Genomic DNA, 56,987 nt, shown 5'->3' on the forward strand with positions numbered 1-56,987 from the left:
CGTACTTTACGGTTTTCCCCGCGCCCCTGCAAGGGCCGCTTGTAAAAAAGTTTCAGAATGACGGCAAGCTCATGAAGAAGCGATGACGGCAGCGCCATCCACAGGCGCTCGCCTGCGAGCGCCTGTGGATGGTTTTGCGCCGGGGGCGAAGACGACGACACCCGCACGGGGCGGGCGTCGGTAGGGCAACTGACTTGTAATCAGTTGGACTGGGGCCGGTGGAATAACTCAGCGTAGCGTCACTCGGGCGTAGCGCTTCTTGCCGGCCTGAATCACATAGCTCCTGCCGGTATCGAGCATATGCTCCTTGGCAACTACATCACCGTCGACCTTGACCCGGCCGTTGCCCAGCATGTCCTTGGCCTGGGCGCTGTTATTGGCCAGTCCCGAGCGGTTGAGCACCGCGGCGATGGGAGCCTGGGCGCTGCCTTCGAAGTCGACCTCCACTTCGGGCAGGTCTTCGGGCAATTCGCCCTCGGCCAGGCGATTGCCGGCCGACTTGTGGGCGTTGGCCGCTGCCTCTTCGTCGTGATAACGCCCGATCAGCTCGCGCGCCAGGACCATCTTGATGTCGCGGGGGTTGGCGCCGGCCTCGACATCTCGCTTGAGCGCCCCGATATCCTCGTTGGATTTCAACGAGAGCAGCTCGAAGTAGCGCCACATCAGGCTGTCGGGCATGGAGACGAGCTTGTTGAACATCGACCCCGGCGCCTCGTCGACGCCAACATAGTTGCCCAGCGACTTGGACATCTTCTGCACGCCATCGAGTCCCTCGAGCAGCGGCATGGTGATGACGACCTGTGGCTCCATGCCGAAATGCTTTTGGATCTCGCGCCCCATCAGCAGGTTGAACTTCTGATCGGTACCGCCCATCTCGACGTCGGCCTCGAGCGCCACGGAGTCGTACCCCTGCACCAGCGGATAGAGGAATTCATGAATCGAGATCGGCTGACCTGACTTGTAGCGCTTGTCGAAATCGTCACGCTCGAGCATCCGCGCCACCGTACTCTGGGCCGCCAGCTCGATCATCTTGGCCGCGGTGAGTTCACCGAACCACTCGGAGTTGAAGCGCACCTCGGTCTTGGCAGGGTCGAGGATCTTGAACACCTGCTCCTTATAGGTCTGGGCATTGGCGCGGACCTCATCCTCGGTGAGCGGCTTGCGGGTGACGTTCTTGCCGGTGGGGTCGCCGATGCGCCCGGTGAAGTCGCCAATCAAGAAGATGATCTGGTGGCCCAGGTCCTGAAACTGGCGCATCTTGGTCAGCAGCACGCTATGCCCGAGGTGCAGGTCGGGCGCCGTGGGATCGAAGCCCGCCTTGATGCGCAGCTTGCGGCCGGATTCGAGCTTCTTGACCAGCTCCTCCTCCAGCAGTATCTCCTGGGTGCCTCGCTTCAGCAGCGCCAGTGCGCTTGCAACGTCGGTCATCGTCTCCCACTCCACGAATTGCGTTGATCCACCCCACGGCAGGGTCCATCGAATGGGGCACGATGTTAGCATGACTTCACGCCTCGCGGGGCCCCAGCGTACGGGAGAACAGAGATGGCACTATTCGTGGGTTTGATGTCCGGCACCAGTCTGGACGGCATCGATGCCGCCCTGGTCGAAATCGACGCGAGGGGCCGGCCGCGGCTACTCGTTACCCACGCAGAAGCGATGCCCGCACCTCTTCATGAACAGCTGTTGCGGCTCTGCCAGGCCGAGCGGATTGCCTTCGCCGAGCTGGCCGGCGCCGAGCATGCCTTCAGCCGGCTCCAGGCGGCTGCCGTACTGCGGTTGTTCGAAGACAATGGCATCGCAGCCGAGCAGATCACCGCCATAGGCAGCCACGGCCAGACCATCGAACATGCACCATGGGGCCACGCTCATGGACCGGCTTATACGTTGCAGCTCGACAACCCGAGCCTGCTCGCCGAGCTGACCGGCTGTACGGTGGTGGCCGATTTCCGACGTCGCGACCTGGCCGCCGGCGGTCAGGCCGCCCCCTTGGCGCCAGCCTTTCACGAGGCGCTGTTCCGTCGCGAAGGGCAATGGCAGTTAGTGCTCAACCTGGGGGGATTTGCCAACCTGACCCTGCTGCCGCCGGCGGAAAGTGACACAGAGATCATCGGCTTCGATACCGGCCCGGCCAATGCCCTGCTGGATGCCTGGCATACGCGCCACCGCAGCGGCCGCTTCGATGCCGACGGCAGTTGGGCCGCTTCGGGGTGTGTGGACGAAACGTTGCTCGAGAGATTGCTGGGCGAGCCCTTCTTTCATCGCCCGCCGCCGCGCAGCACCGGGCGCGAGGTGTTCCATCTCGACTGGCTCGAAAGCTATCTCACAGGCAAAGAGAACCCCGTTGACGTGCAGGCCACCCTGGCGGAGCTGACCGCCACCAGCGTGGCCCTGGGTATCGAGATGGCGCGTGAACTCGTTGGCGCCCCCGCTGCCTCGGCGTTGATTCCCTGTGGTGGCGGTGCGCATAACCGCGACCTGCTCGGCCGCTTGGCCCGTCACCTGCCCGAGACCTCACTAGTACCCAGCAGCGACTGGGGCTGGCCGGCCGATTGGCTGGAAGCCGGCGCCTTTGCCTGGCTCGCCTGGCGCCGCCTGGAGGGACTGCCCGGCAACCTGCCCAGCGTTACCGGTGCCGCCGGCCTCAGGGTGCTTGGCGGCATTTATTCACCTTAAGGCCGAACGTCCTACCTAGAAATCATCATCCTCGCGTAGGGAGAAGCGCTGCGCGCCGTCCTGCGCCTTGGCCAGCACGTCGCTCTTCTCGTCGCCGTACTTGATCATCATGCGCAGCTCATTGGCCGAGTCGGCGTGCACCATGGCCACCTGCTCGCTGATCTTGCCGGCCTTGTAGAGTTCGAACAGCGCCTGATCGAAGGTCTGCATGCCCTGGTCGCGCGAACGAGCCATGACGTTCTTGATCTCGCCGACGTCGCCCTTGCGAATCAGGTCGGCGATCAGCGGCGTGCGCAGCAGGATCTCGATGGCCGGAGTGCGCCCCCCGTCGCGAGTCGGCAGCAACTGCTGGGCGACGATGGCGTGCAGGTTGAGCGACAGGTCGAGCCAGATCTGCTCGTGGCGCTCGTGCGGGAAGAAATGGATGATGCGGTCCAGCGCCTGGTTGGCGTTGTTGGCATGCAGGGTCGCCAGGCACAGGTGGCCGGTTTCGGCGAAGGTCAGCGCATGCTCCATGGTTTCGCGGGTTCGCACCTCGCCGATCAGCACGACGTCCGGCGCCTGGCGCAGGGTGTTCTTCAGCGCCACCTCGAAGGACTCGGTATCGATGCCCACTTCGCGCTGGTTGATGATCGCCTTCTTGTGCGGATGCACGTACTCGATGGGGTCCTCGACGCTGATGATATGCCCGCCCACGGTCTCGTTGCGCTGCTGGATCATCGACGCCAGGGTGGTCGACTTGCCGGTGCCGGTACCGCCTACCACGAATACTAGCCCGCGCTTCATGTTGGCCAGCTCGCCCAACTGCGCCGGCAGCGAAAGCTCCTCGAGATGGGGGATCTCGTAGGCAATGCGCCGGATGACCATGGCCCACTGGTTGCGCTGCTGAAAGGCGCTGACCCGGAAACGCCCGCGGCCGCTGAGGCTCAGCGCGAAGTTGGCCTCGCGCTCCTGCAGGAAGCGTTCACGAAGCCCCTCGGGCACCGCGGTATTGACCAGCTCGCGCACCTGCTCCACCGAAAGCCGCTGGTCGCCGAGTGCCGTGAGTTTTCCGGCGGTCTTGATCGTCGGTGGCGCTTGCACCGAGATCAGCAGGTCCGAAGCCTCCTGCTGGGCCATGATGTCGAGCAACTGCTCCAACCATTCCTGTGCTTTCATCTCCCCGCCTCTCTAATTGTCCCAAGGCACTCAGCTTGCCAGCGCGCTCTTGGCGCGGGCCTGCGCCTCATCGCGATTGACCACGTTTTCGGCCACCAGCTTGGCCAGGGCGGCGTCGAGTGTCTGCATGCCGATATTGCCGCCGGTCTGAATGGCCGAATAGATCTGCGCTACCTTGTCCTCGCGGATCAGGTTACGCACCGCGGCATTGGCAATGAGGATCTCGTGGGCTGCGACCCGACCGCCACTGCGGCGCTTGAGCAGCGTCTGCGAGATCACCGCCTGCAGCGACTCAGACAGCATCGAGCGCACCATGGCCTTCTCCTCGCCGGGGAAGACATCGATGATACGGTCGATGGTCTTGGCCGCCGAGGTGGTATGCAGGGTACCGAATACCAGGTGGCCGGTTTCGGCGGCGGTCAGCGCCAGGCGGATGGTCTCGAGGTCGCGCAACTCACCGACCAGGATCACGTCGGGGTCCTCACGCAGTGCGCTGCGCAGCGCCTGGGCGAAGCCGTGGGTGTCGCGGTGCACCTCACGCTGGTTGATCAGGCAGCGCTTGCTGCGGTGGACGAATTCCACCGGGTCCTCGATGGTGAGGATATGGTCATAGCGGTGATCGTTGATATAGTCGATCATGGCGGCCAAGGTCGTACTCTTGCCCGAGCCGGTAGGGCCGGTGACCAGCACCAGGCCGCGTGGCAGCAGTGACAGGCGGCGGAAGACATCACCCAGCTCCAGGTCCTCCATGGTCAGTACCTCACTGGGAATGGTGCGGAATACCGCACCGGCCCCGCGCGCCTGGTTGAAGGCATTGACCCGGAAACGCGCGACCCCGGGGACTTCGAAGGAGAAGTCGGTTTCGAAGAACTCCTCGTAGTCACGGCGCTGCCGGTCGCCCATGATGTCGTAGATCAGCTTGCGGACTTCCTTGTCCTCCATGGCCGGCACGTTGAGGCGGCGGATGTCGCCATCGACCCGAATCATCGGCGGCAGACCGGCCGACAGATGCAGGTCGGAGGCGTTCTGCTTTGCCGAGAATGCCAGCAATTCGGTAATATCCATGCGATTCCCCTGCTCCCCGGTTGAGGTTCCAGCAAGTATGACAGACCTTGTGGACATGACGGACTTCATGTGACTGAGATGACGGATACCATGCTTTCCGAGTCTCTGGCCAGTGCCCGCGAGCGTCTGGCTCAGGCCTTGGCGTCGGCGGCACGCCCTGCCGAGTCGGCACGACTGCTCGCGGTCAGCAAGACCAAGCCGGCCGACATGGTCCGTGCAGCCTGGGAGCTGGGGCAGCGGGAGTTCGGTGAGAATTACGTACAGGAAGCGCTGGAGAAACAGGCCGAGCTGGCCGACCTGAGCGGTATCGTCTGGCACTTCATCGGCCCGTTGCAGGCGAACAAGACACGCGCCGTGGCCGAACACTTCGATTGGGTCCATAGCGTCGAGCGCGAAAAAATCGCCCGGCGCCTGAATGACCAGCGCCCCGAGGCGCTGGGGCCCCTGCAGGTCTGCTTGCAGGTGAACGTCAGCGGCGAAGCCAGCAAATCGGGGGTCGCCTTCGCCGAGCTGGAAGAGCTGGCGGAGACAGTGCTCTCGTTGCCGCGCCTGCGCCTACGCGGGCTAATGGCCATTCCGGCCCCGGCCGAAGACATGGCGCGCCAGCGCGAGCCCCTGGCCCGACTGCGCCTGGCCCTGGAAGCACTGCGTGAACGCTTCCCCGAGGCGCCGCTGGATACCCTGTCGATGGGCATGAGCGACGACCTGGAAGCCGCCGTACTGGAGGGAGCCACCCTGGTACGCCTGGGCACGGCGATCTTCGGCGCACGAGACACATCGCGTCGCTAGTCGGCGTACTGCACCGGCAACGAGCCGGTCGCTCAATGACAGAAAAAGGACAGCTTTCAATGGCCAGCAGAGTCACCTTCATCGGCGCCGGCAACATGGCCGGCGCCATCATCGGCGGGATGATCGACAATGGCCATCCGGCCAGCGACATCACCGCCACCTCGCCGAGCGACGAAGTCCTGGCGCCGCTTCGCGAACGCTTCGGCATCCATACCGATACCGACAACGTCGCGGCGGTACGCGATGCGGATATCGTGGTGCTGGCGGTGAAGCCGCAGATCATGCGCGGTGTCTGCGAGGGGATGCGCGATACCCTGCAGCGTCAGCGACCGCTGATCATCTCTGTGGCAGCCGGACTCACGGCCGAGTCGCTGCAGGCCTGGATGGGCGGCGGCCTGCCGTTGGTACGCTGCATGCCCAATACGCCCTCACTGGTCGGCGCCGGCGCCGCCGGCCTGTTCGCCACGCCCGAGGTCAGCGCCGAGCAGCGCGACCAGGCCACCGCGCTGCTCGAGGCCGTGGGCCTGGTCGAGTGGGTGGAAGAAGAGGGCTTGCTGGATGCGGTCACTGCCGTATCGGGGAGCGCACCGGCCTATTTCTTCCTGATGTTCGAGGCCATGGAAGAGGCCGGGGTCAAGCTCGGCTTGCCGGCCGAGACCGCACGCCGCCTGGCGATGCAAACCGCCTTGGGTGCTGCGCGCATGGCGCAGGGCAGCGAGTTCACCCCGGACCGCCTCAAGCGCAACGTGATGTCACCCGGCGGCACCACCGAGCGGGCCATCGAGCATCTCGAGCAGGCCGGGCTGCGCCAGATCATGGCCGATGCCATGGAAGCCTGTGCTGCCCGCGCCCGCGAGATGGCCGAGGAGCTCGGCAAGCGTTAGCCTTTCAAGCCGCTCGCGGTTATCCCGAGACGGCATCTTGACGACATGGAGGAGCCCACATGGGCCAACTGGGAAATGCCGGCCTGCTGCTGGTCAACACCCTGATCAACATCTACCTGTTTCTGATGATGCTGCGCTTTTTGCTGCAAGCATCGCAGGCCGACTACTACAATCCCATGAGCCAGTCGGTTGTGAAGGTCACCCAACCGGTGGTGCGGCCATTCCAGAGCTTTCTCGGTCCGGTGATGGGACGCTTCGACATGGCGACCCTGGCCGCAGCCTTCGTGCTCAAGGCGGTCAGCATCGTGGCGATCCTGCAAATTGCCGGCATCGGCATGCCACCGCTCACCCAGGTAGCGATCGGCGCCGTGGCGGCCATCGCCAATGCCATCCTCAAGATCTATTTCTTCGCCCTGATCGTGATGATCATCCTGAGCTGGGTCGCCCCCAATGCCAGCCACCCCGGGGCGCTACTGGTCATGCAGCTGGTGGAACCGATAATGGCGCCGGTGCGCAAGGTCATTCCGCCGCTGGGCATGATCGACCTGTCGCCGATCGTCGTCTTCATCGCCATCAGCCTCATCGATGGCATGGTGGTCGGTGCGCTGACGCGCGCCGCGGGTATCGCTGGCGCCCTGGTGGGTCTGTAAGGCGCGCCGTTCGCCCATGGCGGACCTCAACGACAGGACATGGAACGACACATGCCCGAGTTTCCCGATGACTCGGTCGGCCTGGTGACGCCGCAGACGGCCCACTTCGACGACCCTCTGGCCCTGGCCTGCGGCAGGACGCTGCCGGCCTACGACCTGGTCTACGAGACCTATGGCACGCTCAATACCGAGCGCTCCAATGCGGTACTGGTCTGTCACGCCCTGTCGGGGCATCACCATGCGGCTGGCTATCATGGCGCCGACGAGCGCAAACCAGGCTGGTGGGATGCCCATATCGGCCCGGGCAAGTCCATCGATACCAACCGTTTCTTCGTGGTATCGCTGAACAACCTCGGCGGCTGCCACGGCAGTACCGGCCCGATCAGCACGAACCCCGCCAGCGGTCGCCAGTGGGGCCCCGACTTCCCCATGGTCACGGTGAGCGACTGGGTACATAGCCAGGCGCGCCTGGCCGACCGACTGGGAATCGAGCGGTTCGCCGCCGTGATCGGCGGCAGCCTGGGCGGCATGCAGGTGCTTCAGTGGACCCGGATCTATCCCGAGCGGGTCGCCAACGCCGTGATCATCGCCGCCACGCCCAAGCTCTCGGCGCAGAACATCGCCTTCAACGAGGTGGCTCGCCAGGCGATCCGCTCCGACCCGGACTTCCATGACGGCTGGTACGCCGAACATGGGACTGCCCCGCGCCGCGGCCTCAAGCTGGCACGCATGGTGGGGCACATCACCTACCTCTCGGAAGACGCCATGGGCAGCAAGTTCGGGCGCGACCTGCGCAGTCAGGACTTGAACTTCGGCTATGACGTGGAGTTCCAGGTCGAGTCCTATCTGCGTTACCAGGGCGACACCTTCTCGACCACCTTCGATGCCAATACCTACCTGCTGATGACCAAGGCGCTGGACTACTTCGACCCGGCGGCTGAGCACGGCGGCGTGCTGGCCGAGGCCGTCGCGCCCAGCCAATGCCCTTTCCTGGTGGTGAGTTTCACCAGCGACTGGCGCTTTCCGCCATCGCGCTCGCGTGAGCTGGCCAATGCCCTGACCCGCGCCGGCAAGCCGGTGAGCTACGTCAACATCGACTCGCCCCACGGCCATGACGCCTTCCTGTTGCCGGAGCCGCGCTACCAGGCGGTGTTCGCCGCCTTCATGTCGCGTGCCGCCCGCGAGCTGGGCCTGGAGGAAACCGCATGATGCGCGCCGACCTGGAGTTGATTCACCGCTGGGTGCCCGAGCGCGCCCACATCCTCGACCTGGCCTGCGGCGACGGCACCTTGCTCGAGGCTTTGGCACGCGACAAGCGTGTGACCGGCTACGGCCTGGAGATCGACCCCGAAGGCATCACCGCCTGTATCGCCAAGGGCGTCAGCGTACTCGAGCAGAACCTCGACGAGGGGCTGGTCAACTTCGAGGACGACACTTACGATCTGGTGGTCATGACCCAGGCACTGCAGGCACTGCGTCGCCCCGATCGCATGCTCGACGAAATGCTGCGCGTGGCCAGGGAGTGCATCATCACCTTCCCCAACTTCGCCTACTGGCGGCATCGGGTGCACTTGGGCATCCGCGGCTACATGCCGGTCTCCAAGTCGCTGCCTCATGCCTGGTACGATACCCCCAACATTCACCTGACTTCGAGCACCTGTGTCGTGAGAAGGGGCTTCGCATCACCGACCGGGCCGTCGGCATCGGCGAGCACGAGGGACACTGGGCCACGCGGCTATGGCCCAACCTGTTCGGCGAGATCGCGATCTTTCGCGTCGAGCGCCGGAATCGCCAATGATAGCCAGCCCTCGAGCGGCGTCGCCAAGGAGAGCGTCATGCTGAAACGCCTTGTATCGCACCCTCATGCTCTGGCCTTCGCGCTGTTGCTGGGGCTGCTGCCGCTTGCAGGCCAGGCCCAGCAGTTCGAGCAGGTCGGCGACTACCAGATCCACTACAGCGCCGTGAGCACCAGCTTTCTGCCTTCCTCGGTGGCCGAGGCCCATGGCATCCAGCGCAGCCCCGCCCTGGCGCTGCTCAACGTCAGTGTGCTCGAGGAAGTCGATGGCCAGTTGCGCCCGGTCAATGCACCGGTCAACGGCAGCGTGGGCGAGGTCCAGGGCAGTGAGCAGCAACCGCTCAGCTTCCGCACCCTGCGCAGCGGTGAGACGCAGTCGCAGATCGCGGTGTTCCGCATTCGCGACGACGAGCCGATGCACTTTACCCTCGAGGTGCGCTACGACCGCAACCGTGAGCCGGCCGAGGTGAACTTCATCCAGCGCTTTCACATCGACCGCTGAGCCGTGTCCGCCATTCTCGCCCATCTGCATGATTTCGATGCCGCTCCCTCACGGGGCGTCACGCTCCCCGACGGCAGAAACGTCTTCATAGTGCGCGTGCACGGCCAGATCAGCGCCTTCGTCAACCTCTGCCCGCATCAGCAGGTACCGCTGAACCTGCCCGAAGGAAGCTTCCTCGAGGCGGGTGGCGAGCTGATCCAGTGCGGCATGCATGGTGCACTGTTCCTGCCGGAAAGCGGCGAATGCGTGTTCGGCCCCTGCCAGGGGTGCTTCCTGGAGCCAGTGGCCGTCTCAATCGATGCCGAGGGCAATATTCACTTGGCGAGAGAGTGATATCGGCAGCCTGCCTCTCAAACCGATCGACACCGGCCGTCCATCACGCCAGTCGACCTCGCAGCCATGGGCCACCACCTCCACACCGCGTTCGACCACCGCCTTGAGCGTGGCGGTATAGGCCGGATCGAGATGCGCCGCCGGCGCCACGTCGCGAATCCCGCTATGCGCCACGCAGAACAGCAGCACCGCCCGCTGGCCCTGCTCGGCCAGGGCCGCCAGCGCCAGCAGGTGCTTGCGGCCGCGCTCGCTCACCGCATCGGGAAAGTAGCCGTGACCGTCGAACTCCTTGAGTGTCACCTGCTTGACCTCGACGAAGGCGGTGCCCCTATCGGAATCGTCGAGGCGAAAGTCGAGTCGCGCTCCCTCCACCTTGGCCTCGCGCTTGAGCATGGCATAGCCGGCCAGCGATTCCACACGTCCGGCCCGCAGTGCCTCCTCGACGATGCGGTTGGTGCGCCCGGTATGCACCGAGGCCAGCGCCACGCTGCCGTCGGCTTGGGTCAGCTCGATCAGCTCCCAGGTCCAGGCCAGCTTGCGCGCCGGATTGTCGCTCGGCGCCAGCCACACGCGGCAGCCCGGTACGTTCACCGCCCGCATCGAGCCGGTGTTGGGACAGTGCGCCACCACTTCGCGGCCGTCGTCGAGGCGCACATCGGCCAGAAAGCGCTTGTAGCGGCGCAGCAGCACGCCTGGGACCAGGGCGGGGTATTCCACGAAGCCGCCCCCTATTGCCGTGCCAGAAAGCGCTCGAGACGACTCACCGCCTCCTCCAGGCGAGCGATGCCGGTGGTGAAGGCGATGCGCACATGGTGCTCACCGCCACTCACGGCGAAGTCGACCCCGGGCGTGATGGCGACGTTCTCCTCTTCCAGCAGGCGCTGACAGAAGGCCTGGCTGTCGCGGCTGTAGCGCGAGATGTCGAGCCACAGGTAAAAGGCCCCCTGGGGTGGCAGCGACGGCGCCAGGCCCAGCCGGGCAAGACCGGCCAGTAGTGCATCGCGGCGACGGCCGAGCTCGACGCGGCGGCTCTCGAGCAGATCGCGGCACGTCGGGGTGAAGGCGGCCAGCGCCGCATGCTGGGCCGGGGTGGGGGCGGCAAGGAAGACGTTCTGGGCCAGCCGGGTCAGCGGCTCCACGGCACCCTCGGGCGCCAGCAGCCAGCCCAGGCGCCAGCCGGTCATGCCGAAATACTTGGAGAAACTGTTGACCACGAAGGCCTCATTCGAGAGCGAGGCCACCGATAGCGGCTCGATGTCATAGCTGAGCCCCTGATAGATCTCATCCACCAGCAGATGCCCCCCTTGGGCAGCCACCGTGTCGGCGACCGCCTGAAGCTGTGCCGCATCGAGCATATGACCGGTGGGGTTCGACGGCGTAGCGAGCATCGCCAGGCGGGTGTCGTCGCGCCAGTGGCGGGCCACGAGGTCGGCATCGAGCTGCCAGCCGCTTTCCAGGCCGACGGGAACGGTGTCCACCTCGGCACCGGCCAGGGCCATGAAGTGCCGATTGCAGGGATAATTGGGATCGGCCATCAGCACCCTGTCGCCGGGGCCGACCAGTAGCTGGCTGGCGAGCAGCAATGCCCCGGAGGCGCCGGGTGTGACCAGGATGCGCCGGGGGTCGATGTCGGCGCCGAATTGTTCTCGGTAATGGCCGGCGATCGCCTCGCGCAGTGCCGGCAGCCCTGCAGCCGGGCTGTAGCGCGTGTATCCCGACGCCAGCGCTGCCTGTCCGGCCGCCACCACTGGCTCAGGTGTGGCGAAGTCGGGCTCGCCCACTTCGAGGTGGATGACGTCATGGCCGGCTGCCTCGCGTGCCTGGGCGGCCTCCAGCAGACTCATCACACGAAAGGGCTCAACGCGGTCAACGCGCGGATTCCACGGCATGGCAAACTCCTGAACGCAAGATAGATGGCCGGAGGTCGGCACTTTTCCCGATACGGCGGTCAAAAAACCATACCATCGATTTGGCCTGCTGGGAGGCCTCGGCCTTTCTCGTTGGGTATTGCAAAACGCTTCGAATTCCGATAAACAAGCATGCCTTTGGCGTGAGATACCTTGCACCATGTTGCGGCGGGTATTGATCAGCAGTCACTCAAGTAATGAGGCAGTCCCATGCCAGTAGCAGACAAGAAAACGGAAGCGCCCAAAAAGTTCACCCCGTACGAGGCCGCACCGGGTGAAGAGTACATGAACGAGCAGCAGCTTGAGCACTTCCGACAGATCCTGCTGGGCTGGAAACAGGAGCTCATGGAAGAGGTCGATCGGACGGTACGCCACCTGCAGGAAGAGGCGAACAACTACGCCGACCCCGCGGACCGCGCCACTCAGGAAGAAGGCTTCAGCCTGGAGCTGCGTACCCGCGACCGCGAACGCAAACTGCTCAAGAAGATCAACGAGACGCTCGAGAAGATCGATGAGGACGACTACGGCTTCTGCGAGGCCTGCGGCGTCGAGATCGGCATTCGCCGCCTGGAGGCTCGCCCCACCGCGACGCTGTGCGTCGACTGCAAGACCCTGGCCGAGCTCAAGGAAAAGCAGCTCGGCGGCTGATGCCGGCGTGATGCGCCTCGCTCTCCTTCGCAACGGGCACCGCTGGGTGCCCGTTTGCATGTTGGCCACCGCAGCCAGGAGCCAGACATGACCGGCTACCGCGGCCGCTTCGCGCCCACCCCTTCGGGCGCCCTGCACTTCGGCTCGCTGATCGCCGCCCTGGCCAGCTTTCTCGATGCCCGCCGTGCCGGCGGCGAATGGCTCGTGCGCATCGAGGACATCGACCCGCCCCGCTGCCCGGCAGGCGCCGCCGACACCATCCTGCGCCAGCTCGAGGCCTTCGGCCTGCACTGGGACGGTCCGATACGTTGGCAGCATGACCGCGATGCAGCCTATGCCGCGGCGCTTGCGCGTCTCGAGACGCTGGGCCTGGCTTACCCCTGCAGCTGCTCGCGCAAGCAGTGGCGCCAGTACCCGGTCTATCCCGGCTGGTGCCGCGAAGGCGTACTCGAGCCGGGCAAGCCGGTGGCTTGGCGACTGCGCAGCGACCTCGGCCTGCACCCGGTGATATGGCAGGATCGTCTCTTCGGCGAGCAGCGCTTCGACCCCGCAGAACTCGGCGACGTGGTGCTCCAGCGCAAGGATGGCCTGTGGGCCTATCAGCTCGCCGTAGTGGTGGACGATGCCGACCAGGACATCAGCGACGTGGTCCGTGGCTTCGACCTGCTCGACAACACGCCCTGGCAGCGCCAGTTGCAGCACGCGCTGGCGCTGCCCGAGCCGCGCTACCTCCATCTGCCCTTGATCGTCAACCGCGAAGGCCAGAAGCTGTCCAAGCAGAACCTGGCCCCGGCGCTGCCGCTTGCGGACAGCGAGGTGAGACCCTTGCTCTACCGCGCCCTGGCGGCACTCGACCAGGCCCCGCCCGCCGAGCTGAGCACGGCGCCGGTGGATGAGCAGCTCGCCTGGGCCAATGGCCAATGGGACCCACACCGTATACGTCCCGAGGCCCACCGCAGGGAGTGAGGAGCGCCAATGTACGTCTATCGCATCATGCTGTTCCTGGTCTTCGGCGGTTATCTGCTGTCGCCGCTGCTGATGAGCGGTTGGTCGAGCCCGGGCGTCGCCTGGTATCGCCCCTTCGTTATCTGGGGGGTGCTGATCGCCTTGACGCTGTGGCTGGAGCAGAAGAGGAAACTCGATGAACGCTAGTCTCGCCAGCGTCTTCCTCCTGGGCACCGGCTACCTGCTGTTGATGTTCCTTTGCGCCCTGGCGGTGGAGCGGGGCTGGCTCAGCCGCCGCGTGACACGCCATCCCGCCGTATACACCCTCGCGCTCGGCGTCTACGCCAGCGCCTGGGCGATCTATGGCAGCCTGGAACTGGCCGCCAGCTCGGGCTATGGCTATCTGGCCTACTACCTGGGCGCGGCGGGTGCCTTCCTGCTGGCACCGGTACTGCTGGTACCGATCCAGCGCATGGCTCGCACCCACCAGCTCGCCTCGCTGGCCGACCTGTTCGCCTTCCGCTTCCGCTCGCGCTGGGTCGGCACCCTGATCACCGTGATCAGCCTGCTGGCGGTGCTGCCGCTGCTGGCACTGCAGGTCCAGACCCTGGGCGACGCCATCCATTTGATGACCGGCGCCGCCTCGCCGGCCTTGATGGCCCTGGCCCTATGTACCCTGATTGCGCTGTTCGCCATGATCTTCGGTACGCGGCATGGCAATGGTCCGGCTCGGCATGACACCCTGCTCGCCGTGATTGCGCTGACCTCGGTGGTCAAGCTGGTTGCCATGCTGGCACTGGGCGCCTTCGCCCTGTTCATCGTTTTCGATGGTCCAGCCGACCTGCAGATCTGGCTGGATGGTCCCGGACAGGCCTTTCAAGCCAGCGTGGTGCAGCCGGACGCCACCCACTGGCGCACGCTGCTGCTGCTGTTCTTCGCGACAGCCCTGCTGATGCCGCACATCTTCCATATCACCTTTGCCGAGACCCTGTCGCGCCACACCCTGCTGCAGGCGAGTTGGTCGCTGCCGCTGTTCCTGCTACTGATGGCGATCCCGGTGCCACTGTTACTGTGGGCAGGCCAACGACTGGGTAGCCATGAGGCGCTAAGTGCTGCCTACCTGGCCTTCGGTCTGTCAGACTCGTTCTGGGTCCAGGCACTGGCTTTCCTCGCCGGCCTGGCAGCCACCAGCGGTACCCTGGTGATCATTGCCATGGCGCTATCGGGCATGATTCTCAACCACGTGCTGCTTGTCGCCCACCCCCCCGAGGCCCAGCCCAACCTCTATCGCTGGCTGCGCTGGCTGCGACGGGCGCTGATGGCCACGGTAATTCTCGGCGGCTGGCTGTTCTATCGCACGGTGGGCATCCACCACGACCTGACCACCCTGGGGCTTGCGGCCTTCGTCGGCATGGCCCAGTGCCTGCCGGGACTGCTGGCGCTGCTCTACTGGCCAGGCGCCAATCGCAAGGGCATGGTGTCGGGCCTGGTCGTGGGCGTACTGGTCTGGCTCGTCGGGCTGTGGTTGCCGCTGCTCACCGGCCTGCCCAGCTTGCTCCTGATCCCGCCGGGCATGGAGCTGCTCGTCGGCGAGCCCAACTGGTACGTGGTTACCCTGGTCTCGCTGGCGCTCAACATCCTCGTCTTCATCATCGTCTCGCTGGCCACGCCCACCTCCGAGGGCGAACGTGCCGCCGCCGAAGCATGCTCGGTGGACGCCGTGATCCGCCCCAAGCGGCTGCCACTGCTCGCCACTTCCGGCGAAGAATTCAAGCAGCCGCTGGCACAAGCGCTGGGCGAGGATGTTGCCCAGCGCGAAGTGGAGCGTGCGCTCACCGATCTCGGTATGTCGCCGTTGGATGGTCGCCCCTACGCCTTGCGCCGGCTACGCGACCGTATCCAGGCCAACCTCTCCGGCCTGATGGGACCCTCGGTGGCCCAGGACATCGTCGACCGCTACCTGCCCTACCGGCGCAGCGGCCAGGAACCCACCGATGACATCCACTTCGTCGAGAGCCGGCTGGAAGCCTATCGCTCGCGGCTCACCGGACTGGCGCGCGAACTCGACGGCCTGCGCCGCTACCATCGACGTATTCTCGCCCGGCTGCCGGTGGGGCTGTGTGCTTTCGGCGTCGACGATGAACTGCTGATGTGGAACGATGCCCTGGCAGCGCTCTCCGGCATCGACGGCGCCGGCGTCGTGGGCGCCCGTCGCGACGGGCTGCCCGCCCCCTGGGCCGAGCTGATGGGCCGTGCCCTGGTCGAGCCCAACGACTACCTCTACAAGCAGCCGGTCGAGCTCAATGGCAGCGTGCGCTACCTGACCTTCCACCGTGCCGAGCTGCAGGCCGACGAGGACGTGCGCGGCGGCACCGTGATCCTGATCGAGGATCACAGCGAGATGAAGTGGCTCGAGGACGAGCTGGTTCATGCCGCACGGCTGGCCTCGATCGGCCAGTTGGCCGCCGGCGTGGCCCACGAGATCGGCAACCCGGTGACCGGCATCTCGTCGCTGGCACAGAACCTGCGCTATGACACCGACGACCCCGAAGTCCTGGAGACTGCCCAGCAGATCCAGCAGCTGACCGACCGAATCTCGCGCATCGTCAGTTCGCTGGTCGGCTTCGCCCACGGCGGCCGCCACGTCAAGGGCACTAGCCTGGCCCCGGTCTCCATCGCGGCCATCGCCGACGAGGCGTTGCACTTGATCCGCCTGGCGCGATCGGGAGAGGATGTTCATTACCGTAATCTCTGCCCCGCCGGGCTCGTGGTACTCGGCGACACCCAGCGGTTGCAGCAAGTCATGATCAACCTGCTGAGCAATGCACGTGACGCCAGCGAACCGGAAGGCGAAGTGGTGATCGACGCCGAACCGGAGGGCGGCATGTTGAAGGTCACCGTTACCGACGAGGGGCATGGGCTGGACGACCGGGTTCGCGAGCACCTGTTCGAACCCTTTACCACCACCAAGCCGCCGGGAGAAGGCACCGGGCTCGGCCTGCCGCTGGTCTACAGTATCATTGCCGAGCACCACGGCAGGATCGAGATCGAATCGCCGCCCCCAGGGCGGGAGCGGGGCACTCGCATCTGCCTGTGGCTGCCCACCGAACGAGAGGATGGTGAACATACCGATGAGCCGGATTCTGATCGTTGAAGACGAAGCCATCATCCGCACTGCGCTGCGCAGGCTGCTGGAGCGCCACGACTATCAGGTCAGCGAGGCCGGCTGCGTGGACGAGGCGCTGGCCCTGGAGCCGCGCGGCTTCGATCTGGTGATCAGTGACCTGCGCCTGCCCGGAGAGCCCGGCACCGACCTGATCGAGCAGGCCGCACCGGTGCCGGTGTTGATCATGACCAGCTACGCCAGCATGCGCTCGGCGGTGGAGTCGCTGAAACAGGGTGCGGTGGACTACGTGGCCAAACCCTTCGACCACGATGAACTGCTGGAGACCGTGGCCCGAGTGCTCCACCAGCAGTCGTCGCATCGCGCCCCGCCGCCCGACGTCACCGATGCCGGCGGCTCTCGCCAGCCCATGATCGGCGAGTGTGCGGCCATGCAGTCGGTCTACACGCGCATCCGCAAGACCGCTCCGGCCGACGTCACCGTGCTGATCCAGGGTGAATCGGGCACCGGCAAGGAGCTGGTGGCACGGGCTATCCATCAGCAGAGCCAGCGCACCCACGCGCCGCTGATCTGCGTCAACTGCGCCGCCATCCCTGAGACCCTGATCGAGTCGGAGCTGTTCGGCCACGAGAAGGGCGCCTTCACCGGGGCCAGTGCCGCCCGCACCGGCCTCGTGGAAGCCGCCGACGGCGGCACCCTGTTCCTCGACGAGATCGGCGAGCTGCCACTCGACGCCCAGGCGCGCCTGCTGCGCGTGCTGCAGGAGGGAGAGATCCGCCGGATCGGCTCGGTGGAGACACGCCATGTCGACGTGCGCCTGATCGCCGCGACCCACCGCGACCTGCGGGCCTTGTCCAAGACCGGTGAATTCCGCCTCGACCTCTACTACCGGCTCAACGTGATGCAGATCGACCTGCCGCCCTTACGCGAGCGCGACGACGACATCCTGCTGATCGCCGATGTGCTGTTGGAGAAGGCCTGCCGACGTCATCACCGTGAGGGGTTGCGCCTGTCGCGGGCGGCACGTCGTGAGATTCGCGACTACCCCTGGCCCGGGAATGTCCGCGAACTCGAGAATGCCCTCGAGCGCGGCGTGATCCTGGCCGAAGGCCACCTGATCCATCCCGATGACCTGGGCCTGAGGCCGGGCCTGCCGACCCAGGCACGCAGCGTTGTCGAGCCCAAGCCAGCACTTAACCAGGCAGAAGGCGAAGAAGCGGATGCCGAAGAGGACCTCTCGCTCGAGGACTACTTCCAGCATTTCGTGCTTGAACATCAGGATCACATGAGCGAGACCGAGCTTGCACAGAAGCTGGGGATCAGCCGCAAATGCCTATGGGAGCGCCGCCAGCGCCTGGGCATTCCGCGCAAGAAGCAAGCCCGGCGCAGTAGCGCCTGACGAGAAAAGCGTCCTTCTACGACTAACGTCCAAGCGCCTCGACCGGTTCGTCGAAGGCGCTTTTTTGTGCCCGCCCGGGCTCCTTTGCACCAGGTGTTACCTTCCCACCCAGAATTTGCCCCGACATGGCGCAGCAGGGGTAACACACCAGCCATGCCGATCAGGGACACGCCAAAGAGGAAATTGTAACTTATTGTTCTGCATACGCTAAAAGCCACCCTGGCATGTGCCGTGCAATATTCAGGGCAAGAAAAACAACATCCGGCTGCCCCCGAGCCAACAACAATAACAAGGCATCAGGGAAGGCAGGGCCTGCGCCAATAACAACAATGGCAGGCTGTGAAGAGGATGCGGCCAGGGGCAACAATGACAAGACGCCCCAGAAAGAGCCGCCCTTCGCTTTATTCGCCAACAACAACAATATCTGAGCGAAGCACCGGATCCATCAGGACGCGACGCGCCAACCCCGGCCCACAACAAGAACAACGGCCGCAAAAGCGCACCTTCGGCAACAACATCAACAAGCCGAAGGCAGGCATATCTCCTGTGCCGTCGTGGTTGGATTATTGTTTTGAATACGAGGCGGTCGCAACCAGGAACGTCAACAATCACAACAACACTGTTTGCCTGTGATTCTTGGTGACTGTGGTGCGTATTCAAGGCGATGCGCCATCACGAAGAAGAAACAGCCGCAAGGACGCAGCACCGTTTTGCTTGTCAGAGGAGGCCCAACGGCCTCCTCTTTTGCTTTGTGTTCTCCTGCCAAGTCCTTACGGTGAACCCTCCGCCGCTTTGCAAGGTGTCGGCGGTCGGCTACACTCTACAACTTTCGCACACTGCGAGTCGAAATCGCCGCATGTTCAAAGGATTTACCCGCTTTCTGCAGAGCCCTGGCACGCACCTCAGGACACTCTTTGGCCCCCAGGACGCTTCCGGAGGGCAGGCAGGCCCTCGAATCGTTCCCCGCGATCAACATCCCATTTCGCGCCAGCATTTCAGCGAGGCGGCACTGAAGGTGCTCTATCGCCTGCATAATGCCGGCTTCGAGGCGTACCTGGTGGGCGGCTGCATTCGCGACTCCCTGCTCGGCAAGATGCCCAAGGATTTCGACGTCGCCACCGATGCCACGCCGGAGCAAGTGCGGGAGCTGTTCCGCAACTCGCGCATCATCGGGCGTCGCTTTCGCATCGTGCACGTGCGCTTCGGCCGCGAGGTGATAGAAGTCACGACGTTTCGCGGCACCCACGGCGATGACCACGGCGATCATATCGCCCAGCAGTCGGAGCATGGCCTGCTGCTGCGCGACAACGTCTGGGGCAACATTCAGGAAGACGCCATTCGCCGCGACTTCACCGTCAATGCGATTTACTACAGCATTGCGGATTTCTCCATCCACGACTTCGCCGACGGCATGCGCGATATCGAGTCGCGCACCCTACGCCTGATCGGAGACCCCGCCGTTCGCTACCGCGAGGATCCGGTACGCATGCTGCGTGCGGTGCGCTTCGCGGCCAAACTCGATTTCCATATCGCACCGGACTCGGAAGCACCCATCACTGAGTTGGCGCCGCTGCTGCTGCAGATCCCGCCCGCCCGTCTGTTCGACGAAGTACTCAAGCTGTTCATGGCCGGCCATGGCGTGGAGACCTTCCACCTGCTGCGTCACTATGGCCTGTTCGCCATGCTCTTCCCCGAGACCGACGAGGCCATGGCCGAACTGCCCTGGGCCGAGCCGCTGATCGCGCACGCCCTGTCCAGCACCGACCGGCGAATACGCGAAGAGAAACCGGTGACGCCGGCCTTTCTCTTCGCCGCCCTGCTGTGGGGCCCCGTACAGCGCCGCCAGGCCGCGCTGGAAGCCGAGGGCATGCCACCCATACCGGCGCTGCAGCTGGCCTCGCAGCAAGTCCTGTCGCGCCAGCTGAAGCACATCTCGATTCCCAAGCGTTTCAGCATGCCGATGCGCGATATCTGGGACCTGCAGCAACGCCTGCCCCAGCGACGCGGCAAGCGCGCCCTGCAGACCCGCGAGCACCCGCGCTTTCGTGCCGCCTACGACTTCCTGCTGCTGCGCGAGGCCGCCGGCGAGATCGAACCCGGCCTTGGCGACTGGTGGACGGCCTATCAGGAGGGTGACGAGCACGAGCAACGCCGCCTGCTGGAAAAGGCCGGCGCCGATGCCGACCCCGGCGGTAACAATTCCCGCCGCCGGCGCCCGCGCAAGCGTCGACGTCGGAGTTCCTCCGGCCACTCATGATACCGCCCGTCGACGTGTATGTCGGGCTCGGCAGCAACCTCGACGACCCGGTCGCTCAGGTCCGCCGAGCGCTCGATGAACTCGGCACCCTGCCCCTGACCGAGCGCATCGCCGCATCGCGGCTGTATGCCAGCCGCCCGGTCGGTCCTCAAGACCAGCCGAATTTCATCAATGCCGTCGCTCTTCTGCGTACTCGCCTCTCTCCGCTGGCCCTGCTCGATCAATTGCAGGCCCTGGAGCAGCGTCATCACCGGATTCGCCAGCGCCACTGGGGGCCCCGCACCCTCGACCTCGACCTGCTACTGTACGGAAACGAGACCCTGAAGCTGGTACGCCTGCAGGTGCCGCACCGCGAGATGGCGTCGCGCGCTTTCGTGCTGCTGCCACTCGTCGAGCTGGCGCCGCGGTTGCAATTACCCGACGGGCGTCGCATTGCGGAACTGGCGGGAGCACTCGACGCGGCTGGCGAGGTCGAAGTGTTACCTGACGACGCGAACTGAGGGGCGAGGTGTTACCAGTCGACACGACCGTCGTATTCTGGTAACAATCACGCGCAGCACCGGCGCTAGAAGCTCCACGCCGGTCGCCCGAGTCACAATGAGAGCATGCCATGAAATCCGTCACGCTAAGCACACTGCAGGCCTACAAGCACGCAGGTGAAACCTTCAGTTGCCTGACCGCCTACGATGCGTCCTTCGCGCGTACCATCGCCGAAGCGGGTATCGAGGTCATGCTGGTTGGCGATTCGCTGGGCATGGTGCTGCAGGGCCACACCAGCACGCTGCCGGTGACCCTCGACGACATCTGCTACCACACTCGCTGCGTGGCAGGTGCCAAGGGGGCGAGCCTGTTGATGGCCGACCTTCCCTTCATGAGCAATGCCACTACCGAGCGCATGCTGAATGACGCTGCCGAACTGATGCGCGCCGGCGCCGAGATGGTCAAGGTCGAGGGCGAAGCCTGGATGGCCGACGGTATCCGCGAAATGACCCGCCGCGGGGTACCGGTATGTGCCCACCTGGGCCTGACACCCCAGACCGTTTACCAGCTCGGTGGCTACAAGGTACAAGGCCGCGACGCCGAGCGCGCCGAGCAGATCCTTGCCGATGCCCGCACCCTGGTCGATGCGGGCGCTTCGGTCATCCTGCTCGAGTGCGTGCCGGCAAGCCTGGGCAAGATCATCACCGAGGCCCTCGACGTGCCCGTGATCGGCATCGGCGCCGGTCCTGACACGGATGGCCAGATTCTCGTCATGCACGACGTGCTCGGCGTCACTCACGGCCGCACGCCACGCTTCGTCAAGAACTTCATGGCCGAGACCGACGACATCGCCGGTGCGTTTCGCCGCTACCACGAGGACGTCAAGGCGCGTCGCTTCCCGGCCGAGGAACACAGTTTCTAGTTCCTTTCGTCCCTTTCAGGAGGCCCGCTGATGCGTACCCTGCGAGACATTCCTGCGCTGCGTGAAACCCTCGGCGAATACCGTCGCCGTGGACAGCGCATCGGGCTGGTGCCGACCATGGGCAATCTCCATGCCGGCCACTTGGCACTGGTGAATACTGCCCGCCAGCATGCCGACGTGGTCGTGGCCACCATTTTCGTCAACCCGCTGCAGTTCGGTGCGGGTGAGGATCTCGACGCCTATCCGCGCACCTTGGCCGACGACCAGGCGAAGCTGGAAGCCTCCGGTTGCGACCTGCTGTTCACTCCCAGTGTCGCCACTCTCTACCCGCGTGGCCTCGGCGATCAGACCCGTGTCTGCGTCCCTGCCGTCAGCGAGGGGCTCTGTGGCAGCTCGCGGCCCGGGCATTTCGACGGTGTCTCTACCGTGGTCAGCATCCTGTTCAATCTGGTGCAGCCCGACGTTGCCTGCTTCGGCGAAAAGGACTATCAGCAGCTGGCCGTGATCCGCAAGCTGGTCGAGGACTTGCATTTTCCCATCGAGATCGTCGGCGTACCCATCGTGCGGGCCGAGGATGGCCTGGCGCTTTCATCGCGTAACGGCTATCTCGACACCACCGCGCGCGCCACCGCCCCCGAACTGCAGCGCACCCTGGCCGCATTGCGCGAGGCGCTCGAAGCCGGCGAGCCCGTCGAAACGACGCTCGAGGTCGGCCTGGCTCGGCTGCGCGAGGCCGGTTTCGAGACTGATTACCTGGAGCTGCGCGCCGCCGACCTGGGGCCGATAGCGTCCGACACCCGCGAGGCCGTGCTGCTCACCGCCGCCCGCCTGGGCACGACTCGCCTGATCGACAACCTGACCCTGACCCTGCCGCGCTGAGGCGGCAAGTACCTCGGAGGAAAAAATCCGCATGTTCACCGTCATGCTCAAGGCCAAGCTGCACATGGCCCGTGTCACTCATGCCGTGCTCAACTACGAAGGCTCCTGCGCCATCGACGGCGAACTGCTGGACATGTCCGGCATCCGCGAGAACGAGCAGATCCAGATCTACAACGTCGAGAACGGCCAGCGTTTCACCACCTATGCCATTCGCGCCGAAGAGGGCTCGCAGGTCATCTCGATCAACGGCGCCGCCGCGCACCTGGCAGGCCCCGGCGACCGTGTGATCATTTGCAGCTATGCTCACTACAGCGAGGCCGAGTTGGAGAACCACCAGCCGCGTCTCGTCTACCTGCAGGAAGGCAACGTCGTCAGCCATACCAGCAATGCCATTCCCGTCCAGCTCGCCTGACGGCCCGGCAAAGCGGCTGGCGGCGCGTATGGGGCCATCTCCGCATGAGGCATTGCCGCAGCGCACAATAGTCGCCTATGCTGGTCCCCTCAGCGTCTGAACGACTCAGGAGAATTCCAATGCAAGATGTGGTGATCGTAGCCGCTCGTCGTACCGCCATCGGCGCTTTCGGGGGGTCGCTCGCCGGCATCCCCGCCAGTGACCTCGGTGCGCTGGTGATCAAGGACATCCTGGCCTCCACCGGCGTGGCCCCCGACCAGGTCGACGAGGTGCTGCTCGGTCAGGTGCTCACTGCCGGCGTGGGCCAGAACCCGGCGCGTCAGGCCGCCATCAAGGCCGGCCTGCCCGCGGCCGTACCCGCCATGACCATCAACAAGGTGTGCGGCTCCGGCCTCAAGGCACTGCACCTGGCGACCCAAGCGATTCGCTGCGGCGACGCCGAACTGATCCTCGCCGGCGGCCAGGAGAACATGTCCGCCTCGCCCCACGTACTGCCCAACTCGCGCAACGGCCAGCGCATGGGCGACTGGAAAGCCATCGACACCATGGTTCACGACGGCCTGTGGGATGCCTTCAACGATTTCCACATGGGCATCACCGCCGAGAACCTCGCCGAGAAGTACGGTATCACTAGAGAGGCCATGGACGAGTTCGCCGCCGCCTCGCAGCAGAAGGCCGCCGCGGCCATCCGCGAAGGACGCTTCAAGGGCCAGATCGTCCCCGTGGAAATTCCCCAGCGCAAGGGCGATCCGGTGGTCTTCGATACCGATGAGAACCCGCGGGAAGTGACCGCCGACAAACTCGGCACCATGAAGCCCGCCTTCAAGAAGGACGGCACCGTCACCGCAGGCAACGCCTCCTCGATCAACGACGGCGCCGCCGTGGTGATGATCTGTTCCGCCGACAAGGCTCGCGAGCTCGGCCTCGAGCCGCTGGCGCGCATCGCCGCCTATTCAAATGCCGGCGTCGATCCCGCCATCATGGGCATCGGCCCGGCACCGGCTACCCGCCGCTGCCTGGAGAAGGCCGGCTGGAGCCTGGACGACCTCGACCTGGTCGAAGCCAACGAAGCCTTCGCTGCCCAGGCGCTTTCGGTCAACAAGGAACTCGGCTGGGATACCTCCAAGGTCAACGTCAACGGCGGCGCCATTGCCCTTGGTCACCCCATCGGCGCCTCCGGCTGCCGCGTGCTGGTCTCGCTGCTGCACGAGATGATCGCTCGCGACGCCAAGAAGGGCCTGGCGACGCTGTGTATCGGCGGCGGGCAGGGGGTCGCCCTCGCAATTGAGAGGTGAGAAAACCCTGATACATTGCTGCGCTCGATATCCTGACCGCCGGCGGTGCTCGGAATCCTCATGTAGCGGGCTACATTCCGGTTCCTGCGCTCCGGCGGCGATCAGCCTCTCATCGCTCGCAACATGAATCAGCGCTTCCTCTTATAAGAGACGTCTACGAAACTGCCCCCACGGCCAGGCCATGGGGGCAGTTCGCTTTTCGGCGTCGAGTGGCGCTTACAGCGCGGCCTCGGTCTGTTCGGATTCGAAGGCGGCCTTCTCTTCCGGCGTGATCTCCTTGATGGTGAGCTTCACGCGATTGCGGTTGTCGATGTCGAGAACCTTGACCACCACCTCGTCACCCTCGTTGAGGAAATCGCGCACGTCGTTGACCCGCTCGGGCACGATCTGCGAGATGTGCACCAGGCCGTCGGTGCCCGGCATGATGTTGACGAAGGCACCGAAGTCGGCGATGCGCACTACCTTGCCGCGGTAGAGCTTGCCGATCTCGGCTTCGGCAGTGATCGACAGCACGATGTCGATGGCCTTCTTGGCCGCCGCCTTGTCCTCGGCGTAGATGCGCACCGTGCCATCGTCGTCCAGGTCGATGGAGGCGCCGGTATCCTCGCAGATCTTGCGGATGGTGGCGCCGCCTTTGCCGATGACGTCGCGGATTTTCTCCGGGTCGATCTTGATGGTGGCCATGGAGGGCGCGTTCTCGGAAACCTCGGCGCGGCTCTGGCCGATCACCGTGTTCATCTGCTCGAGAATGTGCAGACGGGCATCGTGGGCCTGCTGCAAGGCGATCTCCATGATCTCCTCGTTGATACCCTCGATCTTGATGTCCATCTGCAGAGCGGTGACGCCGGCGGCCGAACCGGCCACCTTGAAATCCATATCGCCCAGATGGTCCTCGTCACCGAGAATGTCGGTGAGTACGGCGAAACCGTCATCGTCCTTCACCAGGCCCATGGCGATGCCCGCCACCGGCGCCTTCATCGGCACGCCGGCATCCATCAGCGCCAGTGAAGCACCGCACACCGACGCCATGGAGCTGGAGCCATTGGATTCGGTGATCTCGGAGACCACGCGGATGGTGTAGGGGAAATCCGCCTCGTCGGGCAGCATGGCCTGCACACCGCGGCGCGCCAGGCGTCCGTGGCCGATCTCGCGGCGCTTGGGGCCGCCCATGAAGCCGGCCTCGCCCACGCTGTAGGGCGGGAAGTTGTAATGCAGCAGGAAGCGGTCCTTGCGCTCGCCCTCCAGCGATTCGATCAACTGAGCGTCGCGCAGGGTGCCCAGGGTCGCGATGACGATCGCCTGGGTCTCGCCGCGGGTGAAGATCGCCGAACCGTGGGTCTTGGGCAGGCTGCCCACCTCGATGGCCAGAGGCCGTACGGTCTTCTGGTCGCGACCGTCGATGCGCGGCTCACCCTTGACCACTCGCGAGCGCACCACCTTCTTCTCGAGGCCGGCGAAGGCACCCTTGACCTCGTCGGCGTCGAACTGCCCTTCTTCCTCACCGGCCAGTTGCTCCACCGCCTGCTCCTTGAGCACGGCGAGGGTGTCCTGGCGGGCCATCTTGTCGGTAATGCGGTAGGCTTCGCCGACCTTGGCTTCGAAGCCCGCGGCGACGGCCTGCTTGAGTGCAGTATTCTCGGCAGGCGGCTGCCAGTCCCACTTGGGCTTGCCGGCTTCGGCGGCGAGCTCGTTGATGGCCGTGATGGCCACCTGCATCTCCTGGTGACCATAGAGCACGGCCCCCAGCATCTCGTCCTCGAGCAGCTCATCGGCCTCGGACTCGACCATCAGCACGGCCTTCTCGGTGCCGGCGACGACCATGTCCAGCTCGGAGTTGGCCAGCTCTTCCACGGTGGGATTGAGGAAATACCCTTTGTCCTCGTCGAAGCCGACACGGGCGGCGCCGATGGGACCCTTGAACGGCACGCCGGAGATCGACAGTGCCGCGGAGGTGCCGAGCATGGCGGCGATGTCGGGGTCATGGTTGCGATCGGTGGAGAGCACCGTACAGATGACCTGCACCTCGTTCATGAAGCCCTTGGGAAACAGCGGGCGAATCGGGCGGTCGATCAACCGCGAGGTGAGGGTCTCCTTCTCGGTGGGGCGCCCCTCACGCTTGAAGAAGCCGCCGGGGATCTTGCCCACGGCGTAGGTCTTCTCCTGATAGAACACCGCCAGGGGGAAGAAGTCCTGGCCTGGCTTGACATCTTTCTTGGCTACCACGGTGCACAGCACCACGGTGTCGTCCATGGTGACCATGACGGCAGCTGTGGCCTGGCGGGCGATGCGCCCGGTTTCCAGGGTGACGGTGCTGCGACCGTACTGAAACGTTTTCTTGACCGGATTCACGGCGACTTCCTTCAACTTGTCTCTACTCATGTATGGGTCGTTTTTGACTCGGCGACCATTTTAGGGGTTGACGCGCGCGAGAGCCACCTATACGGCCGTTTTCACCCTGACAAACGCAAAACGGGCAGCCCAAGGGGCTACCCGTTCAATGACCAAGAAAAGGTGCATTCGCGTTGCGAATGCCTTTTTCTTAGCGACGCAGGCCGAGGCGCTGGATCAGTGACTGATAACGCGCCAGATCCTTGCGCTTCAGGTAGTCGAGCAGCTTGCGGCGCTGGTTGACCATGCGGATCAGGCCACGACGTGAGTGGTGATCCTGCTTGTTGGTCTTGAAGTGATCCTGCAGGCCGTCGATATTGGCGCTCAGCAAGGCCACCTGAACTTCGGGGGAACCGGTGTCGTTATCGCCACGGCTGTATTCCTTGACGATCTCGGCCTTCTGTTCAGCGGTAAGTGCCATCTGTTTCTCCAGTAAGCAATATGCCTGAAACGTGAATGTGTGAGACCACGCATATTTGCAGTCTCGGGCGTCTCTCCCTCAGGAAGCAGCGAGTCGTCGCGCTTCCTCAACCGGCCGCCGTGTTGAGCAGCCGTCTCGGCGCCACTTCCTGTGGCCCGGTTACCACGCCGAGCCCCAGGAAGGCCTCGTCGCAGTAGAGTCTTGCCGTTTCACCGACCCTCGCACCAGCGCCGTCGACGTTGGCCGACTGCCCGTGCATGAGCCGCTGTCTTGCCGCTTCATCCACATCGAGCCGCGGCAGGTGAGCCACCAGCACGTCGACCGGCAGCAGCGTCGCCTCGCGTTCGCTCTGACCCGGCAACGACTCGAGAGTTTCCAGCGCCAGCATTCCTTCGCTGCCGAAGGGGCCGGTGGCAAGCCGACGCAGGGCGGTGATATGCGCCCCGCAGCCGAGTGCACGGCCGATGTCCTCGGCCAGGGTACGGATATAGGTACCCTTGCTGACTCGAACCTCGAGCTCGAAGACCTCGCCCTCGAAGGCAAGCAGCCGGGCATCATACACCGTCACACGGCGCACTGCACGCTCGACGCTCTTGCCCTCACGGGCCAGCTCGTAGAGCTTGCGCCCCTGATGCTTGAGCGCCGAATACATCGGCGGCGTCTGGTCGATCTCGCCGCGAAAGCGCTCCAGCACCCGCTCGATGTCCTCGGCCGATAGTAGCGGCACTTCGCAGCGCTCGATCACTTCGCCCTCGGCGTCGCCGGTGTCGGTCACCGCGCCGAGCTGTACTCGGGTGCGGTAGACCTTGTCGGCCTCAAGCAGGTGGGCCGAGAATTTGGTCGCCTCACCCAGGCAGACCGGTAACAGCCCGGTCGCCATGGGATCCAGCGTACCGGTATGGCCCGCCTTCTGGGCCTGCAGCAGGCGTCTGGCGCGCTGCAGGGCGTGATTGCTCGAGGCGCCCTTGGGCTTGTCGAGCAGCAGCACGCCGTTGACCGGCAGTCCGCGGCGGCGACGCGCCATCAGCCGCGCTCTCCCTCGTCGCTGCCATCCGGCTCGCCTTCCTCGCCAGGATGACGGGCACGGTCGCTTCCGATCGCCTCGTCGATCAGCGAGGAGAGCCGCTGACCGCGCACCACGCTTTCATCGTAATGAAAGCGCAGCTCCGGCACGTGACGCAGCTTGATGCGCCGGGCGATCTGGCTGCGCAGGAACCCCGCCGCCTGCTTGAGAACCTTGAGGTTCTCCTTGATGCGCTCGGGGCTGTCCTCGCCCAGCAGGGTCACGTAGACGTCGGCATAGCCGAGGTCACGGCTGACCGTGACCCCGCTGACGGTGACCATGCCCAGGCGCGGGTCCTTGACCTCGCGCTGGATCAGCACGGCCAGCTCCTTCTGCAACTGGTCGCCGACCCGGTCGGTACGCTTGAACTCGCGCATGCTCCACTCCCGCTGCGATTACAGCGTCCGCTCGACCTTGACCTGATCGAAGACCTCGATCTTGTCGCCAACCTGGACGTCGTTGTAGTTCTTGACGCCGATGCCGCACTCCATACCGTTGCGCACCTCCTGGACGTCGTCCTTGAAGCGACGCAGCGACTCGAGCTCGCCCTCGTAGATGACCACGTTGTCGCGCAGCACGCGGATCTTCTTGTTACGGAAGACGGTGCCCTCGACCACCATGCAGCCGGCCACGGCGCCGATCTTGGGTGCACGGAAGACGTCGCGAACCTCGGCCACGCCGACGATCTCCTCCTTCCACTCCGGCGCCAGCATGCCGCTCATCGCCTGCTTGACCTCGTCGATCAGCTGGTAGATGACGCTGTAGTAGCGCAGGTCCAGCCCCTCGCGCTCGATGATCTCGCGGGCAGCGGCGTCGGCACGCACGTTGAAGCCGACCACGATGGCCTCGGAGGCCAGTGCCAGGTTGGCGTCGGTACCGGTGATGCCACCCACGCCGGAGGAGACCACGGCCACCTGCACTTCTTCGGTGGAGAGCTCTTCCAGGGCGCCCTTGATCGCTTCCAGCGAGCCCTGCACGTCGGCCTTGAGCACGATGTTGACCTTGGCCACCTCGTCCTGGCCCATCTGGCTGAACATGTTCTCCAGCTTGGCCTTCTGCTGGCGCGCCAGGCGCACCTCGCGGTACTTGCCCTGACGGAAATTGGCGACCTCGCGAGCCTTCTTCTCGTCGGCCACGACCATGAAGTCGTCACCGGCGTCCGGCGTGCCGTCGAGACCCTGGATCTCCACCGGCATGGCGGGACCCACCTCTTCGACCTGCTGGCCGAGTTCGTTGGTCAGCGCACGTACGCGGCCGTAGTGCAAACCGGCCAGCACGATGTCGCCCCGCCTCAGGGTGCCGTTCTGCACCAGCACGGTGGCCACCGGGCCGCGGCCCTTGTCGAGGCGCGACTCGACCACCACGCCCTTGCCGGGCGCTTCCGGTACCGCCTTGAGTTCGAGCACTTCGGAAACCAGCTGGATCGCTTCCAGCAACTCCTCGATGCCTTCACCGCTCTTGGCCGAGACGTGGACGAACTGAGTGTCGCCGCCCCACTCCTCGGAGATGACGCCGTGCTGGGACAGCTCGTTCTTGACCCGGTCCGGATCGGCTCCCGACTTGTCGATCTTGTTGACCGCCACCACCATGGGCACGTCGGCCGCCTTGGAGTGCTCGATCGCCTCGATGGTCTGCGGCATGACCCCGTCGTCGGCCGCCACCACCAGGATGACCACGTCGGTGGCCTTGGCACCGCGGGCACGCATGGCGGTAAACGCCGCGTGGCCGGGGGTATCGAGGAAGGTCACGCCGCCGTGCTCGTCCTCGACGTGGTAGGCACCGATGTGCTGGGTGATGCCGCCAGCCTCGCCGGTGGCCACCTTGGCCTTGCGAATGTAGTCGAGCAGCGAGGTCTTGCCGTGGTCGACGTGCCCCATCACCGTGACCACCGGCGAGCGGGTGATCTCCTCGCCTTCGTAGGAGATGCCTTCGAGCATTTCGGTCTCGAGGGCGTCGTCCTTGATCAGCTTGGGCTTGTGGCCCATCTCCTCGACGACGATCGCCGCGGTGTCCTGATCGATGGTCTGGTTGATGGTCACCGCCGCGCCCATGGTGAACATGGTCTTGATGACCTCGTTCGCCTTGATCGACATCTTGTCGGCCAGTTCGGCGATGCTGATCGATTCGGGAATCGAGACCTCGCGCACGATCGGCTGCGTCGGCTTCTGGAAGCCGTGCTTGCCGCCGCCACCTTGGCTGCCCCCGCGGCGTCCACCGCGGCGCTCGGCGCGCTTGACCTTCTTGCCGCCGCCACGACGGCGCTCCTCGCGATCGCCGCGATCGTCCTCGTCGCGGTCGTGACGCCCCTTCTTGGCCGAAGCCTTCTTGGGCGGCGCGGTGCGACGGTCGGTACGACCCTCCTTGGGCGGAGCGGGCGGCTCGGGCTCGCCGGTCGGCTCTGCGCTCGCTTCCAGCTCGGGAACCGGCATCTCGGGCTCGACGGCGACCTGTGGCGCCTCGGCCTTGGCAGCTTCCTCGCGAGCGGCCTGATCGGCGGCGCGCGTCTTGGCCTGCTCGGCTTCCTGGGCCTCTTCGGCCTCACGCTTGGCCTGTGAATCGGCCATGTCGCCAACCAGCTGACGCGGCCCACTCTCTTCCACCGGCTCGGGTGCCGGCGCTTCTTCCTCTTCGGCGCGCTTGACGTAGGTACGCTTCTTGCGCACCTGCACCTCGATTGTCTTGCCGCGCTCACCGGTCTTGATCCGGCTGCGGGTCTTGCGCGTCAACGTGATGCGGTTGCGCGCGCCAGCACCCGTACTGCTACCGCCATGACTCTTGGTCAGGTAGTCGAGCAGCTTGCGCTTGTCCTCTTCGGATACGGCATCGCTTTCGGACTGGTGTTCGAGCCCGGCTTCTTTCATCTGTTCCAGCAGGCGGGGCACATCGCGGCCCACCTTCGCTGCAAAATCCTTAACGGTCATTTCCGACATCTCGACCCTCCTCAGCCCGTGACCCGTTTACTGTTCGTTCTCGAACCAGGGCGCACGGGCAGTCATGATCAGTGCTGCAGCGCGCTCCTCGTCCATGCCCTCGATGTCCATCAGATCGTCGACGGACTGCTCGGCGAGGTCCTCCATGGTAACGATGCCCCGGCTCGCCAGAATGAAGGCCAAATGACGCTCCATGCCGTCCATCTCCAGCAGGTCATCGGCCGGCTGTGCGCCGTCCAATTCCTCCTCGGAGGCGATGGCCAGCGTCAGCAGTTCATCCTTGGCCCGAGCGCGCAACTCTTCCACCAACTCTTCGTCGAGCTCCTCGATCTCGAGGATCTCCTCGAGGGGCACGTAAGCGATCTCCTCCAGCGTAGTGAAGCCTTCTTCCACCAGCAGCCGGGCGAGGTCGTCCTCGATCTCCAGGTGCTGAATGAAGTGCTCGACCAGGCTGTCGATCTCCTGCTCGCGCTTGTCTTCCGCCTCGCCCTCGGTCATGACGTTGATCCGCCAGCCGGTGAGCTCGGAGGCCAGACGCACGTTCTGGCCGCTGCGACCGATGGCCTGGGCAAGATTGTCCTCGGCCACCGCCACGTCCATGGCATGCGCGTCCTCGTCGACCAGGATCGAGCCGACATCCGCCGGTGCCATGGCGTTGATGACGAGCTGCGCGGGATTGTCGTCCCACAGGATGATGTCGACCCGCTCGTTCTGCAGCTCGCTGGATACCGCCTGCACACGGGAACCGCGCATGCCCACGCAGGCACCGACCGGATCGATACGCCGGTCGTTGGTCTTGACCGCGATCTTGGCCCGCGAACCGGGATCGCGGGCCGCACCCTTGATCTCGATGAGTTGTTCGGCGATTTCCGGCACTTCGATCTTGAACAGCTCGATGATCAGCTCGGGGCAGGTGCGCGAGAGGATCAGTTGCGCACCGCGCGCCTCGGCGTCGACCTTGACCAGCAGCGCACGCACCCGGTCATTCATGCGGTAACGCTCGCCGGGGATCATCTCGCTGCGCGGCAGGAACGCCTCGGCGTTGTCGCCCAGATCGATGATCAGGCCGTCGCGGGTGGTCTTCTTGACGATACCGGCCACCAGCTCGCCTTCGCGCTCGGCATATTGGCGCACGACCTCGGCGCGCTCGGCCTCGCGCACCTTCTGCACGATGACCTGCTTGGCGGTCTGGGCCGCGATGCGCCCGAAGGCAGCATTCTCGATCTGCTCCTCGACCACGTCGCCCAGTGTCAGAGGCGGGTCGCGGCGTTCGGCGAACGACTGCTTGATCTCGGCGTCAGGATTCTCGAATTCGTCATCTTCCACCACTTCCCAGCGGCGGAAGGTCTCGTAGTCGCCCGTTTGACGATCGATATGCACCCGCACGCTGACCTCGCGGCCCTCGAAGCGCTTGCGTGACGCACTGGCCAGCGCCGCTTCGACGGCCTCGAAGATCACATTCCGTGGCACACCCTTCTCGTTGGAGATCGCATCCACGACCGTCAGTATTTCTTTACTCATGCCTATGCCTCGCCAGAAAACCTGTTCTTGTGCACCAGCCTTGGCCAGCGACCTCAGTCTTCGAACCGGGGAACCACCCGCGCCTGATCGATGCTTTCGATCGGAAAGCAGTACTCTTCACCATCCAGCTGCAGCAGCACCTCGTCCTCCTCGATGCCGGTCAGCAGCCCCTGAAACTTGCGCCGCCCATCGAACGGCACGCGCAACTTCAGCGCCACCTGATGTCCGGCGAAGCGCGCGAACTGGTCGAGGGTGAAGAGCGGACGGTCCATGCCCGGCGACGACACCTCCAGGCGATACTCCCCCGGAATGGGATCCTCCACGTCGAGCACGGCACTGACCTGGCGACTGACATCGGCGCAGTGATCCACGCTCACACCGTCGGCATGATCAATGTAGATCACAAGGCGGGAATGCTTGCCCTGGGGGCGATAGTCGATGCCCCAGAGCTCGAAACCCATGGCGGTGACCACCGGCTCGATCAGCGCATACAGCGCAGCGTCCTTGAGTGCCACAGAGAAAGCTCCTACAGCCGTTGCATCAGGCACCTGGCCGGGAGTGAACAGGAAAGCTAGGTGGCTGATTGGCGTTGCCCGAACAAGCACTGCCGGCCGGGACCGACAGTAAGCTGCTAACAAAAAGCCCCTTCGCAGGAAGGGGCCTTTCACAAGAAACCTGTAGTACCACTTTCGGCATCTTGCATCCCGTTCGGACGCTTGCCGGAAGATGGTAGCGGGGACCGGATTTGAACCGATGACCTTCGGGTTATGAGCCCGACGAGCTACCAGACTGCTCCACCCCGCAACATTCCAGGTCGGCGATTGTAGGCGCGATACTGGCCTAAGTCAAGCCGGCGCCTACATTCTTCCTGGTGCCAATCCTGCTTCTGACGACTCGCGACCCACTCGGGCCGCAGCGTTTCAGATGGTGCCGAAGGCGGGACTTGAACCCGCACGACCATAAGGTCACTACCCCCTCAAGATAGCGTGTCTACCAATTCCACCACTTCGGCTTGCTTGATTGCCGGAGCCGCGACTCAGCCGTCGCTTTCCTCCAGCACTGGCGCGGTATTATCCACATCACTGGCGTCGTCGTCAAGGGTTGGCAGCCCGCGCTGCTGCTCGATCAGGCGCGAGTCGGGGATGCCCGCTTCCGGGGCTCCACCGGTCTGGCTACCGAAATAGGCCAGGGTCAACGAGGTGGCGAAGAAGGCTGCCGCCAGCACCGCCGTGGTGCGCGAAAGGAAGCTACCGCTGCCGCGCGAACCGAATACGGTCTGGGAAGCACCGCCACCGAAGGCGGCGCCGGCTTCGGCACCCTTGCCCTGCTGTAGCAGGATGAGTACGACCAGGGCGATGGCGATCGCCACGTGGATCATGAGAATGGCAACTTGCATGGGTTCAACCTGCTGACTGGCAAATGGCTAGGAAATCGTCGGCCTTGAGCGAAGCGCCGCCCACCAGGCCGCCGTCGATGTCGGGCTGGGCCAACAGCTCAGCCGCGTTGCCGGCGTTCATGCTGCCGCCGTACAGCAGGCGCAGGCCTGCCGCGAGTTCACGATCGAAACCGGCCTGGTACTCACGGATGGCGGCCATGACCTCCTGCGCCTGCTTGGGCGTGGCGGTGCGACCGGTACCGATGGCCCAGACCGGCTCATAGGCAATGATCACGCGCGTGCGCTGATCAGGCTCCAGGCGGGCCATCACATAGCCCACCTGACGCAGCACGACCTCCATGGTCTTGCCGGCATCGCGCTCCTCGAGGGTCTCGCCTACGCACAGGATCGGTGTGATATCGGCGTTCAGTGCCGCCAGTAGCCGATCATGCACGGCCGCATCGTCTTCGCGATAGAGCTGGCGCCGCTCTGAGTGTCCCGCCAGAGCAAACTCGACGCCGAACTCCTTGAGCATACGCCCGCTCACCTCGCCGGTGCGGGCACCGGAGTGGAGCGGATTCAGCGTCTGAGCCCCCAACCGCAGCGAGGTGCCGTCGAAGGCGCGCCGCGCGGCGTCCAGGTAGGGAAAAGGCGGCAGGATGACCACGTCCAGCGGCGCCGGGAGCGTCGTTCCGGTAAAGGCGCGACCGAACTCTTCGACCAGCTCGGCCGAACCGTTCATCTTCCAGTTCCCGGCGATCAGCGGCGTTCGCATGCTGCGTCCTCTTTCAAAGTGGAGCGAAATGGTATAGGAGGCGCCAGGCCAAGACAACCGTCACGGCGAATGTCAACCCAACTCGCCCTCGACCTGGGTAGCCAGACGGTTCGCCAACCCTTCGACATCGAGGTGCGCCCTTCCTTCGACCATGACCCGGATCAGCGGCTCGGTACCGGACGGACGCAGCAGCACCCGCCCCTCGTCGCCCAGCTCCGCCTCAACGCCGGCCACTACCTCCTGAACGGCCGGGCTCGCCATCAGCGCCTTGGCATCGCTGCCCGGCGTCAGACGCACGTTGACCAGCACCTGAGGCACCTTTTCCAGCCCGGCAAGCAACGTCTGTAGCGGCTTGCCTTCACTGACCATGAGCGCCAGCACCTGCAGCGCCGAGACGATGCCGTCACCGGTGCTCTGCACGTCGGCGCAGACGATGTGGCCGGAGGACTCGCCACCGAGCTGCCAGCCCTTCTCCAGCAGGCGTTCCACCACGTAGCGGTCACCCACCTTGACGCGCTCGAAGGGTATGCCCATGCCCTCGAGCGCCATGGCCAGGCCGAAGTTGGTCATCAGGGTACCGACCACGCCACCGACCAGCTGGCCGCGCTCATGTCGATCGCGGGCGATCAGGTAGAGGATGTCGTCGCCGTCGATTTCGCGCCCGTCGGCATCGACCATCAGTACCCGATCGCCGTCACCGTCGAAGGCGATGCCCAGGTCGGCGCTCTGCTGAATCACCGCGGCGCGCAGGGTAGCCGGCGAGGTAGAACCCACGTCGCGATTGATGTTGAGGCCGTCGGGGGTGGCCCCGACCAGGCTGACTTCGGCGCCGAGCTCGCGAAACACGCTGGGGGCGATGTGGTAAGTGGCACCGTGGGCGCAGTCGAGCACCATGCGCAGCCCGTGCAGACTGACGCGATTGGGGATGGTCGACTTGCAGAATTCGATATAGCGTCCGGCGGCATCGTCGATACGCATCGCCTTGCCCAGCTTGCCCGCCGCCACCGTGGTCAACGGCTCATCGAGCATCGCTTCGATGCGCTCTTCGATCGCATCGGCGAGCTTGGTCCCCTCGCTGGAGAAGAATTTGATACCGTTGTCGGCGAAGGGATTGTGCGAGGCCGAGATGACGATGCCGGCATCGGCACGGAAGGTCCTCGTCAGATAGGCAATGCCGGGCGTCGGCATCGGGCCGAGCAGCGCCACGTCGACGCCGGCGGCAGAGAGACCTGCCTCCAAGGCCGACTCGAACATGTAGCCCGAGATACGCGTATCCTTGCCGATCAGCACCCGCGCGCGGCCGGAATCGCGAGCCAGCACCCGGCCCATGGCCCAGCCCAGCTTGAGCATGAAATCCGGCGTGATGGGGTACTCGCCGACCGTTCCGCGTATGCCATCCGTACCGAAGTATTTCCTAGTCATTCTCGCAGCCTTCCCTTAGCACGGCCCAGGTCATGTTCACTGCGTCCATGGTCGGGCCAACATCATGGACGCGAAGGATACGGGCGCCCCGCTCGACCGCCAGCGACGCCAGCGCCAGGCCGCCGGGCAGGCGCTCCTCCACCGGCCGGCCCAGCACCTTGCCGATCAGGCTCTTGCGCGACAGACCCACCAGCAGCGGCAGGTCAAAGCGGGTCATGCGATCCATGCGATTGAGCAGACGCAGGTTGTGCTCGACCGTCTTGCCGAAACCAAAGCCGGGATCGATCAGCAGGCGCTCGCGACGCAGCCCGGCGGCCTCGCAGGCCGCCACGCGCGTCTCGAGAAAGTCCATCACCGCCTCTTCAATGGGAGCATCATAACGGGGCGCCTGCTGCATGTCCTGCGGCTCGCCCTGCATGTGCATCAGGCATACCGGCAGGCCGGTGCCCAGCGCCGCCTCCAGCGCCCCCTCACGCTGCAGGGCGCGCACGTCGTTGATCATGCCGGCGCCCAGCGCCGCGGTCTGGCGCATCACGGCGGGAGTGCTGGTATCCACCGACACCAACGCATCGAGCTCGCAGACCAACCGCTCGACCACCGGCGCCACCCGATCCAGCTCCTGCTGCGCCGTGATCGCCTGAGCGCCCGGGCGAGTCGACTCGCCACCCACGTCGATGATCGCCGCCCCCTCGGCGAGCATGCGTTCGGCATGGCGCAGCGCATCGTCGAGGGCGACATGGCGGCCGCCGTCGGAAAAGGAATCGGGAGTCACGTTGAGTATGCCCATGACCCGGGGGTAGGAAAGGTCGAGGCGGTGCCGTCCACACGGCAGCCAGGTCGGTGCGGGATTGTCTGTCATGTCATCGATCCTGTGGCGCAAGCCTGGGTCGGGTGCCCCCACGGCAAAGGCGCCCCGCTAGGGGCGCCTGGCTTCACACTTGGTCGTCACGACCCGGCTGGGCCACCCAGCGGGTCGGAGGGGCGGCGGCGAGGCTCTTCGTCTTCGTCCTCGTCACCGTGATCGCCATCGCCGCCGCTGTCGGTCGGTTCCTGGGCGGGCTCATCCTCGCGCTTGGGCTCGGCCTCGCCGGTGATGGGGGCACCGCTGCCGGAGTCGCCGTCTTCCCAATCCTTGGGCGGACGGGGCTTGCGGCCCTCCATGATGTCGCGGAGCTGGTCGGCGTCGATGGTCTCGTACTGCATCAGCGCTTCGGCCATGGCATCGAGCTTGTCGCGATTCTCCTCGAGGATCTGCTGCGCCTTGGCGTAGCACTCGTCGATGATCTTGCGCACTTCCTTGTCGAGCCGGGTGGTGGTCTCACCGGACTTCAGCTTGCCGCCGCTCTGGCCCGGGCCGCCGAGGAACTGGTGCGACTCGTCCTCGTCGTACATGATCGGCCCCATCTCCTCGGACAGGCCCCACTTGGCGACCATGTTGTGGGCCAGCTCGGTGGCACGCTTGATGTCGTTGGACGCCCCGGTGGTAACACCATTCGGCCCCAACGTCATCTCCTCGGCGATACGGCCGCCGAACAGCGAGCAGATCTGGCTGATGATCTGCTGGCGCGACAGGCTGTAGCGGTCCTGCTCGGGCAGGAACATGGTCACGCCCAGCGCCCGGCCGCGCGGAATGATGGTCACCTTGTAGACCGGGTCGTGCTCCGGCATCACCAGGCCAATGATGGCGTGCCCCGACTCGTGGTAGGCGGTATTGAGCTTCTCCTTGTCGGTCATGACCATGGAGCGGCGCTCGGCGCCCATCATGATCTTGTCCTTGGCCAGGTCGAGCTCCTCCATGCCGACCAGGCGCTTGTTGCGGCGCGCGGCGAACAGGGCAGCCTCGTTGACCAGGTTGGCCAGGTCGGCACCGGAGAATCCCGGGGTACCGCGGGCGATCAGCGACGGCTTGACGTCGTCGGCCAGCGGCACCTTGCGCAGGTGCACGTTGAGGATGTGTTCGCGGCCGCGAATATCGGGCAGCGGCACCACCACCTGGCGGTCGAAGCGGCCGGGGCGCAACAGCGCGGGGTCGAGCACGTCGGGACGGTTGGTGGCGGCGATGACGATGATGCCCTCGTTGGCTTCGAAGCCATCCATCTCCACCAGCAGCTGGTTCAGGGTCTGCTCGCGTTCGTCGTTGCCACCGCCCATGCCGGCGCCGCGTGAACGACCCACAGCGTCGATCTCGTCGATGAAGATGATGCAGGGCGCCTGCTTCTTGGCTTGCTCGAACATATCGCGCACGCGGGAGGCACCCACGCCGACGAACATCTCGACGAAGTCGGAGCCGGAAATCGAGAAGAACGGCACCTTGGCCTCGCCGGCGATGGACTTCGCCAGCAGCGTCTTGCCGGTGCCCGGCGGGCCCACCATCAGTACACCGCGGGGGATAGTGCCGCCCAGGCGCTGGAACTTGGAGGGGTCGCGCAGGAAGTCGACCAGTTCCTCGACCTCCTCCTTGGCCTCGTCGCAGCCCGCAACATCGGCGAAGGTGGTCTTGATCTGGTCCTGGGAGAGCAGCTTGGCCTTGGACTTGCCGAAGCTCATCGGCCCGCCCTTGCCGCCGGCGCCCCCTTGCATCTGGCGCATGAAGAACATGAAGATGGCCAGAATCAGCAGGATCGGGAAGCTGGCGATCAGCAACCGCGTCCACAGACTTTGCTGTTCGGGCTCCCGACCCACCACCGTGACGTTGTTGGAGAGCAGGTCGTCCATCAGCTTGGGATCTTCCGCCGCCGGCCGAATGGTCTGGAACTGCGATCCGTCGGCGCGCTCGCCGTTGATGGTGTAGCCATCGATGGTCACGCTGCGGATCTGCTGGTTCTGCACCTGCTCGACGAACTGCGAGTAGTTCATCGTCTGCGGCGTGCTATCGACGCTGAAATTGTTGAACACCGTCAGCAGCACCGCCGCGATGACCAACCAGAGGATCAGATTCTTCGCCATATCATTCAAGGGTATACCCTCATTGCAAGCTACTCTCGGCCAACGATGCCTGGCTGTAAGACCACGCAGGGGCAAGCCATGTTCCGCCCGGCGGGACCCGCCCGCACAGTTCCACACTGTGGCACAGTTGGGCGGCCGTGTCTGGCCATCGCACTATTAGTCTAAGGCTATCATCGATTGCCGGGTGGGTGATGCCGCATCCCAGCTCATGTCGTCGGGCCGAGCCGCGGCTCAGCCCCGGAATCCATCCGCCAGCAGGTAAACCTCGCGCGAACGAGCGCGAGAGGCCTCCGGCTTGCGGGTCATCACCTTGGAAAAGCTGTCGCGCAGTTCCTTCAGGTAGGCATCGAACCCTTCGCCCTGGAACACCTTGGCCAGGAACCGGCCGCCGGGCCTCAAGGTCTGGCGCGCCAGATCGAGGGCCAACTCCACCAGATACATCGCCTGGGGCTGGTCGATGGCGCTCATGCCACTCATATTGGGGGCCATGTCGGACATCACAAGGTCCACCGGCCGCCCGTCCAGTGCAGCGAGGATTGCCTCGAGCACGGCCTCCTCGGTGAAATCGCCCTGAATGAACTCGACGCCGGCCAGGGCATCCATCTCGAGGATGTCGGAAGCGATCACCAGCCCCTCCGGGCCCACCCTGTCCGCCGCCACCTGGCTCCAGCCGCCCGGGGCCGCGCCCAGGTCGATCACGCTCATGCCGGGCTTGAACAGGCGATCCTTGTCGTCGAGCGCAAGCAGCTTGTAACTGGCGCGGCTGCGATAGCCGTCCTGCCAGCTCTGCTGCACGAAGCGGTCGTCGAAGTGCTCCTTGAGCCAGGAAGCCGAGCTCTTGCTGGCAGCCTGCTTGCCACCGCGGGGCGGAGAAGTGGATCGAGCCACACGATCACCTTGACTGAAGATTCCGAACTGCTCAGGCACGCCGGCCCGGTTCGGTATGACGCGGAGCTGGCCGAGGCCGAACTCAGGCCTTGCCATGCTTTCGCCGGCGCGCATTTCACCGTACCATGGCAGGTTACGCGCAACCGGGAAGACGCAAGATACCATGAGCTTGTCACAGGCACAAAAGAAAGCATTCCGCAGCATCGGCCACCATCTCAACCCGGTGGTAACGGTGTCGGAGAACGGCGTTTCCGAGGGCGTGCTGGCCGAACTCGAGCGGGCGCTCGCCGATCACGAACTGATCAAGGTGAAGCTGGCCTTGGCCGAGCGCGACGATCGCGCCGCGATGCTCGAGGAGCTGCTGGCCGCCAGTGGCGCCGAGCGCGTGCAGACCATCGGCAAGATGGCGCTGCTCTATCGCAGGAACCCCCAGGCCAACCCCAAGCTATCCAACGTCAAGCGCTTCGAGAATCACCACGGGCGCCACTAGGCGCTGACGCGCCAGCGGCGAGCCCCGGGCTCCGGGCCGCGAGCAACTTCGCAAAAGCCCGCGACAAACTGTCGCGGGCTTTTTCTGGCTCGTAGCTCGTAGCTCGTAGCTCGTAGCTCGTAGCTCGTAGCTCAGCGATGCTCGACGCTTGAGATCTCGTACTCGACCTCGCCACCGGGCGTAGCCACCACCACCACGTCACCCTCCTCCTTGCCGATCAAGGCACGGGCGATGGGCGAGGTGACGGAGATCTTTCCGCTCTTGATGTCGGCCTCGTCCTCACCGACGATCTGATAGCTGACCTCCTCGTCGTTGCCGAGGTTGATCAGTTCGACAGTAACGCCGAAGATCACCTTGCCGGTCTGCGGCAACTTGTGCACGTCGATCACCTGGGCGTTGGAGAGCTTGCTTTCGATCTCCTGGATACGCCCTTCGATGAAGCCCTGCTGTTCGCGCGCCGCATGGTACTCGGCGTTCTCCTTGAGGTCGCCGTGCTCACGAGCCTCGGCGATCGCCGCGATCACCCTGGGACGCGCCTCACCCTTGAGTTCCTCGAGTTCCTTGCGCAGGCGTGCCTCACCGGCAACGGTCATCGGGACCTTGTTCATTGCGTTGCTCCTGCATGCAGTTCCTGTAACCGCCGTACCGTGATTTCATTGCCATACTCCAGCGCCATGCAAACGGCACTCGCCCCTGCCAGGGTGGTGGCATAGGGCACCTTGCGGGCCAGCGCGGTACGACGGATCACCGAGGAGTCGTTGATCGCCTGGCGACCCTCGGTGGTATTGACGATGTAGGCGATGTCGTCGTTCTTGAGCAGATCGACGATATGCGGACGACCTTCGTAAACCTTGTTGACGACCTCCACCTCGAGGCCAGCGGCCTCGAGGGCAGCGGCAGTGCCGCGGGTCGCACACAGTGTGAATCCCAATCCTAGCAAAGAACGCGCGATTCCGATAACACCCGCCTTGTCCGGCTCGCGTACCGAGAGGAACGCCTTGCGCTCGCCTTCGAGCTTGGGAATCGCCTCGCCGGCCCCCAGCTGTGCCTTGTAGAAGGCCTCGGCAAAGGTATCGCCGGAGCCCATCACCTCGCCGGTGGACTTCATCTCCGGCGACAGGATGGGATCGACACCGGGGAACTTGTTGAACGGGAACACCGCCTCCTTGACGCTGTAGAAGTGCGGCACGATCTCACGAGTGAAGCCCTGCTCGGCCAGCGACTTGCCGGCCATGCAGCGGGCAGCGACCTGGGCCAGCGAGGTGCCGATGCACTTGGAGACGAAGGGGGCGGTGCGCGAGGCGCGCGGGTTGACCTCGATGACGTAGATCTCGCCGCCCTGCCAGGCCAGCTGCACGTTCATCAGGCCTACCACGCCGAGCTCGACGGCCATGCGCTTGACCTGCTCGCGCATCTCGTCCTGCACGTCGGCGGGCAGCGAGTAGGGCGGCAGCGCGCAGGCGGAGTCGCCGGAGTGTACGCCGGCCTGCTCGATGTGCTGCATGATGCCGCCGATCACCACCTCTTGACCGTCGGAGACGGCGTCGATGTCGATCTCGATGGCGGCGTTGAGGAAGTGGTCGAGCAGCACCGGCGAGTCATTGGAGACCTTGACCGCGTGGGTCATGTAGTTCTCGAGCTCCGAGGCGTCGTAGACGATCTCCATGGCGCGGCCGCCGAGCACGTAGCTCGGGCGCACTACCAGCGGGTAGCCGATCGCCTCGGCCTTGACGAAGGCCTCGTCGAAGCTGCGTGCGGTAGCGTTGGGCGGCTGCTTGAGGCCCAGCTTGTCGATCATCTGCTGGAAGCGCTCGCGATCCTCGGCGCGGTCGATGGCATCCGGCGTGGTGCCGATGATCGGCACGCCGGCGGCCTCGAGCTCACGGGCCAGCTTGAGCGGGGTCTGGCCGCCGAACTGCACGATCACGCCGACCGGCCTTTCCTTGTCGGCGATCTCCAGCACGTCCTCCAGGGTCACCGGCTCGAAGTAGAGACGATCGGAAGTGTCGTAGTCGGTGGAAACGGTCTCCGGGTTGCAGTTGACCATGATGGTCTCATAGCCGTCGTCGCGCATGGCGAAGGCAGCATGGACGCAGCAGTAGTCGAACTCGATGCCTTGGCCGATGCGGTTGGGCCCGCCGCCCAGTACCATGATCTTCTTGCGGTTGCTGACCTCGGCCTCGCACTCCTCCTCGTAGGTGGAGTACATGTAGGCGGTATCTGATGCGAATTCGGCGGCACAGGTATCGACCCGCTTGTAGACCGGGCGAATGCCGGCCTTCTGCCGCGTGCGGCGGAACTCCTTCTCGGAGACGCCGAGCAGCCCGGCCAGGCGCGCATCACTGAAGCCCTTGCGCTTGAGGCCGAACAGCTCCCGCGGGGTGAATTCGGAGAGCGAGCGCTTGGCCACGCCCTGCTCGATGCGCACCAGTTCCTCGAGCTGGACCAGGAACCAGGGGTCGATCTTGGTCAGGGCGAAGATCTCTTCCACGCTCATGCCGGCGCGCATGGCGTCGGCGATGAAGAAGATACGCTCGGCGCCGGCCGCCTGCAGCTCACCCTTGATATGGGCCATGGCGTCGTCGCCGAACTCCCCGCCCTTGAATTCAGGAAACTTGGGGTCGAGGCCGTCGTTGCCGGTCTCGAGCCCACGCAGCGCCTTCTGCAGCGACTCCTGGAAGGTACGGCCGATGGCCATCACCTCGCCCACCGACTTCATCTGGGTGGTCAGGCGATCGTTGGCCTGGGGGAACTTCTCGAAGGTGAAGCGCGGGATCTTGGTGACCACGTAGTCAATCGACGGCTCGAACGACGCCGGGGTGCGACCGCCGGTGATGTCGTTGGAAAGTTCGTCGAGGGTGTAGCCCACCGCCAGCTTGGCGGCGATCTTGGCGATCGGGAAGCCGGTGGCCTTGGATGCCAGCGCCGAGGAGCGCGACACACGCGGGTTCATCTCGATCACGACCATGCGCCCCGTGTCGGGGTCGACGCCGAACTGCACGTTGGAGCCACCGGTCTCGACGCCGATCTCACGCAGCACCGCAAGCGATGCGTCGCGCATGATCTGGTACTCCTTGTCGGTCAGCGTCTGCGCCGGGGCCACGGTGATGGAGTCGCCGGTGTGCACGCCCATGGGATCGAAGTTCTCGATCGCACAGACGATGATGCAGTTGTCGTTCTTGTCGCGAACGACCTCCATCTCGTATTCCTTCCAACCCAGCAGCGACTCGTCGATCAGCAGCTCGTGGTTGTTCGAGAGCTCGAAGCCGCGGGTGCAGATCTCCTCGAACTCCTCCTTGTTGTACGCCACGCCGCCGCCGGAGCCGCCCATGGTGTAGGAAGGACGAATGATCACCGGGAAGCCCAGCGACTCCTGGATGCGCCAGGCCTCTTCCATGCTGTGCGCCACCTCGGCCTTGGGGCATTCCAGGCCGATGCGCTTCATGGCCTGGTCGAAGAGGTCGCGATCCTCGGCCTTGTTGATGGCGTCGGCGTTGGCACCGATCATCTCTACGCCGTACTTCTCGAGCACGCCGTGCTTGTCGAGGTCGAGCGCACAGTTGAGCGCGGTCTGGCCACCCATGGTGGGCAGGATGGCGTCGGGGCGCTCGGCCTCGATGATCTTCTCCACCGCCTGCCAGGTGATCGGCTCGATGTAGGTGGCATCCGCCATCGCCGGGTCGGTCATGATGGTGGCCGGGTTGGAGTTGACCAGGATGACCCGGAAGCCCTCCTCGCGCAGCGCCTTGCAGGCCTGGGCGCCGGAGTAGTCGAACTCGCACGCCTGACCGATGACGATGGGGCCGGCGCCAATGATCAGGATGCTGTTGATGTCGGTACGCTTGGGCATGGTGCTCCCCGCAAAAAGTGGTGACGAATGGCGACGTTCTCGGGGCTCGGCCTAGCGGCGGGCCTTCATCATCTCGACGAAACGATCGAACAGCGGCGACACGTCGCGCGGCCCGGGGCTCGCTTCGGGGTGGCCCTGGAAGCTGAAGGCCGCGCGGTCGGTCAGCTCGATGCCCTGCAGCGTGCCGTCGAACAGCGAACGGTGGATGGCGCGCACGTTGCTCGGCAGGCTCGCCTCGTCCACGGCGAAGCCGTGGTTCTGGCTGGTGATCATCACGCGGCCGCTGTCGAGATCCTGCACCGGGTGGTTGGCGCCATGGTGGCCATGGTTCATCTTCACCGTCTTGGCACCGGCGGCCAGCGCCAGCAGCTGGTGACCCAGGCAGATGCCGAACACGGGAACCTCGGTCTCGAGAATTTCGCGGATCGCCTGGATGGCGTAGTCGCAGGGTTTGGGGTCGCCGGGGCCGTTGGCCAGCAAAATGCCGTCGGGGTTCTTGGCCAGCACTTCCGCGGCCGGGGTCTGCGCCGGTACCACGCTGAGGCGGCAGCCGCGCGAGGCGAGCATGCGCAGGATGTTGTACTTCACGCCGTAGTCGTAGACCACCACGTGGAAGGGACGCTCGCTGCCCGTGGCATCGACGTTGCCCTGGCCCAGCACCCACTCAGCCTCGCTCCACTCGTAGGCCTGCCTGCACGAGACCTCCTTGGCCAGGTCCATGCCCTTGAGCCCCGGGAATTCTCGCGCCGCAGCCAGCGCGCGCTCGACGGCGTCGTCGCCCTCGGCCTCGCTACCGGCCAGGATCGCCCCGTTCTGGGCGCCCTTGTCGCGCAGGATGCGTGTCAGTCGGCGGGTGTCGATGTCGGCGATGCCGAGCACGTTGCGGCTCTTGAGATAGTCGGAGAGCGACTGCTCGGAGCGGAAGTTGCTGGCGATGAGCGGCAGGTCGCGGATCACCAGGCCGGCGGCGGCGATGCCGTCGGACTCGACGTCCTCGGCGTTGATGCCGGTGTTACCGATGTGCGGGTAGGTCAGGGTCACGATCTGCCGGGTATAGGAGAGGTCGGTGAGGATCTCCTGATAGCCGGTCATGGCCGTATTGAACACCACCTCACCGCTGGTTCGTCCATCGGCGCCGATGGCCGTGCCGTGGAAAATGCTGCCATCTTCCAGGGCCAATATCGCGGGTCTGTTCAATGCGGGGCTGTTCAAGACAAGGTCCTCCCATGCTGATGCGAGCCTGAGGGGCGCAGGCTCGGCGGCTATCGTCATTGCGACAGATTCGGCTCGTAAAAAAGCGGGACGAAGCCGATTTAAGGAACCGGTTTCATCCCGCTTGTTGTCTTTGCTCGGGGGCTGGCCACGCAACAAGCGCGCAGTTGGACTGCTGTATTTCAGGCGCCCGGCCAAAATTTTGGAGATGTTACAGGATTCTCCCCTGCTCGACCACCCCTACTGAGCCAGAAGTGTTGTCTGCCGCCGCACCTCAGGGGCGCCGAGGCAACTCAGAGACCCAGCACGTCCTGCATGCCATAGCGGCCGTTTTCTTGATCGGCCACCCAGCGCGCCGCGCGCACCGCGCCCTTGGCGAAGGTCATGCGGCTCGAAGCCTTGTGGGTGATCTCGATGCGCTCACCCTCGGTGGCGAACATCACCGTGTGCTCACCGACGATGTCGCCGGCGCGCACCGTGGCGAAGCCGATCTCCTTGTCGCTGCGCGGCCCGCACTGGCCGACGCGCTCGAACACGCCGTGCTCCTTGAGCGTGCGGCCCAGGGCGTCGGCTACCACCTCGCCCATCCTCAGCGCGGTGCCGGAGGGCGAGTCGACCTTGTGGCGGTGGTGGGCCTCGATCACCTCGATGTCGTAACCCTCGTCGCCCAGCGCCCTGGCCGCGGTTTCCAGCAGCTTCAGGGTCAGGTTGACGCCCACGCTCATGTTGGGGGCGAAGACGAAGGGCAGCCTGTCGCGGTAGCCGTCAAGTTCGGCCAGCTCGTCATCGGAGAGCCCGGTGGTGCCGATCACCATGCGCTTGCCGTGGTCGGCGCAGAAGGCCAGGTTGGCCAGCGTGACCCGAGGCGCGGTGAAGTCGATCAGCACGTCGAAGTCGTCGACGATGGCATCGAGCGAATCCACCGCGGTCACGCCCAGCTTGCCCAGCCCCGCCAGCTCGCCGATATCGGCTCCGGCCAGCGAACTTCCCGGCTCGACGATGCCGCCGGCCAGGCTGGCCCCGGCATCCTGCTGCACGGCGTTGACCAGGGTGCGGCCCATGCGGCCGGCGACACCGACGATGGCGATACGGGTCATGCGGGCTCCTGCAAATCTGAAGAGTGGAATCGAGGGGCAGTATACCAGAGCACGGAGCCGCCGGGCCGAGCGCTTGGGCAGAACGGGCACTGTCGCCCACACTGGGCATAGCGACTTACGGAGCAAGGAACGCGATGACGACGACCCCGCCCCATGTTCCCGCCCTGCTCGAGCTGCTGGAGCGCCGCCCGCGAGTGCTGCTGACCGGGCCACCCGGCAGCGGCAAGACGACTCTTGCCCGGTCCGCCGCGATCGCGCTGGCCGAACGCGGCGAGGTGTGTCATTGCCTGGCTGCAGACCCCGGCCTGCCCGGCTTCGGCCCACCCGGCGCGGTATGCCTGGGGCGCTGGGATCCAACCTTGGGGGACCGCGGCGAATGGCGCCTCGAGGCCATCGAGGCCTTGGCCACCCTGGATGGCTCGCGCTTTCGTCTGCCGCTCGCCGAGGCGGTACGCCGGCTCGCCGCGCGTGTCGAGGGCGGGCCACTGCTCATCGATGCGCCGGGCGTGGAGCGTAGCATCGGCGGCGCCGAGCTGCTGCCGGCACTCGCCAGCGCCGGCCGCATCTACGCCATGGTGCGCCTGACCCCCGAAGGCGACCCCGACCCCTACCCCGATGAGCGGATGCTGTTGGGCCTCGAGTCGCTGAACCTCCCAGCTGCCAGCGAAGCGCGCCACCCGGGGCGCCAGCTTCGCACACAGCGCCGTACCGAAGCGTGGGACGCCTATCTGTCCGATGCCGTCCACTTGGAGCTCGATCTCGCCGACCTGATCATTGTTGGCACCCCGCCGCCGCGCCGCGCCAATAGCGCTTGGCGGGGGCGCCAGGCTGGCCTGCTCGATGCCGATGGCGGCACCCTGACCATGGGTGAAGTACTCGCTCTGGAAGACGAGCAGCTGCGGCTGCGGGCTCCCGTGTCGGCAACGACGCCCCGCGCCCTGGTGGTTCGCGACGCCATGCGCCATCCCGAGGGTCGGCTAGGCACTGCGCGCCCCCATCGCTTACCTCCCATCACGCCCGACGAGGACGCGTCGCTCATGCTGGCGCCACAGGAGACGCAGGACGGCCCGCGGCCCACGCTGCGCCTCGATGGGGTGCGCGCCACGCTGGCCAACGGCGTGTTCGGCGACCCGCTGCTGCACCTGCGTTTGCGTCACCGCAAGCGCAGCCTGCTGTTCGACCTGGGCGACCCCGGCCGGCTGCCGGCCCGGCTGGCCCACCAGGTCAGCGACGTGTTCATCAGCCATGCCCACTTCGATCACATCGGCGGCTTCCTGTGGCTGCTGCGCTCGCGCATCGGCGACTATCCGCCGTGCCGGGTCTATGGGCCGCCCGGCCTTGCCGGGAACCTGGACGGACTGATGCGCGGAATCCTGTGGGATCGTGTCGAGGAGAAAGCGCCCCGCTTCGAGGTCTTCGAGCTGCACGACGAGCGCCTGGCCCACTATCGCCTGGTGGCCGGCGAGCCGATGAAGGCGCTTTCCCCGCGGGACGTCGAAGATGGCGTACTGCATCACGAACCCGGCTTTCGCGTGCGCGCCGTTACGCTGGATCACGGTACGCCGGTGCTGGCCTTCGCCTTTGATCCGGACGTGCAGATCAAAGTGCGCAAGGAGCGCCTGGAAGCTCACGGCTGGTCCCCTGGCCCATGGCTCGGCGAACTCAAGCAGAACGTGCTGACGGGAAACGCTGGGGCCGTCATCACCCTGCCCGACGGCAGCCGGCAGTCAACCGCCGAGCTGGCGCAGCGCCTGTTGATGTCGCAGCCGGGGAAGCGCCTGGTCTACGCCACCGATTTCGGCGACACGCGCGCAAACCGTGAACGTCTGCTCACGCTTGCGCGCGGTGCCGAGGTGCTGTTCTGCGAGGCCTCGTTCCGCGAAGACCAGGCCGAGCAGGCCCGACGAACCGGCCACCTGACGGCCCGTGCCTGTGGCGAGATCGCTGCCGCGGCCGAGATCGGCCAACTGGTGCCGTTCCACTTCTCACGCCGCCACGTGGAGGACGTGGGCGAACTCTACGCCGAGATACGCCGCCACTTCCCGCGGCTGGCCAGCACGCCGGGCAGCGAACCCGATCCCGACGAGCTTGATTAACGCTTCTGGGCGTCCTTGCCGTTCTGGCGCAGCAGCAGGCCGATGGCGGCGAGCACCAGCGCGCTGCCCGGCAGCCACTGCCAGCCGATCTGCTCGGGTGAGGTGGCGAACAACAGCAGCATGGAGACGAAGGGCACCATGTAGCCGTAGGCGGTAACGGCGCCGGGCGTGAGCACGGAGGTGGCTCGCTGCATCAGCCAGAAGGTGAGCGCACTGGAGAAGAGCCCGAGGTAGATCACCAGGGCCAAATCCTGCCAGCGCATGGAAACAAGCTGGGTAACGGGCTCGATGGCAAACCCCAGCAGGCCGATGGCGAGCCCGCCCAGACCCAGGCTCCAGAAGGTGCGCACCGCCGCCGACTCCGGCAGCCACTCGCGAGCCAGCCCCCACTTGCTGAGCACCGGGTAGAGCGCCGAGGATACGCAGCCGAGGAAGAATACTGCCTCGCCCACGCCGAACTGCATGCCTTCGCCGTGGCTGAGCGACTCGGCGAAAGCGAGCCCCAGCGCGCCGCAGGCGCCCAAGGCCAGGATCGCCGGCAGCTGCCAGCTCAGCCGCTCGACGCGAAACCCGAGCCCCAGCAGGTAGGCCAACAGCGGTACGGTGACGTAGAGCGTGGCCATGGAGAGCGCGGTGGCATGATGGGCGGCCCAGAACATGGCGCCGAAGAACCCCGCCAGACACAGCCCCATCAGCGCATAGAGCGGCAGCACCCGCCAGGGCGGCAGGAACTCCGCCGAGCGCCGCGCCAGCCACCACAGCCCGGCGCAGGCGATGGCGAAGCGCAGGGCGGTGAGCGACAGCGGCGGCAGCTTGCCCATCAGCTCCACGGCGGGAAACGACAGCCCGACCAGCAGCGACCACAGCAGCATGCCCAGATGGGCAAGCCGGGGCGTTAGCGGCGCGCTCAATTTTCCCAGACGATGGCCAGCTCCTCGTCGCCCGCCATGCGCTGCAGGTGGGAATCGATGACACCCTCCAGGCGGTCGAGGCTCTCCTCCTCCAGCGCCTCGACGGCCACTACCAGCTTGCCCGGCTCGACGCGCATCACGCAGGAGCCCTCATCGAAGACCACCCGGCTCTCCTCCTCGCCCTGCTCCACCTCCAGCTTGTGCGCCCAGTGCTTGCACAGCCGGTTCATCAGCCTCGCCCCTGACTCGGTGACGACTTCGGCACGCGACATCGGCATAACAGCGATCTCCATTCGTACGGGAGCTAACAGACTAAGACGCGCGACGGGATCGGCGCCAGCCCACATGGATCCGCTGCGTAAAACGGCACGTTCGATACTGCGCATCCCATGCAGGAGACGGATAAAGAAAAGCCCCCGATGCTTAGAGCATTCGGGGGCCAGCAGGACGAGGCCGGGCCTTACGGCTTCATGTCCTCGAAGAACTTCTTCACGCCGTCGAAGAAGCCGCTCTTCTTGGGCGAGTGGTGGGCGCTGTTGCTGCCCCCCAGGCTCTCCTGCAGCTGACGCAACAGCGCCTTCTGCTCCTCGTTGAGGTTGACCGGGGTCTCCACCACGACCTTGCACAGCAGGTCGCCGGGCGGGCCGCCGCGCACCGGCTTGACGCCCTTGCCGCGCAGGCGGAAGAGCTTGCCGGTCTGGGTCTCGGGCGGGATCTTGAGCTTGACCCGGCCATCCAGCGTCGGCACTTCGAGCTCGCCACCGAGAGCGGCGTCGACGAAGTTGATCGGCACCTCGCACTGCAGGTGCTTGCCGTCGCGCTGGAAGATATGGTGCGGCTTGATCGCCACCTGCACGTAGAGATCGCCGGGCGGGCCGCCGTTGATACCGGACTCGCCCTCGCCGTTGAGGCGAATGCGATCGCCGGTATCCACCCCGGCGGGGATCTTCACCGACAGGGTGCGGGTCTCGCGCATGCGGCCCTCGCCGTGACACTTGTGGCACGGCACCTTGATATGCACGCCGCTGCCGTGACAGGTGGGGCAGGTCTGCTGCACGGCGAAGAAGCCCTGCTGCATGCGCACCTGGCCATGCCCGTTACAGGTCGGGCAGGTCTCCTTGGTGGACCCCGGCTCGGCACCCTGGCCGTCGCAGCGGTCGCACTCCACGTGACGCGGCACGCGGATATCCACCGTGGTGCCGGCGACGGCACTCTCGAGATCGAGCTCGAGATTGTAGCGAAGATCGCTGCCGCGCTGCGGCGCATGGGGGCTGCGCCGACCGCCGCCGCCACCGAAGATGTCGCCGAACACATCGCCGAAGATGTCGCTGAAGCCACCGGCCCCGGCGCCGCCGAAGCCACCACCACCGAAGCCACCGGCCTGGCCGTCTACACCGGCATGGCCGAACTGGTCGTAGGCGGCACGCTTCTCGCTGTCGGCAAGAATCTCATAGGCCTCGGAGACCTCGCGAAACTTCTCGGCGGCGGTGTCGTCATCCGGGTTGCGGTCCGGGTGGTACTTCTGCGCCAGCCGTCGATAGGCCTTCTTGATGTCTTTCGTGTCGGCTCCGCGCTCGACGCCGAGCACCTCGTAATAATCGCGTTTGGACATGGGTCCATGCGCCTCCTGGTCTAGGCAGTTCTGCCCGATCCGCGGAAACGGCAACGCGGGAGTCGTCCCCCCGCGCTACCGTCGTCCGTGGCATCGCCTTGGCGATTACTGCTTCTTCTGGTCGTCGTTGACTTCTTCGTATTCAGCGTCGACCACGTCCTCTTCCGGCTTGCCACCGGCCTCCTGGCTTTCGCCACCGCCCTGCTGGGCGGCCTCGGCCTGAGCGGCGTACATCTTCTGCGCCAGGTTGCCGGAGGCCTCGGTCAGCTTGTCCAGCTTGGCCTGGATGTCGTCCTTGTCGTCACCCTTGAGCGCTTCCTCCAGCTCGGAGGCGGCCGTCTCGATGGCCTGCTTCTCCTCGTCGGTGGCGTGCTCACCGGCCTCCTGCACGGTCTTGCGGGCAGCGTGGACCATGCCGTCGGCCTGGTTGCGCAGGGCCACCAGCTCCTCGAACTTCTTGTCCTCGTCGGCATGCGCCTCGGCGTCGCGGACCATCTGCTCGATCTCTTCATCGGTGAGACCGCTGGAGGCCTTGATGACGATCGACTGCTCCTTGCCGGTAGCCTTGTCCTTGGCCGACACGTTGAGAATGCCGTTGGCATCCAGGTCGAAGGCGACCTCGATCTGCGGCACGCCGCGCGGCGCCGGCGGGATGTCGGCCAGGTCGAAGCGACCCAGCGACTTGTTGCCACCGGCCTGCTTGCGCTCGCCCTGCAGCACGTGGATGGTCACGGCGGTCTGGTTGTCATCCGCAGTCGAGAAGGTCTGGGTCTTCTTGGTCGGGATGGTGGTGTTCTTCTCGATCAGCGGCGTCATCACGCCGCCCAGGGTCTCGATACCCAGGGTCAGCGGGGTGACGTCGAGCAGCAGCACGTCCTTGACGTCGCCACCCAGCACGCCGCCCTGGATCGCCGCACCCACGGCCACGGCCTCGTCCGGGTTGACGTCCTTGCGCGCTTCCTTGCCGAAGAAGTCGGCAACCTTCTTCTGCACCAGCGGCATGCGGGTCTGGCCGCCGACCAGGATCACGTCGTCGATCTCTGAGGCGGACAGGCCGGCGTCGGCCAGCGCGGTCTTGCACGGCCCCATGGAGCGCTGAACCAGATCCTCCACCAGCGACTCCAGCTTGGCCCGGGTCACCTTCACGTTGAGGTGCTTGGGACCGGTGTTGTCGGCTGTGATGTAGGGCAGGTTGACGTCGGTCTGCTGGGCGCTGGACAGCTCGATCTTGGCCTTCTCGGCGGCTTCCTTGAGGCGCTGCATGGCCAGGTTGTCGCCCGAGAGGTCGATGCCGCTGTCGGCCTTGAACTGATCGACCAGATAGTTGATCAGCGCCATGTCGAAGTCTTCGCCGCCCAGGAAGGTGTCACCGTTGGTGGCCAGCACCTCGAACTGGGTCTCGCCGTCGACGTCGGCCACTTCGATGATCGAGATATCGAAGGTACCGCCACCCAGGTCATACACGGCGATGGTCTTGTCGCCGCGCGACTTGTCCATGCCATAGGCCAACGCCGCCGCGGTGGGCTCGTTGATGATGCGCTTGACCTCGAGGCCGGCGATGCGCCCGGCGTCCTTGGTCGCCTGACGCTGGCTGTCGTTGAAGTAGGCCGGCACCGTGATCACCGCTTCGGTGACGGTCTCGCCCAGGTAGTCCTCGGCGGTCTTCTTCATCTTCTTCAGCACTTCGGCGCTGACCTGCGGCGGTGCCAGCTTCTTACCCTTGACCTCGACCCAGGCGTCGCCGTTGTCGGCCTCGACGATGCCGTAAGGCACCATCTTGATGTCCTTCTGCACCACGTCGTCCTTGAAGCGACGGCCGATCAGGCGCTTGATGGCGTACAGGGTGTTCTGCGGGTTGGTGACCGCCTGGCGCTTGGCCGACTGCCCCACCAGGATCTCGCCATCGTCGGTGTAGGCGATGATGGAGGGTGTGGTGCGGGCGCCTTCGGCGTTTTCGATCACCTTGGCGCTGTCGCCGTCGAGCACGGCCACACAGGAGTTGGTGGTCCCCAGGTCAATACCGATGATGCGTCCCATAGGAAATCCTCGAAAATTCGTTTGCCTTGAATCCATCTCAGCGGCATCTGCCGCGGTTGACGTCTATCTGGGGGGTGCCTTGAACGTTTTCAAGCCCTCCCCCTGCATTACGCTGGATCGGTCGTGCCGATCGGCTTAGCCGGCGGCCTGACTGACCACCACCATGGCCGGACGTACCAGGCGGCCATTGAGCGTATAGCCCTTCTGCACCACTTCCATGACGCTGTTGGGCTCGAGCTCGGGGTTGGGCACCATGGCCATGGCCTCGTGATACTGCGGGTCGAACGGCTCGCCGGCAGGGTCGAGCGATTCGACGCCGAACTTGGCCAGCACGTCCTGCTGCATTTTCAGTGTCATGGCCACGCCCTCTTTATGGGCCTCGGTGGCATCGTCGCCCATGGCCTCGAGCGCCTTCTCCAGGCTATCGACTACCGGCAGCAGCTCCTTGACGAAGCGCTCGAGGGCGAACTTGCGCGCCTTCTCGGCCTCCTGCTCGGCCCGGCGGCGTACGTTCTGCGCCTCGGCGGCGGCACGCAGCGCCTGGTCCTTGGCCTCGGCCAGGCTCTGCTCCAGCTCCTCGACCTGGGCGGCCAGCATGTCGGCCTCGGGATTGTCGCTCACCGCTGTCGGCTCCTCGGCCGCGACGGTCTCGTCGTCCCCGATGCCAACCGCATCGTCCAACTCGCCTTCCACCGGCTCCGGCCGAGCCTCTTCCTCGCGCCGTTCCAGCTCGTCGTCAAGCGGGGTCTGGGGTTCTTTAGCCATGCGCATCTCCTGAAGCGTGGTTCGGCCATGCGGCCGCAACGGTTTCGATTGGGTAGTAAGCCTCGAGTCTGCCGCCTATATGGGGGTCCTGACCGTAATCTCAAGAGAGGCCAGGCGTTCATGAGCAATGCGTGCGTTGAGCGGCCGCCTCGACTACTGTATAAAAACTCAATAACGTGTATAGATATCCAGCCTTGTGTGACGCTTGCCGGGAGGCCACATGCTGACTCAGCTCGCCATTCGCGATTTCGCCATCGTCGATACGCTCGATCTGGAGCTTGCCGGCGGCATGACCGCCATCACCGGCGAGACCGGTGCCGGCAAGTCGATCCTGCTCGGTGCCCTGGGGCTGTGCCTGGGTGAGCGCGCCGACGCCGGCAGCGTGCGCCATGGCTGCGAGCGCGCCGATCTCTCGGCGCGCTTCGATATCGCCAGCCTGCCGGCCGCCCGGCACTGGCTCGAGGAGCGCGAGCTACCCGTCGACGACTGCCTGTTACGCCGCGTGGTAACGGCCAACGGCCGCTCCAAGGCGTGGATCAACGGCCAGCCGGCTACCGTGACCGATCTCAAGGCACTGGGCGAACATCTGGTCGAGATCCACGGCCAGCACGCCCACCAGATGCTGCTGCGCGAAGAGACCCACCTGCGCCTGCTCGACGACTTTGCCGGTAACCGCAGCGTCGTGGGCGAGCTGACCGAGACCTTTCGCCGCTGGCAGGCGGCCCGGCGACGCCTGAAACAGCTGACCGAGAGTGGTGACAAGGTCCAGGCGCGCCGCCAGTTGCTGCGCTATCAGGTCGAAGAGCTCGACGCTCTGGCGCTGGGCGACGAAGAGCTCGCCACCCTGGAGCATGAGCAGGAACAGCTCGCCCACGCCGAGGAGACGCTGCGCGAAGCGCAGTTCGCCGCCGAATGCTGCGATAGCGACGAGGGCGGCGTGCTGGCGCTGCTCAACCAGGCGACCCACCGGCTCGACCCTTTGCCGGGCAGCGACCGCGGCACCCTGGCCGAAGTGCTCGCCATGCTCGGCGAAGCGCGCATCCAGGTCGAGGAGGCCGTGCGCGAGCTCAACCGCTTTGCCGACACTACCGAGCTGGACCCGGAGCGGCTGGCCTGGGTCGAGTCTCGCCTGGGCGAGGTGCACCGCATCGCACGCAAGCACCATGTGATGCCCGAGGAGCTGCCTTCCCTCCATCGCCGCCTGCAAACCGAGCTGGAGAGCCTAGAAGGCGGCGAGCACGATCTCGAGGCGCTACGCAGCGAGGTCGAGGCCCTGCGCGATACCTGGCGCGAGCAGGCACGCACGGTGGGCGAGTCCCGCCGCCAGGCGGCTGGCAAGTTCGGCAAGGCGGTACAGGAGCAGCTCGCCTTTCTGGCCATGGGCAAGGCACGCTTCGAAGTGGAAGTGGAGACACGCCAGACGCCGCAGCCGGACGGCATGGAAGCGGTGCGCTTTCTGATCAGCGCCAACCCCGGCCAGCCGCCGCGGCCGTTGACCAAGGTCGCCTCAGGTGGCGAGCTGTCGCGTATCAGCCTGGCGATTCAGGTGGTCGCCGCACGTCACTCGACCATCCCCAGCCTGGTCTTCGACGAAGTGGACGTGGGCATCTCGGGCGCCACCGCCGAGATCGTCGGCCAGCTGCTGCGCAGACTTGGCGAGAACGGTCAGGTGATGACCGTGACACACCTGCCCCAGGTGGCGGCCCAGGCTCACCATCATCTGCATATCGAGAAGCAGGCCAAGCGCAACACTACCCTGACGCGCATGGCCCTGCTCGACGAAGCCGGCCGCGTCAGCGAACTGGCGCGCATGCTTGGCGGCGTCAACCTTTCCGACCGCACCCTGGCCCATGCTCGGGAAATGCTGGACGCCAGCCAGCAAGGCGCCGCCCACTGAGCCGTTTCACATCCACGCGCCTAACGCAAGCGGCCCCGATCTCGATCGGGGCCGCTACGGCGCTGACTCGTCTTCACCACTTGCGTGTCACTTGCGCGGCGTGCCGTCCTGCCGCGTGGTATTGGAGCCGCGTGGGCGCACATAGAGCACCAGGGCATGATCGACGAGTTCGAAGCCATGCTCCTCGGCGATCTCCTTCTGGCGACGTTCGATGGTTTCGTCGAAGAACTCGATGATCTCGCCACTGTCGAGACACACCATGTGGTCGTGGTGTTCCTCTTGGGAGATCTCGAACACGGCATGGCCGCCATCGAAATTGTGGCGGATCACCAAGCCTGCCGACTCGAACTGGGTCAGCACGCGATAGACGGTGGCCAGGCCGACGTCTTCCCCGGCTTCCAGCAGGGTCTTGTAGACATCCTCGGCGCTCAGGTGGTGCTGACCCGTGGCATTCTCGAGGATCTGCAGGATCTTCACTCGGGGCAAGGTGACCTTCAGGCCTGCCTTGCGCAGTTCATGGTTCTGGTCGGCCATGTTCGCTCTTCGCAGTATCAGGTAGGGTCGGGTATGATCGACCGAATCCACGATAGTGAAGAACGGACACAAATGCAAAAGCTGATCAAAACCCTCCCCCTCGTCATCGCCCTGACCGTGGTCAGCGGCTGTGTCTACAAGCGTGACCTCCCCCAGGGCAACTACATCACCGAGGGCATGGTCCAACAGCTTCAACCCGGCCTGAGCCGCGCCCAGGTCGTCGACCTGCTGGGCAGGCCGCTGCTGGAAGCGCCCTTCGATGCCAATCAGTGGGATTACGTGTTCCGCCTCGACGAAGCCTACGGCGGCGTCCAGCAGCGGCGGCTGACGCTGACCTTCGACGGCGAGCGCCTGGTCAACATCCAGCAGGAAGGCAACTTCGCCGAGGATATCGAGCTGCGTGCACAGGACGACATCGGCCCGGCGGCCGAGGGTGCCGACCCCGCCGGCATGTTGCCCTCCAGCCAGCCCGAAGCGGTGCCGGAGCGTGCACCTGACGCCGGCGGCACGTTGCCGCAAGGCGGCGAGCCGGCCTCAACCGAACCGCTTGCTCGCTAACCCAGGCGCGCTTCGCTACCTCCCGGCACGTTCAGCGCGCCGGGCACGTGCCGCCTTGGGGTCGATCTCGAGCGGGCGGTAG

50 protein-coding genes, 2 tRNA genes and 2 pseudogenes (1 of these 54 running past the window's edge) are annotated in these 56,987 nt (G+C 65.3%); 23 read left to right on the forward strand and 31 right to left on the reverse strand.

Going from position 1 to position 56,987, the window contains the following annotated elements:
* Positions 1-228 precede the first annotated feature (228 nt).
* Positions 229-1,428, reverse strand: coding sequence for a tyrosine--tRNA ligase (gene tyrS, locus HBJ55_RS19980; RefSeq protein ID WP_167119276.1), 1,200 nt, complete (start codon positions 1,426-1,428; stop codon positions 229-231).
* A 114-nt stretch (positions 1,429-1,542) separates the two neighbouring features.
* On the opposite strand from tyrS, the gene HBJ55_RS19985 reads away from it, so the two are divergent.
* Positions 1,543-2,673, forward strand: coding sequence for an anhydro-N-acetylmuramic acid kinase (locus HBJ55_RS19985; protein WP_167119278.1), 1,131 nt, complete (start codon positions 1,543-1,545; stop codon positions 2,671-2,673).
* A 15-nt stretch (positions 2,674-2,688) separates the two neighbouring features.
* Here the strand turns inward: HBJ55_RS19985 and HBJ55_RS19990 are convergent, their stop codons facing one another.
* A complete protein-coding gene (locus tag HBJ55_RS19990; RefSeq protein WP_167119280.1) occupies positions 2,689-3,831 on the reverse strand; it encodes a PilT/PilU family type 4a pilus ATPase in 1,143 nt (380 codons plus the stop codon).
* 30 nt (positions 3,832-3,861) lie between these two features.
* Positions 3,862-4,896 carry a type IV pilus twitching motility protein PilT gene (locus HBJ55_RS19995; RefSeq protein ID WP_167119283.1) on the reverse strand — a complete coding sequence of 345 codons (1,035 nt, stop codon included), beginning with the start codon at positions 4,894-4,896 and terminating at the stop codon, positions 3,862-3,864.
* A gap of 78 nt (positions 4,897-4,974) precedes the next feature.
* Here HBJ55_RS19995 and HBJ55_RS20000 point away from each other — a divergent pair, with 78 nt between their 5' ends.
* From HBJ55_RS20000 to HBJ55_RS20030, 7 genes and pseudogenes are all read left to right on the forward strand, one after another.
* Positions 4,975-5,685 (forward strand): YggS family pyridoxal phosphate-dependent enzyme, encoded by a 711-nt coding sequence (locus HBJ55_RS20000; protein WP_167119286.1) that lies wholly within the window; start codon positions 4,975-4,977, stop codon positions 5,683-5,685.
* Between the two features lie 59 nt (positions 5,686-5,744).
* Positions 5,745-6,569, forward strand: a complete 825-nt coding sequence (gene proC / locus HBJ55_RS20005; RefSeq protein ID WP_167119290.1) for a pyrroline-5-carboxylate reductase — start codon at positions 5,745-5,747, stop codon at positions 6,567-6,569.
* A gap of 59 nt (positions 6,570-6,628) precedes the next feature.
* Complete coding sequence (locus tag HBJ55_RS20010) at positions 6,629-7,219, forward strand: YggT family protein (protein WP_167119293.1); 591 nt, start codon at positions 6,629-6,631, stop codon at positions 7,217-7,219.
* A gap of 51 nt (positions 7,220-7,270) precedes the next feature.
* Positions 7,271-8,428 (forward strand): homoserine O-succinyltransferase MetX, encoded by a 1,158-nt coding sequence (gene metX, locus HBJ55_RS20015; protein WP_167119421.1) that lies wholly within the window; start codon positions 7,271-7,273, stop codon positions 8,426-8,428.
* Positions 8,428-9,017: pseudogene (gene metW / locus HBJ55_RS20020) on the forward strand (methionine biosynthesis protein MetW). The gene metX and the pseudogene metW overlap by 1 nt, the downstream one beginning before the upstream one ends.
* A 139-nt stretch (positions 9,018-9,156) precedes the next feature.
* Positions 9,157-9,516: pseudogene (locus HBJ55_RS20025) on the forward strand (DUF4426 domain-containing protein); the annotation flags it as partial.
* A gap of 3 nt (positions 9,517-9,519) precedes the next feature.
* Positions 9,520-9,849, forward strand: a complete 330-nt coding sequence (locus HBJ55_RS20030; protein ID WP_206022783.1) for a Rieske 2Fe-2S domain-containing protein — start codon at positions 9,520-9,522, stop codon at positions 9,847-9,849.
* Here HBJ55_RS20030 and sfsA read toward each other — a convergent pair.
* Together sfsA and HBJ55_RS20040 are read right to left on the reverse strand one after the other, a co-directional pair.
* Entirely contained in the window at positions 9,808-10,566 is a 759-nt protein-coding gene (gene sfsA, locus HBJ55_RS20035; protein WP_167119299.1) for a DNA/RNA nuclease SfsA, read from the reverse strand. The genes HBJ55_RS20030 and sfsA overlap by 42 nt on opposite strands.
* 11 nt (positions 10,567-10,577) lie before the next feature.
* Entirely contained in the window at positions 10,578-11,738 is a 1,161-nt protein-coding gene (locus tag HBJ55_RS20040; protein ID WP_167119302.1) for a pyridoxal phosphate-dependent aminotransferase, read from the reverse strand.
* Between the two features lie 228 nt (positions 11,739-11,966).
* Here HBJ55_RS20040 and dksA point away from each other — a divergent pair, with 228 nt between their 5' ends.
* The 11 genes from dksA (at position 11,967) to HBJ55_RS20095 (ending at position 24,117) form a co-directional block, all read left to right on the forward strand.
* On the forward strand, positions 11,967-12,404 hold the full coding sequence (gene dksA / locus HBJ55_RS20045; protein WP_167119305.1) for an RNA polymerase-binding protein DksA: 438 nt from the start codon (positions 11,967-11,969) through the stop codon (positions 12,402-12,404).
* Between the two features lie 87 nt (positions 12,405-12,491).
* Positions 12,492-13,370 carry a tRNA glutamyl-Q(34) synthetase GluQRS gene (gene gluQRS, locus HBJ55_RS20050; RefSeq protein WP_167119308.1) on the forward strand — a complete coding sequence of 293 codons (879 nt, stop codon included), beginning with the start codon at positions 12,492-12,494 and terminating at the stop codon, positions 13,368-13,370.
* A 9-nt stretch (positions 13,371-13,379) separates the two neighbouring features.
* Positions 13,380-13,556 (forward strand): hypothetical protein, encoded by a 177-nt coding sequence (locus HBJ55_RS20055; protein WP_167119311.1) that lies wholly within the window; start codon positions 13,380-13,382, stop codon positions 13,554-13,556.
* Positions 13,546-16,503: an ATP-binding protein gene (locus HBJ55_RS20060; protein WP_167119313.1), complete on the forward strand. Its 2,958-nt coding sequence runs from the start codon at positions 13,546-13,548 to the stop codon at positions 16,501-16,503. Before HBJ55_RS20055 ends, HBJ55_RS20060 begins: the two co-directional genes overlap by 11 nt.
* A complete protein-coding gene (locus HBJ55_RS20065) occupies positions 16,481-17,872 on the forward strand; it encodes a sigma-54-dependent transcriptional regulator (protein WP_167119316.1) in 1,392 nt (463 codons plus the stop codon). The genes HBJ55_RS20060 and HBJ55_RS20065 overlap by 23 nt, the downstream gene beginning before the upstream one ends.
* Positions 17,873-18,728: 856 nt before the next feature.
* Positions 18,729-20,129, forward strand: a complete 1,401-nt coding sequence (gene pcnB, locus HBJ55_RS20070; protein ID WP_167119319.1) for a polynucleotide adenylyltransferase PcnB — start codon at positions 18,729-18,731, stop codon at positions 20,127-20,129.
* Positions 20,126-20,629 carry a 2-amino-4-hydroxy-6-hydroxymethyldihydropteridine diphosphokinase gene (gene folK, locus HBJ55_RS20075; protein WP_167119322.1) on the forward strand — a complete coding sequence of 168 codons (504 nt, stop codon included), beginning with the start codon at positions 20,126-20,128 and terminating at the stop codon, positions 20,627-20,629. Before pcnB ends, folK begins: the two co-directional genes overlap by 4 nt.
* A 110-nt stretch (positions 20,630-20,739) precedes the next feature.
* Positions 20,740-21,531, forward strand: a complete 792-nt coding sequence (gene panB / locus HBJ55_RS20080; protein ID WP_167119325.1) for a 3-methyl-2-oxobutanoate hydroxymethyltransferase — start codon at positions 20,740-20,742, stop codon at positions 21,529-21,531.
* Positions 21,532-21,561: 30 nt separating this feature from the next.
* Positions 21,562-22,410 (forward strand): pantoate--beta-alanine ligase, encoded by an 849-nt coding sequence (gene panC / locus HBJ55_RS20085; protein ID WP_167119328.1) that lies wholly within the window; start codon positions 21,562-21,564, stop codon positions 22,408-22,410.
* 31 nt (positions 22,411-22,441) lie between these two features.
* Positions 22,442-22,822, forward strand: coding sequence for an aspartate 1-decarboxylase (gene panD, locus HBJ55_RS20090; protein ID WP_167119330.1), 381 nt, complete (start codon positions 22,442-22,444; stop codon positions 22,820-22,822).
* A gap of 119 nt (positions 22,823-22,941) precedes the next feature.
* Complete coding sequence (locus HBJ55_RS20095) at positions 22,942-24,117, forward strand: acetyl-CoA C-acetyltransferase (protein ID WP_167119333.1); 1,176 nt, start codon at positions 22,942-22,944, stop codon at positions 24,115-24,117.
* Positions 24,118-24,333: 216 nt separating this feature from the next.
* On the opposite strand, the gene pnp is transcribed toward HBJ55_RS20095, so the two are convergent.
* From pnp to rlmE, 15 genes are all read right to left on the reverse strand, one after another.
* Positions 24,334-26,466: a polyribonucleotide nucleotidyltransferase gene (gene pnp, locus HBJ55_RS20100; RefSeq protein ID WP_167119427.1), complete on the reverse strand. Its 2,133-nt coding sequence runs from the start codon at positions 26,464-26,466 to the stop codon at positions 24,334-24,336.
* Positions 26,467-26,656: 190 nt separating this feature from the next.
* Positions 26,657-26,926, reverse strand: coding sequence for a 30S ribosomal protein S15 (gene rpsO, locus HBJ55_RS20105; protein ID WP_167119336.1), 270 nt, complete (start codon positions 26,924-26,926; stop codon positions 26,657-26,659).
* A gap of 106 nt (positions 26,927-27,032) precedes the next feature.
* Positions 27,033-27,950 carry a tRNA pseudouridine(55) synthase TruB gene (truB, locus tag HBJ55_RS20110; RefSeq protein WP_167119339.1) on the reverse strand — a complete coding sequence of 306 codons (918 nt, stop codon included), beginning with the start codon at positions 27,948-27,950 and terminating at the stop codon, positions 27,033-27,035.
* Positions 27,950-28,366 (reverse strand): 30S ribosome-binding factor RbfA, encoded by a 417-nt coding sequence (gene rbfA / locus HBJ55_RS20115; protein WP_167119342.1) that lies wholly within the window; start codon positions 28,364-28,366, stop codon positions 27,950-27,952. The genes truB and rbfA overlap by 1 nt, the downstream gene beginning before the upstream one ends.
* A gap of 18 nt (positions 28,367-28,384) precedes the next feature.
* Entirely contained in the window at positions 28,385-30,919 is a 2,535-nt protein-coding gene (gene infB / locus HBJ55_RS20120) for a translation initiation factor IF-2 (RefSeq protein ID WP_167119345.1), read from the reverse strand.
* A gap of 27 nt (positions 30,920-30,946) precedes the next feature.
* Positions 30,947-32,440, reverse strand: coding sequence for a transcription termination factor NusA (gene nusA, locus HBJ55_RS20125; RefSeq protein ID WP_167119348.1), 1,494 nt, complete (start codon positions 32,438-32,440; stop codon positions 30,947-30,949).
* Positions 32,441-32,493: 53 nt separating this feature from the next.
* Positions 32,494-32,955 (reverse strand): ribosome maturation factor RimP, encoded by a 462-nt coding sequence (rimP, locus tag HBJ55_RS20130; RefSeq protein WP_167119351.1) that lies wholly within the window; start codon positions 32,953-32,955, stop codon positions 32,494-32,496.
* A 212-nt stretch (positions 32,956-33,167) separates the two neighbouring features.
* Positions 33,168-33,244, reverse strand: a tRNA-Met gene (locus HBJ55_RS20135).
* Positions 33,245-33,365: 121 nt separating this feature from the next.
* Positions 33,366-33,452, reverse strand: a tRNA-Leu gene (locus tag HBJ55_RS20140).
* 24 nt (positions 33,453-33,476) lie between these two features.
* Entirely contained in the window at positions 33,477-33,836 is a 360-nt protein-coding gene (gene secG / locus HBJ55_RS20145) for a preprotein translocase subunit SecG (RefSeq protein ID WP_167119354.1), read from the reverse strand.
* 4 nt (positions 33,837-33,840) lie between these two features.
* Positions 33,841-34,590, reverse strand: coding sequence for a triose-phosphate isomerase (gene tpiA, locus HBJ55_RS20150; RefSeq protein WP_167119357.1), 750 nt, complete (start codon positions 34,588-34,590; stop codon positions 33,841-33,843).
* 72 nt (positions 34,591-34,662) lie between these two features.
* Positions 34,663-36,012 carry a phosphoglucosamine mutase gene (gene glmM, locus HBJ55_RS20155; RefSeq protein ID WP_167119360.1) on the reverse strand — a complete coding sequence of 450 codons (1,350 nt, stop codon included), beginning with the start codon at positions 36,010-36,012 and terminating at the stop codon, positions 34,663-34,665.
* Complete coding sequence (gene folP / locus HBJ55_RS20160) at positions 36,005-36,871, reverse strand: dihydropteroate synthase (protein ID WP_167119363.1); 867 nt, start codon at positions 36,869-36,871, stop codon at positions 36,005-36,007. The genes glmM and folP overlap by 8 nt, the downstream gene beginning before the upstream one ends.
* Positions 36,872-36,957: 86 nt before the next feature.
* A complete protein-coding gene (gene ftsH / locus HBJ55_RS20165) occupies positions 36,958-38,967 on the reverse strand; it encodes an ATP-dependent zinc metalloprotease FtsH (protein ID WP_167119367.1) in 2,010 nt (669 codons plus the stop codon).
* A gap of 222 nt (positions 38,968-39,189) precedes the next feature.
* Positions 39,190-39,846, reverse strand: coding sequence for a 23S rRNA (uridine(2552)-2'-O)-methyltransferase RlmE (rlmE, locus tag HBJ55_RS20170; protein ID WP_167119370.1), 657 nt, complete (start codon positions 39,844-39,846; stop codon positions 39,190-39,192).
* 163 nt (positions 39,847-40,009) lie between these two features.
* Between rlmE and yhbY the strand changes: the two genes are divergently transcribed.
* On the forward strand, positions 40,010-40,336 hold the full coding sequence (yhbY, locus tag HBJ55_RS20175; RefSeq protein ID WP_159555266.1) for a ribosome assembly RNA-binding protein YhbY: 327 nt from the start codon (positions 40,010-40,012) through the stop codon (positions 40,334-40,336).
* 131 nt (positions 40,337-40,467) lie between these two features.
* On the opposite strand, the gene greA is transcribed toward yhbY, so the two are convergent.
* From greA to dapB, 4 genes are all read right to left on the reverse strand, one after another.
* Positions 40,468-40,944: a transcription elongation factor GreA gene (gene greA / locus HBJ55_RS20180; protein WP_167119372.1), complete on the reverse strand. Its 477-nt coding sequence runs from the start codon at positions 40,942-40,944 to the stop codon at positions 40,468-40,470.
* Positions 40,941-44,186 carry a carbamoyl-phosphate synthase large subunit gene (gene carB / locus HBJ55_RS20185; RefSeq protein ID WP_167119375.1) on the reverse strand — a complete coding sequence of 1,082 codons (3,246 nt, stop codon included), beginning with the start codon at positions 44,184-44,186 and terminating at the stop codon, positions 40,941-40,943. The genes greA and carB overlap by 4 nt, the downstream gene beginning before the upstream one ends.
* 51 nt (positions 44,187-44,237) lie before the next feature.
* A complete protein-coding gene (gene carA, locus HBJ55_RS20190; protein ID WP_206022787.1) occupies positions 44,238-45,383 on the reverse strand; it encodes a glutamine-hydrolyzing carbamoyl-phosphate synthase small subunit in 1,146 nt (381 codons plus the stop codon).
* A gap of 308 nt (positions 45,384-45,691) precedes the next feature.
* Entirely contained in the window at positions 45,692-46,495 is an 804-nt protein-coding gene (gene dapB / locus HBJ55_RS20195) for a 4-hydroxy-tetrahydrodipicolinate reductase (RefSeq protein ID WP_167119381.1), read from the reverse strand.
* Positions 46,496-46,629: 134 nt separating this feature from the next.
* Here dapB and HBJ55_RS20200 point away from each other — a divergent pair, with 134 nt between their 5' ends.
* On the forward strand, positions 46,630-48,591 hold the full coding sequence (locus HBJ55_RS20200) for an MBL fold metallo-hydrolase (RefSeq protein ID WP_167119384.1): 1,962 nt from the start codon (positions 46,630-46,632) through the stop codon (positions 48,589-48,591).
* Here HBJ55_RS20200 and HBJ55_RS20205 read toward each other — a convergent pair.
* From HBJ55_RS20205 to grpE, 5 genes are all read right to left on the reverse strand, one after another.
* Complete coding sequence (locus HBJ55_RS20205) at positions 48,588-49,502, reverse strand: DMT family transporter (RefSeq protein WP_240936214.1); 915 nt, start codon at positions 49,500-49,502, stop codon at positions 48,588-48,590. The genes HBJ55_RS20200 and HBJ55_RS20205 overlap by 4 nt on opposite strands.
* Entirely contained in the window at positions 49,499-49,780 is a 282-nt protein-coding gene (locus HBJ55_RS20210; protein ID WP_167119387.1) for a DUF2218 domain-containing protein, read from the reverse strand. The genes HBJ55_RS20205 and HBJ55_RS20210 overlap by 4 nt, the downstream gene beginning before the upstream one ends.
* 182 nt (positions 49,781-49,962) lie before the next feature.
* Positions 49,963-51,114, reverse strand: a complete 1,152-nt coding sequence (gene dnaJ, locus HBJ55_RS20215) for a molecular chaperone DnaJ (RefSeq protein WP_167119389.1) — start codon at positions 51,112-51,114, stop codon at positions 49,963-49,965.
* Between the two features lie 105 nt (positions 51,115-51,219).
* Positions 51,220-53,151, reverse strand: coding sequence for a molecular chaperone DnaK (gene dnaK, locus HBJ55_RS20220; protein WP_167119392.1), 1,932 nt, complete (start codon positions 53,149-53,151; stop codon positions 51,220-51,222).
* A 135-nt stretch (positions 53,152-53,286) separates the two neighbouring features.
* Positions 53,287-53,916 carry a nucleotide exchange factor GrpE gene (gene grpE, locus HBJ55_RS20225; RefSeq protein WP_167119396.1) on the reverse strand — a complete coding sequence of 210 codons (630 nt, stop codon included), beginning with the start codon at positions 53,914-53,916 and terminating at the stop codon, positions 53,287-53,289.
* Positions 53,917-54,136: 220 nt separating this feature from the next.
* Between grpE and recN the strand changes: the two genes are divergently transcribed.
* Positions 54,137-55,813: a DNA repair protein RecN gene (gene recN, locus HBJ55_RS20230; protein WP_167119399.1), complete on the forward strand. Its 1,677-nt coding sequence runs from the start codon at positions 54,137-54,139 to the stop codon at positions 55,811-55,813.
* 87 nt (positions 55,814-55,900) lie between these two features.
* On the opposite strand, the gene fur is transcribed toward recN, so the two are convergent.
* Positions 55,901-56,347 (reverse strand): ferric iron uptake transcriptional regulator, encoded by a 447-nt coding sequence (gene fur, locus HBJ55_RS20235; protein WP_167119402.1) that lies wholly within the window; start codon positions 56,345-56,347, stop codon positions 55,901-55,903.
* Between the two features lie 72 nt (positions 56,348-56,419).
* Here fur and HBJ55_RS20240 point away from each other — a divergent pair, with 72 nt between their 5' ends.
* Positions 56,420-56,905: an outer membrane protein assembly factor BamE gene (locus tag HBJ55_RS20240; RefSeq protein ID WP_167119405.1), complete on the forward strand. Its 486-nt coding sequence runs from the start codon at positions 56,420-56,422 to the stop codon at positions 56,903-56,905.
* A 15-nt stretch (positions 56,906-56,920) separates the two neighbouring features.
* Here HBJ55_RS20240 and HBJ55_RS20245 read toward each other — a convergent pair whose 3' ends face one another.
* A protein-coding gene (locus tag HBJ55_RS20245) for an RnfH family protein (RefSeq protein WP_240936215.1) crosses the window boundary here: on the reverse strand, positions 56,921-56,987 show its 3' end. Its footprint extends 230 nt past the window's final position; 67 of the gene's 297 nt are visible here — the last part of the coding sequence; its start codon lies beyond the right edge, outside the window; the stop codon is at positions 56,921-56,923.

Source organism: Billgrantia bachuensis, assembly GCF_011742165.1.
Taxonomy (GTDB): domain Bacteria; phylum Pseudomonadota; class Gammaproteobacteria; order Pseudomonadales; family Halomonadaceae; genus Halomonas; species Halomonas bachuensis.

What these genes read in the sequence shown, in the direction of transcription:
- recN (WP_167119399.1), top strand. Translation starts at nt 54,137, where the DNA reads ATGCTGACTCAGCTCGCCATTCGCGATTTCGCCATCGTCGATACGCTC.
- carB (WP_167119375.1), bottom strand. Translation starts at nt 44,186, where the DNA reads ATGCCCAAGCGTACCGACATCAACAGCATCCTGATCATTGGCGCCGGC.
- tpiA (WP_167119357.1), bottom strand. Translation starts at nt 34,590, where the DNA reads ATGCGAACGCCGCTGATCGCCGGGAACTGGAAGATGAACGGTTCGGCC.
- HBJ55_RS20200 (WP_167119384.1), top strand. Translation starts at nt 46,630, where the DNA reads ATGACGACGACCCCGCCCCATGTTCCCGCCCTGCTCGAGCTGCTGGAG.
- glmM (WP_167119360.1), bottom strand. Translation starts at nt 36,012, where the DNA reads ATGACTAGGAAATACTTCGGTACGGATGGCATACGCGGAACGGTCGGC.
- HBJ55_RS20010 (WP_167119293.1), top strand. Translation starts at nt 6,629, where the DNA reads ATGGGCCAACTGGGAAATGCCGGCCTGCTGCTGGTCAACACCCTGATC.
- proC (WP_167119290.1), top strand. Translation starts at nt 5,745, where the DNA reads ATGGCCAGCAGAGTCACCTTCATCGGCGCCGGCAACATGGCCGGCGCC.
- HBJ55_RS20065 (WP_167119316.1), top strand. Translation starts at nt 16,481, where the DNA reads ATGAGCCGGATTCTGATCGTTGAAGACGAAGCCATCATCCGCACTGCG.
- HBJ55_RS20000 (WP_167119286.1), top strand. Translation starts at nt 4,975, where the DNA reads ATGACGGATACCATGCTTTCCGAGTCTCTGGCCAGTGCCCGCGAGCGT.
- panC (WP_167119328.1), top strand. Translation starts at nt 21,562, where the DNA reads ATGCGTACCCTGCGAGACATTCCTGCGCTGCGTGAAACCCTCGGCGAA.
- rbfA (WP_167119342.1), bottom strand. Translation starts at nt 28,366, where the DNA reads ATGCGCGAGTTCAAGCGTACCGACCGGGTCGGCGACCAGTTGCAGAAG.
- fur (WP_167119402.1), bottom strand. Translation starts at nt 56,347, where the DNA reads ATGGCCGACCAGAACCATGAACTGCGCAAGGCAGGCCTGAAGGTCACC.
- folK (WP_167119322.1), top strand. Translation starts at nt 20,126, where the DNA reads ATGATACCGCCCGTCGACGTGTATGTCGGGCTCGGCAGCAACCTCGAC.
- HBJ55_RS20055 (WP_167119311.1), top strand. Translation starts at nt 13,380, where the DNA reads ATGTACGTCTATCGCATCATGCTGTTCCTGGTCTTCGGCGGTTATCTG.
- dnaJ (WP_167119389.1), bottom strand. Translation starts at nt 51,114, where the DNA reads ATGTCCAAACGCGATTATTACGAGGTGCTCGGCGTCGAGCGCGGAGCC.
- HBJ55_RS19995 (WP_167119283.1), bottom strand. Translation starts at nt 4,896, where the DNA reads ATGGATATTACCGAATTGCTGGCATTCTCGGCAAAGCAGAACGCCTCC.
- HBJ55_RS20040 (WP_167119302.1), bottom strand. Translation starts at nt 11,738, where the DNA reads ATGCCGTGGAATCCGCGCGTTGACCGCGTTGAGCCCTTTCGTGTGATG.
- secG (WP_167119354.1), bottom strand. Translation starts at nt 33,836, where the DNA reads ATGCAAGTTGCCATTCTCATGATCCACGTGGCGATCGCCATCGCCCTG.
- greA (WP_167119372.1), bottom strand. Translation starts at nt 40,944, where the DNA reads ATGAACAAGGTCCCGATGACCGTTGCCGGTGAGGCACGCCTGCGCAAG.
- panD (WP_167119330.1), top strand. Translation starts at nt 22,442, where the DNA reads ATGTTCACCGTCATGCTCAAGGCCAAGCTGCACATGGCCCGTGTCACT.
- nusA (WP_167119348.1), bottom strand. Translation starts at nt 32,440, where the DNA reads ATGAGTAAAGAAATACTGACGGTCGTGGATGCGATCTCCAACGAGAAG.
- infB (WP_167119345.1), bottom strand. Translation starts at nt 30,919, where the DNA reads ATGTCGGAAATGACCGTTAAGGATTTTGCAGCGAAGGTGGGCCGCGAT.
- gluQRS (WP_167119308.1), top strand. Translation starts at nt 12,492, where the DNA reads ATGACCGGCTACCGCGGCCGCTTCGCGCCCACCCCTTCGGGCGCCCTG.
- folP (WP_167119363.1), bottom strand. Translation starts at nt 36,871, where the DNA reads ATGACAGACAATCCCGCACCGACCTGGCTGCCGTGTGGACGGCACCGC.
- HBJ55_RS20095 (WP_167119333.1), top strand. Translation starts at nt 22,942, where the DNA reads ATGCAAGATGTGGTGATCGTAGCCGCTCGTCGTACCGCCATCGGCGCT.
- rpsO (WP_167119336.1), bottom strand. Translation starts at nt 26,926, where the DNA reads ATGGCACTTACCGCTGAACAGAAGGCCGAGATCGTCAAGGAATACAGC.
- yhbY (WP_159555266.1), top strand. Translation starts at nt 40,010, where the DNA reads ATGAGCTTGTCACAGGCACAAAAGAAAGCATTCCGCAGCATCGGCCAC.
- metX (WP_167119421.1), top strand. Translation starts at nt 7,271, where the DNA reads ATGCCCGAGTTTCCCGATGACTCGGTCGGCCTGGTGACGCCGCAGACG.
- grpE (WP_167119396.1), bottom strand. Translation starts at nt 53,916, where the DNA reads ATGGCTAAAGAACCCCAGACCCCGCTTGACGACGAGCTGGAACGGCGC.
- HBJ55_RS20210 (WP_167119387.1), bottom strand. Translation starts at nt 49,780, where the DNA reads ATGCCGATGTCGCGTGCCGAAGTCGTCACCGAGTCAGGGGCGAGGCTG.
- dksA (WP_167119305.1), top strand. Translation starts at nt 11,967, where the DNA reads ATGCCAGTAGCAGACAAGAAAACGGAAGCGCCCAAAAAGTTCACCCCG.
- dnaK (WP_167119392.1), bottom strand. Translation starts at nt 53,151, where the DNA reads ATGGGACGCATCATCGGTATTGACCTGGGGACCACCAACTCCTGTGTG.
- pcnB (WP_167119319.1), top strand. Translation starts at nt 18,729, where the DNA reads ATGTTCAAAGGATTTACCCGCTTTCTGCAGAGCCCTGGCACGCACCTC.
- dapB (WP_167119381.1), bottom strand. Translation starts at nt 46,495, where the DNA reads ATGACCCGTATCGCCATCGTCGGTGTCGCCGGCCGCATGGGCCGCACC.
- panB (WP_167119325.1), top strand. Translation starts at nt 20,740, where the DNA reads ATGAAATCCGTCACGCTAAGCACACTGCAGGCCTACAAGCACGCAGGT.
- HBJ55_RS19985 (WP_167119278.1), top strand. Translation starts at nt 1,543, where the DNA reads ATGGCACTATTCGTGGGTTTGATGTCCGGCACCAGTCTGGACGGCATC.
- HBJ55_RS20240 (WP_167119405.1), top strand. Translation starts at nt 56,420, where the DNA reads ATGCAAAAGCTGATCAAAACCCTCCCCCTCGTCATCGCCCTGACCGTG.
- HBJ55_RS19990 (WP_167119280.1), bottom strand. Translation starts at nt 3,831, where the DNA reads ATGAAAGCACAGGAATGGTTGGAGCAGTTGCTCGACATCATGGCCCAG.
- tyrS (WP_167119276.1), bottom strand. Translation starts at nt 1,428, where the DNA reads ATGACCGACGTTGCAAGCGCACTGGCGCTGCTGAAGCGAGGCACCCAG.
- HBJ55_RS20060 (WP_167119313.1), top strand. Translation starts at nt 13,546, where the DNA reads ATGAACGCTAGTCTCGCCAGCGTCTTCCTCCTGGGCACCGGCTACCTG.
- truB (WP_167119339.1), bottom strand. Translation starts at nt 27,950, where the DNA reads ATGGCGCGTCGCCGCCGCGGACTGCCGGTCAACGGCGTGCTGCTGCTC.